This is a genomic window from Streptomyces sp. NPDC007095 (assembly GCF_040634475.1).
Classification (GTDB): domain Bacteria; phylum Actinomycetota; class Actinomycetes; order Streptomycetales; family Streptomycetaceae; genus Streptomyces.
In genome coordinates, this window is sequence record NZ_JBEYFS010000039.1 from 1 (window position 1) to 55768 (window position 55768).

53 protein-coding genes, 4 pseudogenes and 1 riboswitch are annotated in these 55768 nt (G+C 70.4%); of the genes and pseudogenes, 22 read left to right on the forward strand and 35 right to left on the reverse strand.

Features of this window, described 5'->3' with window-relative positions; translation table 11 throughout:
* Positions 1–982 precede the first annotated feature (982 nt).
* Positions 983–1384: pseudogene (locus tag ABZ656_RS15695) on the forward strand (arsenite S-adenosylmethyltransferase); the annotation flags it as partial.
* A gap of 558 nt (positions 1385–1942) precedes the next feature.
* Here ABZ656_RS15695 and ABZ656_RS15700 read toward each other — a convergent pair.
* Positions 1943–3352 (reverse strand): glutamate decarboxylase, encoded by a 1410-nt coding sequence (locus ABZ656_RS15700; RefSeq protein WP_360268315.1) that lies wholly within the window; start codon positions 3350–3352, stop codon positions 1943–1945.
* A gap of 757 nt (positions 3353–4109) precedes the next feature.
* On the opposite strand from ABZ656_RS15700, the pseudogene ABZ656_RS15705 reads away from it, so the two are divergent.
* A pseudogene (locus ABZ656_RS15705) lies at positions 4110–4412 on the forward strand (MFS transporter); the annotation flags it as partial.
* Here the strand turns inward: ABZ656_RS15705 and ABZ656_RS15710 are convergent.
* From ABZ656_RS15710 to ABZ656_RS15720, 3 genes are all read right to left on the reverse strand, one after another.
* Positions 4374–5219 (reverse strand): fused MFS/spermidine synthase, encoded by an 846-nt coding sequence (locus ABZ656_RS15710; RefSeq protein WP_101407925.1) that lies wholly within the window; start codon positions 5217–5219, stop codon positions 4374–4376. The pseudogene ABZ656_RS15705 and the gene ABZ656_RS15710 sit on opposite strands and share 39 nt — an antisense overlap.
* A 175-nt stretch (positions 5220–5394) precedes the next feature.
* Positions 5395–6564 carry an elongation factor Tu gene (gene tuf, locus ABZ656_RS15715; protein WP_101407926.1) on the reverse strand — a complete coding sequence of 390 codons (1170 nt, stop codon included), beginning with the start codon at positions 6562–6564 and terminating at the stop codon, positions 5395–5397.
* A 318-nt stretch (positions 6565–6882) separates the two neighbouring features.
* Entirely contained in the window at positions 6883–7617 is a 735-nt protein-coding gene (locus tag ABZ656_RS15720) for a DNA alkylation repair protein (protein WP_360268319.1), read from the reverse strand.
* 49 nt (positions 7618–7666) lie between these two features.
* Here ABZ656_RS15720 and ABZ656_RS15725 point away from each other — a divergent pair, with 49 nt between their 5' ends.
* Positions 7667–8446 (forward strand): VTT domain-containing protein, encoded by a 780-nt coding sequence (locus ABZ656_RS15725; RefSeq protein ID WP_360268322.1) that lies wholly within the window; start codon positions 7667–7669, stop codon positions 8444–8446.
* Between the two features lie 55 nt (positions 8447–8501).
* On the opposite strand, the gene ABZ656_RS15730 is transcribed toward ABZ656_RS15725, so the two are convergent.
* Complete coding sequence (locus ABZ656_RS15730) at positions 8502–9671, reverse strand: thiolase family protein (protein WP_360268325.1); 1170 nt, start codon at positions 9669–9671, stop codon at positions 8502–8504.
* Between the two features lie 102 nt (positions 9672–9773).
* Between ABZ656_RS15730 and ABZ656_RS15735 the strand changes: the two genes are divergently transcribed.
* Entirely contained in the window at positions 9774–10235 is a 462-nt protein-coding gene (locus tag ABZ656_RS15735) for a helix-turn-helix domain-containing protein (RefSeq protein ID WP_360268328.1), read from the forward strand.
* A gap of 47 nt (positions 10236–10282) precedes the next feature.
* Here the strand turns inward: ABZ656_RS15735 and ABZ656_RS15740 are convergent, their stop codons facing one another.
* From ABZ656_RS15740 to ABZ656_RS15750, 3 genes are read right to left on the reverse strand one after another with little or no spacing between them, the layout of a single operon-like run.
* The gene (locus ABZ656_RS15740) at positions 10283–11014 is read right to left on the reverse strand and encodes a cupin (protein WP_360268331.1); all 732 of its coding nucleotides are present in this window, start codon (positions 11012–11014) and stop codon (positions 10283–10285) included.
* A complete protein-coding gene (locus ABZ656_RS15745; RefSeq protein ID WP_101407931.1) occupies positions 11011–11952 on the reverse strand; it encodes a PmoA family protein in 942 nt (313 codons plus the stop codon). Before ABZ656_RS15745 ends, ABZ656_RS15740 begins: the two co-directional genes overlap by 4 nt.
* The gene (locus tag ABZ656_RS15750) at positions 11949–13151 is read right to left on the reverse strand and encodes a Gfo/Idh/MocA family oxidoreductase (protein ID WP_360268334.1); all 1203 of its coding nucleotides are present in this window, start codon (positions 13149–13151) and stop codon (positions 11949–11951) included. The genes ABZ656_RS15745 and ABZ656_RS15750 overlap by 4 nt, the downstream gene beginning before the upstream one ends.
* A gap of 358 nt (positions 13152–13509) precedes the next feature.
* Between ABZ656_RS15750 and ABZ656_RS15755 the strand changes: the two genes are divergently transcribed.
* Complete coding sequence (locus ABZ656_RS15755; protein WP_101407933.1) at positions 13510–14385, forward strand: undecaprenyl-diphosphate phosphatase; 876 nt, start codon at positions 13510–13512, stop codon at positions 14383–14385.
* 35 nt (positions 14386–14420) lie between these two features.
* Here ABZ656_RS15755 and ABZ656_RS15760 read toward each other — a convergent pair whose 3' ends face one another.
* Entirely contained in the window at positions 14421–14996 is a 576-nt protein-coding gene (locus ABZ656_RS15760) for a carboxymuconolactone decarboxylase family protein (protein WP_101407934.1), read from the reverse strand.
* A 272-nt stretch (positions 14997–15268) separates the two neighbouring features.
* Between ABZ656_RS15760 and ABZ656_RS15765 the strand changes: the two genes are divergently transcribed.
* Positions 15269–15553, forward strand: a complete 285-nt coding sequence (locus ABZ656_RS15765; protein ID WP_218978457.1) for a helix-turn-helix domain-containing protein — start codon at positions 15269–15271, stop codon at positions 15551–15553.
* Positions 15554–15780: 227 nt separating this feature from the next.
* Positions 15781–15960: a hypothetical protein gene (locus ABZ656_RS15770; protein WP_075032584.1), complete on the forward strand. Its 180-nt coding sequence runs from the start codon at positions 15781–15783 to the stop codon at positions 15958–15960.
* 60 nt (positions 15961–16020) lie between these two features.
* Here the strand turns inward: ABZ656_RS15770 and ABZ656_RS15775 are convergent, their stop codons facing one another.
* The 4 genes from ABZ656_RS15775 to ABZ656_RS15790 form a co-directional block, all read right to left on the reverse strand.
* Entirely contained in the window at positions 16021–16761 is a 741-nt protein-coding gene (locus ABZ656_RS15775) for a glucose 1-dehydrogenase (RefSeq protein WP_101407936.1), read from the reverse strand.
* Between the two features lie 241 nt (positions 16762–17002).
* On the reverse strand, positions 17003–17548 hold the full coding sequence (locus ABZ656_RS15780) for a hypothetical protein (RefSeq protein ID WP_101407937.1): 546 nt from the start codon (positions 17546–17548) through the stop codon (positions 17003–17005).
* 307 nt (positions 17549–17855) lie between these two features.
* Positions 17856–18557 carry a 1,4-alpha-glucan branching protein gene (locus ABZ656_RS15785; protein WP_101407938.1) on the reverse strand — a complete coding sequence of 234 codons (702 nt, stop codon included), beginning with the start codon at positions 18555–18557 and terminating at the stop codon, positions 17856–17858.
* 3 nt (positions 18558–18560) lie between these two features.
* The gene (locus tag ABZ656_RS15790) at positions 18561–19562 is read right to left on the reverse strand and encodes an LLM class flavin-dependent oxidoreductase (RefSeq protein WP_360268340.1); all 1002 of its coding nucleotides are present in this window, start codon (positions 19560–19562) and stop codon (positions 18561–18563) included.
* A 116-nt stretch (positions 19563–19678) separates the two neighbouring features.
* Between ABZ656_RS15790 and ABZ656_RS15795 the strand changes: the two genes are divergently transcribed.
* Both ABZ656_RS15795 and lnt read left to right on the forward strand, forming a co-directional pair.
* A complete protein-coding gene (locus ABZ656_RS15795; RefSeq protein WP_360268343.1) occupies positions 19679–20164 on the forward strand; it encodes a nuclear transport factor 2 family protein in 486 nt (161 codons plus the stop codon).
* 128 nt (positions 20165–20292) lie between these two features.
* Positions 20293–21903 (forward strand): apolipoprotein N-acyltransferase, encoded by a 1611-nt coding sequence (gene lnt / locus ABZ656_RS15800; RefSeq protein WP_360268346.1) that lies wholly within the window; start codon positions 20293–20295, stop codon positions 21901–21903.
* Here lnt and ABZ656_RS15805 read toward each other — a convergent pair.
* On the reverse strand, positions 21821–22732 hold the full coding sequence (locus tag ABZ656_RS15805) for a Gfo/Idh/MocA family oxidoreductase (RefSeq protein ID WP_101407942.1): 912 nt from the start codon (positions 22730–22732) through the stop codon (positions 21821–21823). The genes lnt and ABZ656_RS15805 overlap by 83 nt on opposite strands.
* Positions 22733–22743: 11 nt before the next feature.
* Positions 22744–22857 (reverse strand): annotated as a pseudogene (locus ABZ656_RS15810) (monooxygenase); the annotation flags it as partial.
* A 55-nt stretch (positions 22858–22912) separates the two neighbouring features.
* Here ABZ656_RS15810 and ABZ656_RS15815 point away from each other — a divergent pair.
* Both ABZ656_RS15815 and ABZ656_RS15820 read left to right on the forward strand, forming a co-directional pair.
* A complete protein-coding gene (locus tag ABZ656_RS15815; RefSeq protein ID WP_101407943.1) occupies positions 22913–23425 on the forward strand; it encodes a DinB family protein in 513 nt (170 codons plus the stop codon).
* Positions 23426–23556: 131 nt separating this feature from the next.
* Positions 23557–24012: a hypothetical protein gene (locus ABZ656_RS15820; RefSeq protein WP_360268350.1), complete on the forward strand. Its 456-nt coding sequence runs from the start codon at positions 23557–23559 to the stop codon at positions 24010–24012.
* Positions 24013–24033: 21 nt separating this feature from the next.
* Here the strand turns inward: ABZ656_RS15820 and ABZ656_RS15825 are convergent, their stop codons facing one another.
* The 7 genes from ABZ656_RS15825 to ABZ656_RS15855 form a co-directional block, all read right to left on the reverse strand.
* Positions 24034–24615 carry a tetratricopeptide repeat protein gene (locus ABZ656_RS15825; protein ID WP_101407945.1) on the reverse strand — a complete coding sequence of 194 codons (582 nt, stop codon included), beginning with the start codon at positions 24613–24615 and terminating at the stop codon, positions 24034–24036.
* 152 nt (positions 24616–24767) lie between these two features.
* A complete protein-coding gene (locus ABZ656_RS15830; protein ID WP_101407946.1) occupies positions 24768–25451 on the reverse strand; it encodes a uracil-DNA glycosylase in 684 nt (227 codons plus the stop codon).
* Between the two features lie 161 nt (positions 25452–25612).
* Complete coding sequence (locus tag ABZ656_RS15835; RefSeq protein ID WP_360268355.1) at positions 25613–27199, reverse strand: ABC transporter substrate-binding protein; 1587 nt, start codon at positions 27197–27199, stop codon at positions 25613–25615.
* A gap of 203 nt (positions 27200–27402) precedes the next feature.
* Positions 27403–28164: an SDR family oxidoreductase gene (locus tag ABZ656_RS15840; RefSeq protein ID WP_101407947.1), complete on the reverse strand. Its 762-nt coding sequence runs from the start codon at positions 28162–28164 to the stop codon at positions 27403–27405.
* Between the two features lie 16 nt (positions 28165–28180).
* Positions 28181–28942 (reverse strand): 3-oxoacyl-ACP reductase FabG, encoded by a 762-nt coding sequence (gene fabG / locus ABZ656_RS15845; RefSeq protein WP_054229082.1) that lies wholly within the window; start codon positions 28940–28942, stop codon positions 28181–28183.
* Between the two features lie 174 nt (positions 28943–29116).
* Positions 29117–29500 carry a DUF3037 domain-containing protein gene (locus tag ABZ656_RS15850; protein ID WP_360268359.1) on the reverse strand — a complete coding sequence of 128 codons (384 nt, stop codon included), beginning with the start codon at positions 29498–29500 and terminating at the stop codon, positions 29117–29119.
* Complete coding sequence (locus tag ABZ656_RS15855) at positions 29497–30261, reverse strand: HipA family kinase (protein ID WP_360268362.1); 765 nt, start codon at positions 30259–30261, stop codon at positions 29497–29499. The genes ABZ656_RS15850 and ABZ656_RS15855 overlap by 4 nt, the downstream gene beginning before the upstream one ends.
* Positions 30262–30458: 197 nt before the next feature.
* On the opposite strand from ABZ656_RS15855, the gene ABZ656_RS15860 reads away from it, so the two are divergent.
* The gene (locus tag ABZ656_RS15860; protein WP_101407950.1) at positions 30459–30956 is read left to right on the forward strand and encodes a Rieske (2Fe-2S) protein; all 498 of its coding nucleotides are present in this window, start codon (positions 30459–30461) and stop codon (positions 30954–30956) included.
* Positions 30957–30977: 21 nt separating this feature from the next.
* Here the strand turns inward: ABZ656_RS15860 and ABZ656_RS15865 are convergent.
* A pseudogene (locus ABZ656_RS15865) lies at positions 30978–31613 on the reverse strand (cysteine hydrolase); the annotation flags it as partial.
* A gap of 153 nt (positions 31614–31766) precedes the next feature.
* Here ABZ656_RS15865 and ABZ656_RS15870 point away from each other — a divergent pair.
* Positions 31767–32234 carry a pyridoxamine 5'-phosphate oxidase family protein gene (locus ABZ656_RS15870; RefSeq protein ID WP_101407952.1) on the forward strand — a complete coding sequence of 156 codons (468 nt, stop codon included), beginning with the start codon at positions 31767–31769 and terminating at the stop codon, positions 32232–32234.
* 585 nt (positions 32235–32819) lie between these two features.
* Here ABZ656_RS15870 and ABZ656_RS15875 read toward each other — a convergent pair.
* A complete protein-coding gene (locus tag ABZ656_RS15875) occupies positions 32820–33722 on the reverse strand; it encodes a LysR family transcriptional regulator (protein WP_101407953.1) in 903 nt (300 codons plus the stop codon).
* Between the two features lie 74 nt (positions 33723–33796).
* Between ABZ656_RS15875 and ABZ656_RS15880 the strand changes: the two genes are divergently transcribed.
* On the forward strand, positions 33797–34732 hold the full coding sequence (locus tag ABZ656_RS15880) for a DMT family transporter (protein ID WP_360268367.1): 936 nt from the start codon (positions 33797–33799) through the stop codon (positions 34730–34732).
* Positions 34733–34759: 27 nt separating this feature from the next.
* Here the strand turns inward: ABZ656_RS15880 and ABZ656_RS15885 are convergent, their stop codons facing one another.
* Positions 34760–36091 carry an aminotransferase class I/II-fold pyridoxal phosphate-dependent enzyme gene (locus tag ABZ656_RS15885; RefSeq protein ID WP_360268370.1) on the reverse strand — a complete coding sequence of 444 codons (1332 nt, stop codon included), beginning with the start codon at positions 36089–36091 and terminating at the stop codon, positions 34760–34762.
* A gap of 35 nt (positions 36092–36126) precedes the next feature.
* On the opposite strand from ABZ656_RS15885, the gene ABZ656_RS15890 reads away from it, so the two are divergent.
* Entirely contained in the window at positions 36127–36816 is a 690-nt protein-coding gene (locus tag ABZ656_RS15890; RefSeq protein ID WP_360268373.1) for a pyridoxamine 5'-phosphate oxidase family protein, read from the forward strand.
* Between the two features lie 82 nt (positions 36817–36898).
* Here ABZ656_RS15890 and ABZ656_RS15895 read toward each other — a convergent pair whose 3' ends face one another.
* From ABZ656_RS15895 to ABZ656_RS15905, 3 genes are all read right to left on the reverse strand, one after another.
* On the reverse strand, positions 36899–37879 hold the full coding sequence (locus ABZ656_RS15895) for an EamA family transporter (RefSeq protein ID WP_360268376.1): 981 nt from the start codon (positions 37877–37879) through the stop codon (positions 36899–36901).
* A gap of 229 nt (positions 37880–38108) precedes the next feature.
* On the reverse strand, positions 38109–39119 hold the full coding sequence (locus tag ABZ656_RS15900; protein WP_101407958.1) for an EamA family transporter: 1011 nt from the start codon (positions 39117–39119) through the stop codon (positions 38109–38111).
* A 46-nt stretch (positions 39120–39165) separates the two neighbouring features.
* Complete coding sequence (locus ABZ656_RS15905) at positions 39166–39804, reverse strand: Clp protease N-terminal domain-containing protein (protein ID WP_360268380.1); 639 nt, start codon at positions 39802–39804, stop codon at positions 39166–39168.
* Positions 39805–40022: 218 nt separating this feature from the next.
* Between ABZ656_RS15905 and ABZ656_RS15910 the strand changes: the two genes are divergently transcribed.
* The gene (locus tag ABZ656_RS15910) at positions 40023–40205 is read left to right on the forward strand and encodes a hypothetical protein (RefSeq protein WP_101407960.1); all 183 of its coding nucleotides are present in this window, start codon (positions 40023–40025) and stop codon (positions 40203–40205) included.
* 95 nt (positions 40206–40300) lie between these two features.
* Positions 40301–40729: an SRPBCC family protein gene (locus ABZ656_RS15915; protein ID WP_101407961.1), complete on the forward strand. Its 429-nt coding sequence runs from the start codon at positions 40301–40303 to the stop codon at positions 40727–40729.
* Positions 40730–40829: 100 nt separating this feature from the next.
* On the opposite strand, the gene ABZ656_RS15920 is transcribed toward ABZ656_RS15915, so the two are convergent.
* Entirely contained in the window at positions 40830–41483 is a 654-nt protein-coding gene (locus ABZ656_RS15920) for a PadR family transcriptional regulator (protein ID WP_101408494.1), read from the reverse strand.
* A gap of 175 nt (positions 41484–41658) precedes the next feature.
* On the opposite strand from ABZ656_RS15920, the gene ABZ656_RS15925 reads away from it, so the two are divergent.
* Positions 41659–42477 (forward strand): PhzF family phenazine biosynthesis protein, encoded by an 819-nt coding sequence (locus tag ABZ656_RS15925; protein ID WP_101406381.1) that lies wholly within the window; start codon positions 41659–41661, stop codon positions 42475–42477.
* Between the two features lie 111 nt (positions 42478–42588).
* On the opposite strand, the gene ABZ656_RS15930 is transcribed toward ABZ656_RS15925, so the two are convergent.
* Positions 42589–43389: a type II CAAX endopeptidase family protein gene (locus ABZ656_RS15930; protein WP_101406380.1), complete on the reverse strand. Its 801-nt coding sequence runs from the start codon at positions 43387–43389 to the stop codon at positions 42589–42591.
* 199 nt (positions 43390–43588) lie between these two features.
* On the opposite strand from ABZ656_RS15930, the gene ABZ656_RS15935 reads away from it, so the two are divergent.
* Positions 43589–45358, forward strand: a complete 1770-nt coding sequence (locus tag ABZ656_RS15935; protein WP_360268386.1) for a substrate-binding and VWA domain-containing protein — start codon at positions 43589–43591, stop codon at positions 45356–45358.
* Positions 45359–45787: 429 nt separating this feature from the next.
* Here ABZ656_RS15935 and ABZ656_RS15940 read toward each other — a convergent pair whose 3' ends face one another.
* Positions 45788–47308, reverse strand: a complete 1521-nt coding sequence (locus tag ABZ656_RS15940) for a glutamate-cysteine ligase family protein (protein WP_101406378.1) — start codon at positions 47306–47308, stop codon at positions 45788–45790.
* Positions 47309–47845: 537 nt separating this feature from the next.
* Between ABZ656_RS15940 and ABZ656_RS15945 the strand changes: the two genes are divergently transcribed.
* Complete coding sequence (locus ABZ656_RS15945; protein WP_101406377.1) at positions 47846–48430, forward strand: hypothetical protein; 585 nt, start codon at positions 47846–47848, stop codon at positions 48428–48430.
* Between the two features lie 390 nt (positions 48431–48820).
* Positions 48821–49027, forward strand: a complete 207-nt coding sequence (locus ABZ656_RS15950; RefSeq protein WP_054229126.1) for a DUF5999 family protein — start codon at positions 48821–48823, stop codon at positions 49025–49027.
* A 99-nt stretch (positions 49028–49126) separates the two neighbouring features.
* On the opposite strand, the gene gcvP is transcribed toward ABZ656_RS15950, so the two are convergent.
* Complete coding sequence (gcvP, locus tag ABZ656_RS15955; RefSeq protein WP_101406376.1) at positions 49127–52012, reverse strand: aminomethyl-transferring glycine dehydrogenase; 2886 nt, start codon at positions 52010–52012, stop codon at positions 49127–49129.
* 180 nt (positions 52013–52192) lie between these two features.
* Positions 52193–52288, reverse strand: a riboswitch (glycine riboswitch).
* 114 nt (positions 52289–52402) lie between these two features.
* On the opposite strand from gcvP, the gene ABZ656_RS15960 reads away from it, so the two are divergent.
* Complete coding sequence (locus ABZ656_RS15960) at positions 52403–52774, forward strand: PRC-barrel domain-containing protein (RefSeq protein ID WP_180362595.1); 372 nt, start codon at positions 52403–52405, stop codon at positions 52772–52774.
* A gap of 116 nt (positions 52775–52890) precedes the next feature.
* On the opposite strand, the gene ABZ656_RS15965 is transcribed toward ABZ656_RS15960, so the two are convergent.
* The 3 genes from ABZ656_RS15965 to ABZ656_RS15975 all read right to left on the reverse strand — a co-directional run bounded on the left by ABZ656_RS15965 (position 52891) and on the right by ABZ656_RS15975 (position 55747).
* Positions 52891–54273, reverse strand: a complete 1383-nt coding sequence (locus ABZ656_RS15965) for a DNA polymerase IV (protein WP_360268393.1) — start codon at positions 54271–54273, stop codon at positions 52891–52893.
* 44 nt (positions 54274–54317) lie between these two features.
* Positions 54318–54962, reverse strand: a complete 645-nt coding sequence (locus ABZ656_RS15970; protein WP_360268396.1) for a MerR family transcriptional regulator — start codon at positions 54960–54962, stop codon at positions 54318–54320.
* Positions 54963–55273: 311 nt separating this feature from the next.
* The gene (locus ABZ656_RS15975) at positions 55274–55747 is read right to left on the reverse strand and encodes a bifunctional nuclease family protein (RefSeq protein WP_006123076.1); all 474 of its coding nucleotides are present in this window, start codon (positions 55745–55747) and stop codon (positions 55274–55276) included.
* Positions 55748–55768: the final 21 nt, after the last annotated feature.

Genomic DNA, 55768 nt, shown 5'->3' on the forward strand with positions numbered 1-55768 from the left:
GCCCTCGTACTGGACGTACTTGGGTCTGTGCCTGGTGCGGTGAGAGTGCGTGCATGGCGTCGCAGGGCAGACGGGAATTTGACGACAGGGCCTAGGAGACGCCGCCACCAGTGTCAAAGAAGCCGCCGGTGCGGCGAACCGGCGAGTCGGCGCGCGGCCGGCAATCGGTGTTGCGCGCGGGGATCGCGGCGGCGACGGTCGGGCGGTGACCTCCGCCGCCGACGCCTCCCGACGCTCCCGCCGCCCCTCCTGAACGGGCCACAACTACACCCTGCTGACCGCCGCCGCGGTCGTCACCAACTTATTGATCTTTGGGTTTGCGCAGACGAGCGTGGCGAGGGTGGTCTTACCAAACCCTCCGGCCCCTTCCAGGGCTGTTGTGAGGCCCACTGGGCCCGAGGCGCGTCGTCGTGCGCACACGATGTCGACTGCTCGGCCGGCCTCCGCACGATCAACAACCCAACTCGGCACCTCTGTGATCGCCGGTGGCGGAGGGTCGTTGGTGATCCCTGCTCCCGGACCGGAACTCCCAAGCCCCGCAAGCCAAGCGTGAACACCGACTGCTGCCCCAATAACACCGGCAATGGGGTCAGCCGCGTCGAACCCTCCGCGCAACACAACTACGCATAGCCATACCAGGCCGGCAACGCCCACCCAAAGGCAGCTGCCTCTTCCATCGTCCCTCAGACCTCATGGCAGTCGATGCCATCCAAAGGGCTCGCCATCGAGCCCTTCGTTACTGTGGATGATGTACCGCTGCCGCTGGGGTACGAAAGGCAGGTCAGCGACCCAGGGCGGCTTCGCCGCCCGCCGTGGGGCAGGTAAATGGGCGCGTCGAACACCCCGTAGCCCTTGATCAACACCGCGTCGCGGGGCGACAACGCAGGAGGCGAGGTCAGCTACCTGCGGTTTTGCCCATACGGGTCGGTATTTACGCGTCAGGAGACCCGTCTTGGCCGTCGAAAACACCCGCGCCGGATTCGAGGCGTTCCGTGTCCTGACGCCGGCCGCATCGGCGTCTCGGACGTGGTCGCCGACGACGCCCCCTCCCCCGCCCAGCGCGCGGAGCTCGGCGACTACGTCGGCTGCATCGCAGGCGCCCTGTCATTCACCGAGCACCGCGAACGCCTTGAGGCGGCAGGGCTCGTGAACATCGAGATCACCCCCACGCACCCCGTGGCCGACGCCACGCTCCGCCATCGTCCGCGCCACCAAGCCCCGGACCGAGACGCAGGCATCCCAGGCGACCGGGTCGGCCGATGCTTGCTGCGGTGTCAACGCCTGCTGCACACCCGCCGAGACCTCCGCCGACCCCGGCGTCACCGTCACAGTGGGCAAGAACGCATCCGGCTGCGGCTGCCAGAAGCGACCCGGACAGCCTTGAGGCCCCGCCCAATCAAGGGGGGCCTCAGAGCTCGTACGGGCCACTTCTGAAGGCTCGGCAGGGTCAGACCCACTCGACGTCTGAGTGGATACGTGAGGAGCCTTCGACGCCCGGCAGGGGCGTCCGCTGTATCACCGGAGCAAGCGACTGCCGCCGAGCCGGAACGCCGGCAGCAGCCAGCACAGCAGCCGCCTCAGCCTCGATTGCCCCCGCCAGGGCCTCAGCAATCCGCGCCGGCGCCTCGCTCACCTCAGTGCGCGTGACCGCTCGGCGCCGGCACCGCGTTCTTGACCCCAATGCCGCGGCTGTCCGTGGTTGTTGATGTCAGCGCTGGATGTCGGCGGAACCAGTGCCACCTCGGCCGTCACCCCAGCTCCTCCTGCCTGTGCGCTGCGACGGTGGTCACGAACGTGTGGACGCCGCTGTGCTCCTCAACTGACCGTGGCCGACCGTTCGATCTGGCACGTATCCGGCGCGCGCAGCAGATCTGCCGGAGGCAGGGTTCGCGGTGGAGACGCCCTCAGAGCGAGCAGGTGTGTGCAACCGCGGGGAGACGCGTCAGTAGCCGGTGCCGCGCTTGACCTGGGCCCGCTCGTTCCCATGGGTCGCACCCTTGTCGTCCAAAGTGCGACACGCGTCGGAAATATCCTGGCTCAGGCGATCGATCTGCTCGCGGCTCAGGGTCTCCTTGACCAGGGCACGCATGATCTTCACCCGCTCCGCGTTGGGCGGGAGCGTGTACGCCGGCACCATCCAGCCGCGCTCGGCCGAGAGTTGCCAGGCGACGTCGGACTCATCGTAGGCGTGCTTGCCGACGAGACGGAAAGCGACCAGTGGCAGTTGCTCGAGGTCGCTCCCGATCACTTCGAAGCGGCCGCTGCTACGCAGGTTGTCCGCCAACACGTGGGCGTTCTCCTGCAACATCTTCATGATGTAGGTGTAGCCCTGGCGACCGAGCCGGACGAAGTTGTAGTACTGCGCGAGCACCATCGACGCGCCGGTAGAGAAGTTCAGCGTGAACGTCGCGTCGGTCTTGCCCAAGTAGTTCTCGTGGAAAACGAGGTCCTTGGGCAGGTCGGACTCCTCGCGGAAGACCAGCCAGCCGATGCCGGGGTAGACCAGGCCGTACTTGTGTCCCGAGACGTTGATCGAACGGACCTGCTCGAGCCGGAAGTCCCATTTCGAGTCCGGGTAGAGGAAGGGCCACACGAATGCGCCGCTGGCTCCGTCAACGTGGATCGGGATGTCGAGGTCCCGCTCCTTGCGGACGTCCCGCAGGAGCTTGTCGATCCCGACGACGTCGTCCTTGTGGCCGGTGAACGTGGTGCCGAGGACGGCGACGACGCCGATCGTGTTCCCGTCGAGGTGAGGCTCCACGTCCTCCGGGCCGATCGTGTACTTGCCCTCGGCAAGCGGCACGATCCGCGGCTCGACGTCGAAGTAGCGGCAGAACTTCTCCCACACGACGTGGACGTCCCCGCCGAAGATCAAGTTGGGTCGGTCGACCGACAGATTGGCCGCCTGGCGGCGCTCCCGCCACTTCCACTTCAGCGATAGCGCCCCGAGCATGATTGCCTCGGACGAGCCCTGGGTCCGACATCCGGTTGTCTTGCCCGGCGCGTTGAAGAGGTCGGCGAGCATGCGCACGCAACGCTGCTCGATCTCGGCGGAAATCGGGTACTCCGCGTGGTCGATGAAATTGCGGTGGAGATTCTCGGCGATAATCCGTTGCGCCTCCGGCTCCATCCAAGTGGTGACAAACGTGGCGAGGTTGCGCTGCGGGTCACCCTCCATGGCGAGGTCCACATCCAGCAGCCTCATTGCGTCCGTCGCAGCCATGCCTTCCAGGGGGAAGGTCTCCGAGGGAGCGGGCATGGTCAAGAATCGGTTGCCGAACAGGGCTGCGTCGTCACGCTTAGACATATGACGATTCAAACAGCAGCCGGCGCCTGCCTCGGCGAGGGACACGCCGAGGCAGAATAGCGAGCCTCCGAGCTGGCTTCGGCCCTGCGCGCTACGGAACACCCCCTTCTCAGGCGGCGCGCGCCCGCGCCGTAGGGAATGTTCTATCCCGCTGGGACGAGGCGCCTGTTCCCCTCCCGTCCACCATCGACCAGGCCACCAACCCACACGTCAGCGAGCCCCCTCCCAATCAAGGAAGGAGGCTCAACTGGTCTCGGTCGCAAGGCAGCCCCGAACTGCCCTCGGACCCACTCCACCTCGGAGACGATCCCCGCAGCGCCTCCAATGCCCGGCAACGGTGTCCACAAGGGCGCCACCGGTGCAGACGGGCGAGGGCCGGAAGCACCGGCCGCAACCAGCGCGGCGGCCACCTCGTCCTCGCTCATCCGGCCCCATCGGCCGCCCCTCGGCGACGTCGGCCGTCCGCGCCCACGCGTCGACCACCAACTCGCCGTCGCGCCAGGCCGCCACCTGCGCCCCGGCCTCCACGCCCGATCCCGTCGGCTCCGCCAGGACTTCCTCGACGCGCCGCTGCGCCGGGTTGTCCGGCACCGTGCTGGTGTGCACAGACCCTCCCCCTCCGACCGGGGGGACCGCGATCATGGTCGCCCGCCGACTTCAACGCGGTTCCGACCGGAACCGTTCCGACGGTCGCTGCTTCGCACTGGCAGCCACGGTCGGCCCCGCGAAGCGTTTCCCCTCACACGTCCCGGCCAGAGTCAGAGGGCCAATAGTGGTGAGGTTGCATTTGAAGAGGTATTGCTCGCTGCACCAGGAGATCCCCGAGGACAATCTCTCCCGCGTCCCGGCGTACGACTGGTTCGGTCCGATCGCGATGGTCCCGCTGGCCACCGCCCTGGCGGCCCCGGCGGAAGCTGCCCTCGGGCGTACGACCGCCCTGTGGGGCTGTTCGGCGCTGGTCGTCGTGGTCACAGCGGCGGTGTTGTGCGTGCCGGACTTACGGAATCTGAACCGGCGGACCAAGCCGGTGGCCCAGGGGTCACCGGTGGCGGGGGTCGAGCTCCGGTCAGCCGATGCTGAAGGCACCGCCGGGCGGCTCGGGTGAGGCAACCGCGTCCTCGTCGCGCACAGGTACGGCGGAGCCGATGAACTCCCGCAGCGCCGCGCCGCTTTCGACACGCGCCGGGAAGGCGTCGGCGGCCGTGCGGCGGGCGAGGACGGCCGTGTCGAGCAGGCGGTGGGAGGCCACGAGCACCGCGTTGCCGAAGCGCCGGCCGCGCAGCACACCGGGTTCGGCGATCAGGGACAGCTCCTCGAACACGGTCGCGAACGTGGCGAGTTGGGAGCGCAGGAAGACGAAAGGCGCGGCGTCGGCGAGGTTGGCCAGATAGACGCCGTCCTCGCGCAACACGCGCGCGGCGGCGCGCGCGTACGCCGTGGACGTCAGGTGCGCCGGGACGCGCGCGCCGCCGAAGACGTCCGCGATCACGATGTCGGCGGAGGCGGGCGCGGCGGATTCGAGCCAGCCTCTCGCGTCCGCGCCGTGCAGCGTGATGCCCGCGTCCTCGGGTACGGGCAGGTACTCGCCGACCAGCTCCAGCAGGCCCAGGTCGGCCTCCACCACGTCCTGCCGTGAGCCGGGGCGGGTCGCGGCCACATAGCGGGGCAGCGTCAGGGCTCCGCCGCCGAGGTGGAGCACGTCAAGGGGCCGTCCCGACTCCACGACCGTGTCCAGGACGTGCCCGAGCCGTCGGGCGTACTCGAACTCCAGATGGGTCGGCTCGTCGAGATCGACGTACGACTGCGGTGCGCCGTCGACCGTGAGCAGCCAGGCCCGCCTCCGGTCCACGTCCGGCATCAGCTTGGCGGTTCCATGATCCACGGCCCGGGTCACGGGTATCGGCTCGTCCACGGGTCCATTGTGCCGCCCCTTCCAGGAGCACTGTCAGCGCTGCCTGACCGCCGCGCGGGCCGCGGCCTCTCCGACGGCGGTCGGTACGAGTCGGTGCCCGCTCCCCTCGTAGCGGGAGCGGGCACCCTCGGCACCCTCGCAGCGGGACGGGCACCCTCGTCCTGCCCCTCGGCCGTCAGCCCACCGAGGTCACCGTCCCCGCGCCGACCGTCCGGCCGCCCTCGCGGATCGCGAAGCCGAGCCCCGGCTCCAGCGGCACCTCGCGCCCGAGCTCGACCGTCATCGTGACGGTGTCGCCGGGCCGGGCCACCGCCCGCTCGCCGAGGTCGACGTCACCGACCACGTCCGCGGTGCGGATGTAGAACTGCGGCCGGTACCCGGTGGAGACGGGTGTCGTACGACCGCCCTCGCCCGTCGACAGGACATACACCTGGGCCGAGAAACGGCGACTGGGCACGACGCTGCCGGGCGCGGCGACGATGTGCCCGCGGCGTACGGCGTCGCGGGGCACCCCGCGCAGCAGCAGCGCCACGTTGTCCCCGGCCTGAGCCTCGTCCATGGGCTTGCCGAAGGTCTCCAGGCCGGTGACCACCGTGTCGACGGCCGCGCCGAGCACTTCGACGCGGTCGCCGACCCGGATCGTGCCGCGCTCGACCGCGCCCGTGACGACCGTCCCGCGCCCGGTGATCGTGAGCACGTTCTCGACCGGCAACAGGAACGGCGCGTCGAGGTACCGCTCGGGCATGGGCACATACGTGTCCACCGCGTCGAGCAGCGCGTCGATCGCCGCCGTCCAACGGGAGTCGCCCTCAAGCGCCTTGAGACCGGACACCCGTACGACGGGTACGGACTCGCCCCCGTAGCCGTGCGCGGAGAGCAGCTCGCGGACCTCCAGCTCCACGAGGTCGGTCAGCTCCTCGTCGCCCGCGTCGGCCTTGTTCAGGGCGACGACGATGTGGTCGACGCCCACCTGCCGGGCGAGCAGCACGTGCTCGGCGGTCTGCGGCATGATCCCGTCGAGCGCGGAGACGACGAGGATCGCCCCGTCGAGCTGCGCCGCGCCGGTGACCATGTTCTTGACGTAGTCGGCGTGACCCGGCATGTCCACGTGCGCGTAGTGGCGGGTGTCGGTCTCGTACTCGACGTGCGCGATGTTGATGGTGATGCCGCGCGCGGCCTCCTCCGGCGCCCGGTCGATCCGGTCGAACGGTACGAACGTGCCGGAGCCGCGCTCGGCGAGGACCTTGGTGATGGCGGCGGTCAGGGTCGTCTTGCCGTGGTCGACGTGACCCATCGTGCCGATGTTCAGGTGCGGTTTGGTGCGGACGTATGCCGTCTTGGGCATGGCGATACCTCGAAGCCTCTTCAGTGTCAGCGGAGCTGAGTGATGGCCCCGGCGCTCAGCGGCCGGGACGGGGACCCCAAGGACTTGCCGACCCTCCCCCTGCGGGGTCCGCCGGACGATCCGGGAAGGGTCAGCTTCGGGCGCCGTCGACGGCGGCCACGATGATCGGGACGGCAGCCTTCGGCGCATCCGCGACTGCGGATGCTGCGAGGAGGAAGGCGTACCGGAACATGAGGCGATCATCGCCGACGTATCCGGCCACGTCGAATGGTTTTTCCCGCCACGAGGGCGGGTGTGACGGGTGTTTCTGCCGGTGCGTCAGGGGCCGATGTTCTTGAGCGCCTCACGTACGGAGAGGGGCGCGAGCCGCCCCTGTTCCCGGGACACGAAGGCCCGTACCGCCTCCGGGTCCGTCTTCGCGTACTCGCGCAGACACCAGCCGATCGCCTTGCGGACGAAGAAGTCGGGATGTCCGCACTGCCGTACGCAGTAGGCGAAGAGCCGCTCGGTGTCGGTCGTCTCCTTGTGACGGAGCTGGTGGAGCAGGGCCGTACGGGCGACCCACAGGTCGTCGTCCTCGATCCACGCGTCCATGTCGCTCTTCAGCTTCGGATCGGCGGCCACGAGGCCTCCCACCACGTGGGCGGCGAGTGCGTCGACGGTGTCCCACCAGGAGACCGTGCCGACGAGATGGCGCGTCACCGGGAGGAAACCGGAAGAGAGTTGCCTCACATGGCGGCGCAGGTAGTCGACGGCGAAATAGTGATACTCGCGCTCCGGCAACGCCCAGCAGCGCAGGGCCACGGCGATGCAATCGGCCTCTTCAGGGGCCGCCGTTCCGAGGAGGACCGTGCGGGACCGCGCGCGTCGATCGGGCGTGGTCAGACCGAGGAAGGGGGCGACGTCCTTCATGTACGCGCGCATGGACACGGCCCGTTCCGAATCGGCCGCCGCGCCGTAGGTGACGGTGAGTCGTTCCAGCACGGTGTCCGCGAGGGAACTGTTCGGCACCTCGAACCGCGCACCCGACGTTCCGGAAGCTGTGACGCCCATGAGACGAACCATACGGCGATCACACACACGGGTCGGTTACTGTCGCCGAATGCTCGATGCCACCACCCGCTCTGGGGGCACCGCCACAGCCGTTCCCCCGGCTCCCGTCGCTGAGCTCTCCCTCGCCGCGGAGTTCGCCGTCTCCACACCCACGGGCCTCGCCGCCCGTTGCACGAGAGTCCTGCTCTCGCCCTGGTCCCGGCTCTCCCTGCTGCTGGTGCTGCTCGCGGCGGCCGCGTCGAGCGTGCTGCTCTTCGAACCGCAGCGGCTGCTCTCCGACGGCTGGCCGCCACAGCTCAGCGGCGCCGCGGCGGCCGTGGTGTTCGCGGTGGCGTACGGACTGTGCACGGTGGCGTTCGTGCCCCGGCCGCTGCTCAATCTCGCGGCGGGCGCGCTCTTCGGCTCGCAGCTGGGCCTAGGCACCGCGCTCGCGGGCACGGTGCTCGGTGCCGGCGTGGCGTTCGGGCTCGGCCGGATCCTCGGGCAGGACGCGCTGCGCCCGCTGTTGCGCGCCCGCTGGCTGAAGGCGGCCGACGGACAGCTCAGCCGGCACGGCTTCCGTACGATGATGATGGCCCGGCTGTTCCCCGGCGTGCCCTTCTGGGCGGCGAACTACTGCGCGGCCGTCTCCCGCATGGGCTGGCTGCCGTTCCTCCTCGCCACCGCCCTGGGATCGATCCCGAACACCGCCGCGTACGCCGTCGCGGGGGCCCGGGCCTCGGCGCCGACCTCCCCCGCCTTCCTGATCGCCATGGGCTTCATCGCGCTGCCGGCCCTGGTCGGCGCGGTGGTGGCCTGGCGCAAGCGCCACCACCTGCGCGGACACTGATCAGCCTCCGGCACGGCGGCTCCCGGGAACCCCGCAGGACCCGGGCCGTCCGCGATTACACGGCCTCGATGACCATCGCGTTGGCGAGTCCGCCCGCCTCGCACATCGTCTGCAGCCCGTAGCGGGCTCCGCGCTCGCGCATCGCGTGCACGAGGGTGGTCGTCAGCCGGGTGCCGCTCGCGCCGAGCGGGTGGCCGAGCGCGATCGCCCCGCCGTGCACGTTGACCCGGGACAGGTCCGCGCCCGTCTCCTGCTGCCAGCTCAGGACGACGCTCGCGAAGGCCTCGTTCACCTCGAAGAGGTCGATGTCGCCGAGGGTGAGCCCCGCCTTGCGGAGCACCTTCTCGGTGGCCGGGACGACGCCCGTGAGCATCAGCAGCGGGTCGGAGCCGGTGACGGCGAAACTGTGCAGGCGGGCGAGCGGGCGCAGGCCGAGCCTGGCCGCGGTCTCGCTCGACGTGATCAGCACGGCCGACGCGCCGTCGTTGATCGGGCTCGCGTTGCCCGCCGTGACGGACCAGTCGATCTGCGGGAAGCGCTCGGCGTAGGCCGGGGCGTAGTAGGCGGGCTTGAGTCCGGCGAGTATCTCCGTGGTGGTGGCGGGCCGGACGCTCTCGTCGCGGGTCACGGACTCCAGGGGCGCGACCTCGGCGTCGAAGAGGCCGTTGTCCCAGGCCGTGGCCGCCTTCTGGTGCGAGCCCGCCGCAAAAGCGTCCAGCTGCGCGCGCGACAGTCCCCACTTGGCGGCGATGAGTTCGGCGCTGATGCCCTGTGGCACCAGGCCCTCCGGGAAGCGCACCGCGATCCCGGGTCCGAAGGGATCCTCGGTGCCTCGGACGTTCGAGCCCATGGGCACACGGCTCATCGACTCCACACCGCAGGCGACGACCATGTCGTACGCCCCCGACAGGACACCCTGGGCCGCGAAGTGCACGGCCTGCTGGGACGAGCCGCACTGGCGGTCCACGGTGGTGGCGGGCACCGCCTCGGGAAAGCCCGCCGAGAGCGCCGCGTACCGGGTGATGTTCGCGGCCTGCTCGCCCACCTGGCTGACGGTCCCGCCGATGACGTCGTCGATCAGCGCCGGATCGACTCCGGAGCGCTCGACGAGGGTGCGCAGTGTGTGGGCGAGGAGCTCCACGGGGTGGACGTGGGCGAGGGAGCCGTTCGGCTTGCCCTTGCCGATGGGGGTGCGTACGGCTTCGACGATGACGGCGTCACGCATGTTTGATCTCCAGACTCACCAAGTTTGTTTTCCAAACTCACTAGGTGACTCAAGAGTAACCCAGTGAGTTGGACAAACCAACCCACCCCCTAGACTGGTGGCATGAAGGACGCCCGCCCCTGCTCGATCGCCGACACACTCGCTCTCGTCGGCGAGAAGTACTCCCTGTTGGTACTGCGCGAGGTGTCGCTCGGCGCCACCCGCTTCGACCAGCTCGTCCGCAACATCGGCGCACCGCGCGATGTGCTCACCGCCCGTCTGAAACGGCTCGTCGACGCGGGCGTACTGGAGAAGGTCGAGTACAGCGACCGCCCGAAGCGCTACGAGTACTGGCCCACCCAGGCCGGTCTGGAACTTGAGCCGGTGCTGCACACGCTGATGGCGTGGGGCGACCGCCATCTCCAGGAGGACGGTTTCCGTCCCATGGTGCTGGAGCACACCTGCGGCCATGAGCTGGTCCCGCAGGTCGTGTGCCGGGAGTGCGGCGAAGTGGTCGAGCACGGACACCTGACGGCCCACCCGCAGACCCCGGGCTGGACGGCGACTGGGCCTGCGGTGGCGTAGGGACGGGCCTGTGGTGGCGCGGGCCCGGAGAAGAACCCCCGTAGGGGCTAATTGGTCCCCTTGTAGACGTCGAGGCGTCCGCACATCCCGAACTTGCCGTGCGCGGACGGCTGTTCGGCCCGTACGAGGGCGTCGGCGAGGTGGGAGACGTCGCCCCCCTCCAGCCGGTCCAGCTGCTCTCCCGTGGCCGCGGTGGCGGCCTCGGCACCGCGCCGCCACCGCTCGCGCCACTCGGCGAGCCGGGGTCGCACCAGCGCGGCCGCTGCCCGGTGGAACGCGGCGAGCGGCTCGGGCCCGTCCGCCGCGCGCAGCTCCCGGTAGCCCTCCAGGGCGAGGTCCCGCCGGGCCCGGGCGACCCGCTCCTGCTCCTCCTCGGGCGCGTCGGCCGGGATGACCGTCGCGGCCGCGTACGTCTCGGGGTCGGTCAGGTACTCCGGAGGCAGGGTGAGCACGGCGTCACCCGCTTCGGGCAGGCCGTTGTTCTGCATGAGGACGGTGATGCGCAGGTCGTCCTCGTTGACCAGGCGGTGGATGGTGCCGGGTGTGAACCACGCGACCGTGCCGGATTCGAGCGGCGTGACCTCGTACCCGGACGTCGTCAGCGTCTGCACCGCTCCGCGCCCGCCGGTGACGACGTACGCCTCCGAACAGGTCAGGTGCAGATGGGGGGTCCCGCCGGAGACCCCGTCGGCGGCGGGCCAGTCGTACACGCAGAGGTGCGAGACGGCGACGGCGCCCGGCAGCCCGCTGAACACCGGGGTCTCGTGCGCGCCGCTCACCACGAGTGCTCCTCCAGGTACTTGGCGACCTCCTCGCGTTCCCAGGCCCCGTCGGCCACGACGACGCGGTAGCGTCGGGTGAGGGTGTCGCCGGGGGCGAGTTCGAGCTCGTCGAAGAAGGCGAACGAGGGGGCGACGGCGGCGAACGGATCGTTGCGCACGAACCAGTGGGCCGGGTGGGCGCCCGCCTCCCCGGTGTGGTCGTTCTCGGGGGCGTGCGCGAAGACGAGGGTCGCGTGGCCGTCGGCGCCGTCGTGCTCGCCGGAGTACGCGAGCCAGGGCGCCTGCCGCCCCATGAGGCCGGGCCCCTCGGAGTCGGGCCCGATGATCCGGCCGTCCCGGAAGGCGCGCGGTCCGCGCCAGAACAGGCCCGTGTAGCCGGCCATCTCCCGACCCGCGGTGGTCGGGCTGCCGAAGCGCAGCGTCTCGTCCCGCCGGTTGGTGACCGCGGTCGTCCAGGTCAGCGCCCAGGAACCCGACGCGGGATCGACGTCGTGCACCTCGACGCGGCGCTCCTCCTCGGCCCACAGCTCACCGTCGTACGGATGCCAGGTGAGGCGCTCGGCGATGACCGCGCGGCGCCCGTCCGAGACCACCTCGTCGAAGCCGGCGTGCGCCATCGACCCGACACGTTCAGGGAGTTCGAGGTATCCCTCCCCGTGGACGTACGTGTTGCCGCCCCACAGGTTGGAGCCCGACAGGTGGGAGGCCGTCATCTGGAGGCCCTTGTGCCAGCGGTGGTCGTTGGGCCGGTAGTCCGTGACGATGTCGCCGGCCAGCGTCCTGAGGGGGTGCAGATACGGCTTGGGAGCCTCCCAGGCCGTCTCGGGCCGATAGACGTAGCTCAACAGCTCCACGCCGGTGGTCGTGTCGCTGATCGTGATGCGATCACCATGGGCGTGGACGATACGCAGCGCACCCTGCGCGGGCTCGGTCATGCCGACGCCTCCTGGCTCGCGGTGGACGCGGACTCGCCGGTGGACGCGGCGGGCGGCGCCCAGCCCGGCGCGCCCCCGTGCAGGGCCGTGTAGAACGGGTCCCCGGGCCCGACCTCCCCCGCGCGGACGGTCGTGTCGGTGAACGCCGACTTGTAGAGCGCGGTGATCAGTTCCAGGCTGGTCCGCCCGTCGGCGCCGCTGCTGCGCGGCCGCTCCCCCGCGCGCATGCTCGCGACCAGCTCCCGCAACTGCTCCAGATGCGAGCTGGGTACGTCCGCTCCGAAGTCCCGCCAGGCCGCCACGTCCTCGCCGGACACGTCGGGGGCCGGGGTGATCCGCCAGTTGTCGTTGCTGTGGCCGTAAAGATGCGTGAGCTCGACGGTGGCGCGCTTACAGTCGATACGGATGCGGCTCACCTCGTCCGGGCTCAGGACGCTGTTGACGATCGTGGCCAGCGCGCCGCTCTCGAAGCGGACGAGGGCGGTCGAGACGTCCTCCGTCTCCACGTCGTGCACCAGGCGCCCGGCCATGGCCCGCACCTCGCTCCACGGCCCCATCAGGTCCAGGAGCAGGTCCATCTGGTGGATGCCGTGTCCCATCGCGGGCCCGCCGCCCTCGGTCTCCCAGCGCCCGCGCCAGGGCACGGCGTAGTACTCGGCATTGCGGTACCAGGTGGTCTGGCAGTGCGCCACGAGCGGGCGGCCCATGGTCCGCTCGGCGATGAGGCGCCGCACGTGCCGGGACCCCGAGCCGAACCTGTGCTGGAAGACGATGGCCGCGTACGGGCCCCCGTCCTTCCCCTCCTCCGCCTCGACGGCGTCGAAGTCGGCGAGCGTCAGGACCGGCGGCTTCTCGCACCAGACCCAGGCCCCGGCGCGCAGCGCGGCGACTGCCTGGTCCCGGTGCAGGGTCGGCGGGGTGCAGATCGCGACCAGGTCCGGCCGCTGCTCATCCAGCATGCGGTCCAGATCGGTGTACGCGTGCGGGATGCCCGCCTCGGCGCAGAACTTCTGGACGGCGTCCTCCGCGATGTCGACCGCGGCGACGATCTCCGTCTCGCCCTCCTCGGCGAGCCGGGCGAGCGCGGGAACATGGCTCCCGCGCGCGATGGCGCCCGTACCGATGACGGCGGCCCGGATACGGCGGCCCTCGAACGGGGTCGCGGGGCGGTTGGGGGCGGACTCGGTGCTCTTACTCATGTACGTGATCAGCGCTCCATCGGACGTGACGTCAGACGTTGGCCAACGCATGGTGTCACCGAAGCCGAACCGGCGACAGCAAGCGCTTTCTCCTCTGCTGCAACGTATGTGCCGGTCCAGCGGCAGGTCAACACCCCGGTCGCACCGTGGACAACGCTGCCCACCAGGTCGGCACAGGACCGTCACCGCCCGCCTGCCCGCCGTCCGCCCACTGCCCGCGCACTGTCTGCGCACGAAACCCCCTGTGGCAGAGCCGTCCTTGGGGGACGTTACGCTGACCAACACCCGTGATCACCGCCCACAGCGGCTCGGCGTGCCCGTCGCCCCTTTCCGATCAGCGCTTGGACCACCTCACTTCATGTCTTGGTTTGAATCCCTCATCCTCGGACTCGTCCAGGGGCTGACCGAATTCCTTCCCGTCTCCTCCAGTGCGCATCTGCGCCTGACGGCGGCGTTCTCCGGCTGGGAGGACCCCGGAGCGGCCTTCACCGCGATCACCCAGCTCGGCACGGAGGCGGCGGTACTGATCTACTTCCGCAAGGATGTCGGCCGGATCCTCGCGGCGTGGTCCCGCTCACTCACGAACAAGGAGATGCGCCGGAACCACGACGCCCAGATGGGCTGGCTGGTCATCGTCGGCTCCATACCCATCGGCGTACTCGGCCTGACACTCAAGGACCAGATCGAGGGCCCGTTCCGCGATCTGCGGATCACCGCGACGATGCTCATCGTCATGGGCGTGGTCATCGGCATCGCCGACCGGCTCGCGGCGCGTGACGAGACCGGCGGGAAGCACCGTGCGCCCAAGCAGCGCAAGGTACTCGAGGACCTGAACGTCAAGGACGGCCTGCTGTACGGCCTCTGCCAGGCGATGGCCCTGATCCCCGGCGTCTCCCGGTCCGGCGCGACCATCAGCGGCGGCCTCTTCATGGGCTACACCCGCGCCGCGGCGGCCCGTTACTCCTTCCTCCTCGCGATGCCGGCCGTGCTCGCCTCGGGCACCTTCGAGGTCAAGGACGCCACCGCGAACGGACATGTGGCGTGGGGGCCGACCATCTTCGCGACGGTGATCGCGTTCGCGGTCGGATACGCCGTCATCGCGTGGTTCATGAAGTTCATCTCGCACAAGAGCTTCATGCCGTTCGTCTGGTACCGGATCGCGCTCGGTATCGTCATCATCGCGCTGGTCTCGACCGGCGGGCTGAGCCCGCACGCGGCCGAGTCCGCGGGCTGACCGGCCCAGTCCGCGGGCTGACGGCTCACCACCCCTCAGGCGCCCGAGCGGTCCGTCCCGGGGAGGGCGAGCGCCCAGGGTTCCGGCTCGATCCGCGCGCCGTTGGCGACGTACGCGATCGTGCGGTACCAGCCCGCGAGGACCAGCAGCTCGAGGACTTCGGGCTCGTCGAGGTGCTCCCGCAGTCCGCTCCAGGCCGCGTCGCTCACCCGGGCCGTGTCGTGCAGCTCGTCGACGGCACGCAGCAGCGCCGCCTGCCGGTCGGACCAGACCGGGTGGCCGGGTCCGCCGGTCGCCGTGAGCGTCACCTGCCGCGGGGTGAGTCCGGCCGTCTCGGCGTACGTCGCCATGTGGACGCCCCATTCGTACGCGCATCCGGAGCGGGCGGCGACGCGGGCGATGACGAGTTCTCGGTCGGCGTCGCCCAGCAGGCCGTGGACGAGGAGGCCGGCGCCCAGTGCCCGCATGCGTGAGGCGAGTTCCGGGTGGCGCTCCAGCACCTTGAACAGCATCAGGGGTTCGCGGGCGACACCGGGCGGCATCCACCGGTGCAACGCGCGGTCGGTCTCGGGCTCGTAGGGCGGCGTGACGCCGTCGATGCGTTGCTTCATGGATCGCACCCTTGCGCTTCTGAAATCGAAGCGCAAGGGTGGGAGGTGAGCGACTCCCAGCGAGAGGTACTCACTTGGGCACGACACCCGCACCGAACGATTCGGCTTCCGGCATTCCGAGGCGGGGCCGTCCGGGCCCCGGGGGCCCTTTCGAAGGCATGGACACCCCGGCTCAAGGCACGAACGCCTCGGCTCCCGGCAGCCCCCATCAGGACTCGGACGCTCCCGCCCCCGGCCGCCCCGTCCGCGGCTCGGCCACCGGTCGTCCCGTCATGGCGGCGCTGGATCTGCTCGGCCGGCGCTGGACGCTACGGATCATCTGGGAACTGCACGACAACGGCGCGCCGATCGGCTTCCGGGACCTCCAGCGCCGTTGTGACGACATGTCCTCCAGCGTCCTGTCCACGCGCCTCACGGAACTGCGCGAGACGGGCATCGCCTCGTCGACAGCGACGGCGGCGCAGCCGGCGTGGCACCTCACCGCGCTCGGCGACGACCTGGTCACCGCGATGGGACCGCTGCTGGACTGGTCACGCGCCTGGGCCGAGCGGCAGTGAGCGGATCCCGGCCGCGCCGACGGAAGTCGGGTGACGGCGCGCCTCCGACCGACGATCCGGCCGCCGTCGACGAGGTCTTCCGGGGCGTTCGGCATCGGGGCCGGCGTGCCGCCGCACGGATGGACTGGGCCCGTTCGCGTCACTCCGCGTCGGCCGTGACGAACCGCATACGGGATGAGTAGCCGCCCGGTAGCGCAGTGTCAGTCCTTGCCCCTAGGCTGGTGCGCATGTCCCCCGATTTAATGTCCTCTGGTTCCGTGCGGTCCGCTGCAGCGCTGAACGAACAGATCCGCGCCTTGTGGATGCGCGCGGGCGGCTCCCTTTCCGCGCAGGAGCGCGCGGAGTACGAGCTGCTGGTCGTGAAGTGGGCGGAAGCGATACGCGGAGAGGTCGTCGAGGCCGCGTGAGATCGGGCATGGGGACCTGCACGAAGTCCAAGGGCCGATGACCGGCACCCTTGTCGGGGCTCACCGCCCCCCGGACACCCGCAACACCGCCCCCGTCGTGTACGACGCATCGGGCGACATCAACCACGCGATGGCCGCGGCTACTTCCTCGGCCTGACCGACGCGGCGCAGCGGAATCGACGAGGCGGCGCGCTCGGCGCGGCCCGGATCTCCGCTGGTGGCGTGCATCTCCGTGGCGATCATGCCGGGTGCGACCGCGTTGACGCGGATGCCGTCCGGGCCGAGTTCCTTGGCGAGGCCCACCGTCAGGGCGTCGACGGCGGCCTTGGTGGCCGCGTAGTGGACGAAGTCACCGGGGCTGCCGAGTGTGGCCGCCGTCGAGGACACATTGACGATGACGCCGCTCCCCCAGGCCGCCATGGACCGGGCGGCCCGTCGCGAACACAGCAGTGTGCCCAGCAGGTTGACGTCCACCACGCGCCGTAGATCGGCGGGGTCGGCGTCCGCGAGCCTGCCGAGCGGACCGGTCACGCCGGCGTTGTTCACCAAGCCCGTCACCGGCCCGAGCCGGTCCGCCGCCGTGTCGAAGAGCCGCTCGACGTCGTCCTCGTCGGAGGTGTCCACGCGTACCGTGACGCAGCGGGCCCCCGCCGCGCGGACGGCGCTCGCGGTCCGCTCCGCGGCGGCGCCGTCGCTCACGTACCCCACCGCCACGTCGTGGCCGTCCGCCGCGAGACGCGCGCACGTCGCGGCACCGATCCCCCGGCTGCCGCCCGTGACGACGGTGACGTGGCGTGTCATACGTGCCTCCTGATGGCGAACGGGCAACCCGGGTCCGTAGCGAGCCCGTACTGGTCCTCGATCACTCTACGATCAAGGCCGCACCGCCGGGCAAGGGGTGAAGGTGCGCCAACACGCCCTCGTCCGAGGTGACGCCCGGCCGAAGCCGTCCCGGCTGATCTCGACGGCGAGATCGCTGCGGCTCCTCGGCGATCCGATGGACACGTCCTCGATCCGATGGACACGTCCTCATGGATGCGTCCTAGGCGACGGGGTCCGCAGCGCCGGACGGCACGCGGAACACGCGGCGTCCCGAGCCCCGCAGACCGGGGACGCCCTGCCACAGCACGGCCCCGTTCGCGCGCTCCCAGCTCGCGGTCGCCCGGGACCGCGCCCACTGGGCCAGGGCAAGCGTGACCAGCATGATCGGCGGCATCACTTGATGGGACGTCAGGCCGATGAACAGCAGCCAGCAGGCCAGGGCACCCACGAATCCCGCCGTGCGCCACAGCGACAGCCGCCGCACCGCGTCCTGCCCGTCGCGCGGTGCGGCGACGCTCTCGATCGGCGCGGCATCGTCGTAGGTGCGGCGCAGCCGGGCGGGGAGACGAAGACACATCGGCAGCAGCACCACGGACACGAAAACGATCGCGACCGATCCCACCCTCAGCATCTCGCGGTGGTGAGCCGTGCCGAGCAGCGCGAGCAGCACGCCTTCGGACAGCACCGCGCCCGCGGCCATCATCAGCGCGGACATCCGCTCCAGATACACCACGCGTATCAGCCCGTCGCGGGCGTCACCAGCCACCGTCGTACCTCTCTCACCGCCCGCACACCCGCACACCCGCACACCCGCACACCCGCACACCCGCACACCCGCACACCCGCACACCCGCACGGGCAGGCAAGATCCAACTCCGGGCGGAACGCAAGGTCAATACGCGACAGTTCCAGGATGCGCGGTCTTGACCACCCCTTGGCCGACGCGCGACCGAGTGGGCGAGCGGGGTACGGCCAGCACCAGGCGTAGGCAGCCGCGGTCTCTGTCCGGTCGGGACGGATGGGAGAGGGGGAGAGGGGGAGAGGGGGACTACGGTCGGCGCCGGGGAGTCCGGTCAACGAGCTGTGTCGCGCAGGACGACAAACAGACCGCGGCTCTCGTCGCCGTTCTTCGAGCGCCAGTCGGCAACGACATGTCCTCGGGCCGCCCGGGCCGCATGGGCCTGGGAAACCTGCGTGTCGGGCCGGAGGACACGCATCACGTCGATGGTCACGGCGCCCGCCGACTGACTGTGCGGCCCGGCTTCTTCCTTGGTTTCCACCACGATGGCGGTGCCGTGCTGTCTGTCGTCGACGACTGCCGACGTGATCACGGTTGAGAAGCCGACCCCCGTGAAGTAGCTCGTGACGGAGGGGGCCGGGGTGTTGGTCTCGCTCTGCGCCTGCGGCACGGCGCGGCCCTGGAGGAGATCGAGTAGTTGAGCGACGAGGACCGGGTCATGGGTCCCGTCGTACACCCACCGCCTTCCCAACACCCCGTGCTCGGACGTGCCGATGAGCCCCCGATCGGCTCCGTCGAGCGGCGCCCCGCGGTAGCTGAGCGGCACGTGGTAGGAGCGCGGTCGCTCGCCGGAGGTGTCCGTGACCACCATGAACTCGATTCCCACCTCCCCCTGCGGATCATCGAGCCGGAAGCCACCGGCCTTGGTCAGATGCGGCTCACTCGCCATGCCGATGTACCACGGCTGCCTGGGAAGCCAGGCGGTAAGGAGCTCCAGCTTGCTGGGCGTCATCGTGGTCTTGTAGATCACAGCCATGCTTCATGAACGTCGTCCGTCGGCACGAGGTTCCTCCATGACGTGCTGCTTGACGAGTTCGTACGACCTCAATCGGTCGGCCAACGCGTAGAGGGGCGTCACGAGCATGAGTTCGTCCGCACCCGTCAGGTCCACCAGGTCCGTCAGGTGTTTCGCAACGGTCTCGGGTGAGCCGTGTGCCTGTTGGGCACGGAAGCTCGTCAGCGCCCGCACCTCTTCCGCGGTGAACGAGTGGGTCGCTGCCTCTCCGGGCGTGGGGAAGGGGATGTCGCCCCGCCCCTTGAGGAGTCCGGCCTTGACGACATCCATCGGGCCGGCCAGCCGGGCCGCCTCCTCATCCGTCTCGGCGCACACCGTTTCCACGCAGATCAGCACGCGCGGGCGCGCGCACCAGCGGGAGGGGGAGAAACGTTCGCGGTAGTGGCTGAGCGCGGCCAGCGTGTTGTCGGGACGAATGTGATGGGCGAAGGCGACCGGCAGCCCGAGTTCCGCGGCGAGCGTGGCGCCGGCCGTGCTCGAGGACAGCAGCCACGGCTCCGGGAGCGGGCTGAGTGCGACTTCGTCCACCAGGAAACGCAGAGTCGACGACACGTCGTCGCGGTACTCGTCGTCCGTTGCCGGACCGGACCCGCGGCGCAGGGCCCGCGCCGTGGAATCGTCGAAGGTACCCGGGCCGCGGCCGATGCCCAGGTCGATCCGGCCCGCGTGCAGTGCGGACAGCGTGCCGAATTGCTCCGCCAGCATGATCGGGGCGTGGTTCGGAGCGAGAACGCCCCCGGAGCCGAGACGGATGGACGACGTCAACGCGGCCGCGTGGGCGGTCAGAACGACGGGCGGGAACGCTCCGATGGCCGGAGAATGGTGATGCTCGGCGTACCAGAGTCGCAGGTAACCGAGGTCTTCAAGACGCAGGGCGAACTCTGTGGTGTCTCGTAACGTGTCTGCGGCTCGGGCGCCCGCTTGGACCATGGCCACTTCGAGCGCGCTGAGCGGTACGGTGATCATCCGATCAGTATAGAAATCGCCCAACCGCACCAACTCCCTTTGTTTACGGGGCGGAGTTATGCACCTGTTGGCGCACGCCCCTTGGCTGCGCACCCGCCGTAGCCAACACTGAGCCGATGACGCAGCGTGTAGAGCTCGCGACCGTGATGGACCGATTCGCCGTGGACGGACTCGTCACCGAGTACGCGGTGGCCGTCGACGACGGCGACTGGGAGGCGTACCGGAGGCTGTTCGCACCGGACGGACACGCCGACTACCGCTCGGCCGGAGGTATCGAGGGCGGCGCCGACGAGGTCGCGGGATGGCTCGCGCAGAGCATGGAGCTCTTCCCCATGCGCCAGCATCTGATCGTGAACCGGCGGCTGCGGTTCGGGGCGCTGGACCAGGAAACGGGCGACACGGCCCGGGTCCAGGCGGACTACATCAATCCGATGCGGTTCGCGGGCCACGACGGTGGGTCCACCGCGCCCGACTTCGTGTGCGGCGGCCGGTACGCCTTCGGACTGGTGCGTACGGACCTCGGCTGGCGCCTGCGCGAGGTCGTCGTCCAGGAGAAATGGCGCCGCGCTCCGCAGCCGAGCCGCGAACCCGCCGCCACCTGACCGGACGCCACCGACCGCAAGCCGCCCGAGTAGCGCCCCCTGACCGCAAAGCCCTGCCGGGACGCCCTCTGTCGGAGATCGTCGCCGACGCGCACACTGGAGGCATCCCCCGGGGAGGGAGGCCCTGTATGAAGAGGCCCGAGCGTTGGCCCGAGCGTTGGCTGAGCAGTGGGCCCGATCATTGGCTCGCTTCCCCGTGGCGGCGCGCGATCGTCGCCGCACTGGCCGGCGCGCTGCCGATGCTCGCCTTCCCCGCCCCTTCGTGGTGGTGGTTCGCGTACGTCGCCCTGGTGCCGTGGATCCTGCTGGCCCGCTCGGCCCCGACGGGCAGGCGGGCCGCGTACGACGGCTGGTTCGGCGGGCTGGGCTTCATGCTGGCCGTGCACCACTGGCTGCTGCCGAGTCTCAATGTGTTCACGGTCGTCATAGCGGCACTGCTCGGCGCGCTGTGGGCGCCCTGGGGCTGGCTCGTCCGGCGGTTCCTCGGCGGGGTGCCCTCGGCGGGGCGGGTCGGGGCCGCGCTCCTGGTCCTGCCGTCGGGGTGGCTGATGGTCGAACTCGTCCGGTCCTGGCAGGGCCTCGGCGGGCCCTGGGGACTGCTCGGGTCGAGCCAGTGGCAGGTAGGGCCCGCGCTGCGGCTCGCGTCGGTCGGCGGGGTGTGGCTGCTCAGCTTCCTGGTGGTCGCCGTCAACGTGGCGGTCGCCGTACTGGTCGCGGTGCGTGAGTCCCGTATGCCCGCCGTCGCCGGACTGGCCGCGACGGCCGCCGTGACCTCGGCGACCTGGGTGTGGTCGCCGCGCCCGGACGTGACGGGCCAGGTCCGGATCGCCGTCGTGCAGCCCGGGGTGATCGGCGGCGCGAACAGCGCCGAGGCGCGTTTCTCACGCGAGGAGGCCCTCACCCGCACCCTCGCCGGACAGGACCCCGACCTCGTCGTCTGGGGCGAGAGCAGCGTCGGCTTCGACCTCGCGGACCGCCCCGACCTGGCGAGCCGGCTCGCCGCGCTTTCCCGCCTGACCGGCGCCGACATCATGGCGAACGTCGACGCGCACCGCTCCGACCGGCCCGGGATCTACAAGAGTTCCGTCCTGGTGGGACCGCAGGGCCCGACCGGCGACCGCTACGACAAGATGCGGCTCGTCCCCTTCGGCGAGTACATACCTGCCCGTTCCCTCCTCGGCTGGGCAACCTCGGTCGGGAAAGCGGCGGGCGAGGACCGCAGGAAGGGCACCGAGCAGGTCGTGATGAACGTCGGGCACGGACTGCGTGTCGGCCCGCTGATCTGCTTCGAGACGGCCTTCCCCGACATGAGCCGCCATCTCGCCCAGGACGGCGCCGAGGTTCTCCTCGCGCAGTCCTCCACCTCGACCTTCCAGCACAGCTGGGCCCCCGAGCAACACGCCTCGCTCGCCGCGCTGAGGGCCGCCGAGACCGGCCGCCCGATGGTGCACGCGACGCTGACCGGGGTCTCCGCCGTGTACGGCCCGAGCGGCGAGCGGATCGGCTCCTGGCTCGGCACGGACGCGAGCGCGGCGGTGGTGTACGACGTACCGCTCGCGCGCGGCGTCACCCCGTACGTCCGGTTCGGCGACTGGCCGGTGCACGCGGCGCTGCTGATCATGGCGGCACTGTGCGCGACGGAGGGCTTCCGGGCGTTCAGGCCTCGGCGGACCGCTCCTGAACCGCTCGTACCACCCGCTCGCACAGTTCATGAGTCGCCAGCGCGTCACGGGCACTGAGCACCTTGCCCGCGCGCACCGCGTCGAGGAAGGCGAGTACGCCCTGCTCGATGCCGCGCTGCCGGGCCACCGGCACCCAGTCCCCGCGTCGCCGCACCGACGGCTGCCCCTTGTGGTCGATCACCTCCGCGAGGTTGACCACCTGACGCTTGGTGTCCTGCCCCGAGACCTCGAGGATCTCCTCCGCCGAACCGCTCAGCCGGTTCATCACGCCGAGCGCCGTGAAGCCGTCCCCGGCGAGTTGCAGTACGACATGGTGGACCAGGCCGCCCTCGACCCGGGCCCGCACGGTCACGTCGTCGACCGGCCCGGGCACCAGGAACCGCAGCGTGTCCACGACGTGGATGAAGTCGTCGAGGACCATCGTGCGCACGTCCTCGGGCAGCCCTATCCGGTTCTTCTGCATCAGGATCAGCTCGCGGGGGTGATCGGCACACTGCGAGTACCCGGGAGCGTGACGCCGGTTGAAACCGACGGCGAGGCTGACGTTCCGCTCCTCCGCGAGGCGCACCAGACGCTCGGAGTCGGCGAGTTCGTAGGCGAGCGGCTTGTCGACGAAGGTCGGCACGCCCGCCTCCAGGAGCCGCGTCACGATCTCGGGGTGTGCGACGGTCGCCGTGTGCACGAAGGCCGCGTCGAGGTTCTGCGCCAGCAGGTCCGACAGGTCGGTGTGCCGCTGCTCCGGCGGCAGGTGGAGGCTGTCGCCGACCCGGGCCAGGGTCGCGGGCGTCCGCGTCTGCAGATGCAGCTCGACCCCCGGCTGGACGCCGAGCACCGGCAGGTACGCCTTCTGCGCGATGTCGCCGAGTCCGATGCAGCCGACCTTCACCAGGGTCTCCTTCAGTTGCCGACGCGGGCCTCGCCGGAAGCATACGGCCGCTGCGGCGGCCGCCTGTCGGCGATGCCGTCGAAGCTTCGCGGGAACAGCGCGGGAGCGGCCTTGGGGACCAGGGCGGCGTTCGTAGGAAAAGCCCTGGTGGACGGCCGTGCGCTCGACGAAAATGCGGGCATGACGAAGCAGCGCACCGAACCCGCCACCCACGCCGACGAACGGTCCATGCTGGAGGGCTGGCTCGACTACCACCGCGAGACCCTCGAGATGAAGTGCGCGGGTCTCGACGACGCCCAGCTCAAGACCGCCTCGGTCGAGCCCTCCGAGTTGTCCCTGCTCGGTCTGGTGCGGCACATGTCGGAGGTGGAGCGGGGCTGGTTCCGCAAGGTCCTGGTGGGCGACGATCCGGGGCCGATCTACTACAGCGAGGAGGACCGGGACGGCGAGTTCCATCTCACCGAGGCGGACACCTGGGACGAGGCGTACGCCACCTGGCAGGCCGAGATCGGGATCGCCCGGCGCAACGCGGCTCGTTTCGCGCTGGACGATGTCTGCGAGGGCGAGAGCAAGTTCACCAAGGACCCCATCAACGTGCGGTGGATCTACACCCACATGATCGAGGAGTACGCGCGTCACAACGGTCACGCGGATCTCATCCGGGAGCGGATCGACGGCGCCACGGGTGAGTGAGACAGCGTGACTCGGCTTCGGGTCACCTCGCGGACAGCGGCGCCCTCCGGAGGAGCGGAAGCATCACCCGTGTGGGGCAACCTCCGCTCGTCCGCTCCCCAAAGCGAGCCGAACGCAGCAGAGTTGAGCGGGTGCAACGAACGACGACCGCCGCAACGCTCCTGGTCACCGTGGCCACCGCCGCGCTCTCCGGCTGTGTGACCGTCCAGCGACCGCCCGCTTCCTCCCTGCCGACCGCGCCGTCCCGGCCGTCGCCGCCGCGTCCTGACGGCAAGGCCGGGCCGCAGATCGTGCAGGCGCCGGCGCGCGAGGCGCTGGAACTCGTCGGGCCGTCCCGGAAGCCGTCACCGAGCGCTCCGGCGCCGCACCGTACGCCCGTCCCGGCGCCCGCCGCCCCGCAGGCCCCTTCGCACCACCCGGGTCCCGAGCAACACCCGCACCCACGACCCCACCGGCCCGCACCCCGCACCGACGTCGCACCCGAACAGCCGACCAGCACGGATGTGTGTGCCCTCGGCCGGAAGTACGGGGGCTGGAAGGCGGACAGTCCGGAGGCGGTCATCTGCAAGGGCACGTACGGGCATTGACACGACCGGCGCCCGCAGGATCTAGGGGCGCTGTCTCGGCGGCCCCAAGGTCTCTCCCCCGGACCCGCCGAAGGGCCCGGGCCCCTCGACGGTGCCCGGGCCTTCCCCCGGCCCTCCGCGCGACGAGCCCTCCCCGTCGAGTCTCAGCTCCAGACGGCCGATCGCCGCGCGTACGCCGTCCCCGTAACGGTCGTTCCCGAGGGCTCCGACCGCCCCGCGTGCCCGGCGCAGATGGCTGCGGGCGGCTTCGGAGCGGCCGAGTTTCACATAGTCGGCCGCCAGGTTCAGATGCAGCGACGGATAGAACGCACGTGCCTCGAGCGACCGGTGGCGCTCGGCGACGTCGCCGTCGGTGAGTTCCTCGGCCGCCGACAACGCCCTCAGGTCCCAGGCCAGTTCGTCCGCGGGATCGTCCTGCGTGTCCGCCAGGTAGTGCGCCAGGGTGCAGCGGTGCAGGGGGTCGCCGTCCTCGCCGATCTCCCCCCACAGGTCCAGGAAACGCCCCCGAGCCTCCTCACGGTCGCCACCGTGGTGCAGCATGACGACCTGTCCGATCCGGGTCATCATGGCGTCCGGCGCCGCCTGCTCCTGTTGCTCCGCCACCGCGTCCTCCAGGCTCGTCGCTGTCCCTTCCGACGCTAACCGGACACACTGACAATCACGCTCAGGCGCCCCCGGACACCACTGAGCCGCCCCGATGACGGCCGGACGGAGACTCCCACCCGGCCCGGGCCGCTTCCGGTCTCGGTCCCGGATCAGCCGAGGTTCGGAATCCGCCAGTCGATCGGCTCGTGGCCCTGCCCGGCGACCGCCTCGTTGATCTGCGTGAAGGGGCGCGAACCGAAGAACTTCTTCGCGGAGAGCGGCGACGGGTGCGCACCCTTCACGACGATGTGCCGCTTCTCGTCGATGAGCGGGAGCTTCTTCTGCGCGTAGTTCCCCCACAGGACGAAGACGGCCGGGTCGGGCCGGTCGGCCACGGCACGGATCACCGCGTCCGTGAACTTCTCCCAGCCCTTGCCCTTGTGCGAGTTGGCCTCACCGGAGCGCACGGTCAGCACCGCGTTCAGCAGCAGGACGCCCTGCTCGGCCCACGGCATCAGATAGCCGTTGTCCGGGATCGGGGTGCCCAGCTCCTCCTTCATCTCCTTGTAGATGTTGCGCAGCGAGGGCGGGGTCTTCACCCCCGGGCGGACCGAGAAGCACAGGCCGTGGCCCTGGCCCTCGCCGTGGTACGGGTCCTGGCCGAGGATCAGCACCTTCACCCGCTCGTACGCAGTCGCCTCCAGCGCCGCGAAGACCTCCTCGCGCGGAGGGTAGACGGGACCGTTGGCGCGCTCCTCCTCGACGAACTCGGTGAGCTCCTTGAAGTAGGGCTGCTGCAGTTCGTCACCCAGTACGCCGCGCCAGGACTCGGGCAGCATGGCGGTGTCGGTCACGTCAAGTTCCTCCGATGTGCGGTCACTTCCAGGTCTCAGAACCTACAGGCGACCACTGACAATCGGCCCCGCACCCCGTGGGACCAGGCTACCCGCCGGGTCCTGCACGTGACCTACCAGCTGGTCCTGCACGTGACCTACCAGCTGGTCCTGCACGTGACCTACCAGCTGGTCTTGCGGTGCAGCTCCCACATCATCATGATCGTCGAGGGGTCCAGGGCCTGCTCCCCGCCCGCGATCTCCTCGCTCGCCGCCACGAACTGCTTGCCCTGCCACAGCGGCAGCAGCCGTGCGTCGTCGACGAGGATCTGCTGGGCCGCCTCAAACTCCTTGACCACAGCTCCACGGTCGCTCTCGCGGCGCGAGGCGGGCAGCAGGGTGTCGGTGATCCGGGGCGCCGGATAGGGCGTACCGAGCGCGTTCTGCCGGCCCACGAAGGGCGCGATGAAGTTCTCGGCGTCCGGGAAGTCCGGGAACCAGCCGCGCCCGAACACCGGGTACTCGCCCTTGCGGTAGCCCTCCTCATACGTCTTCCAGGGGCGCCCGTTGAGCGACACGCGGAACAGACCGGAGTCCTCGAGCTGCCTCTTGATCTCCTGGAACTCCGGGGCGGTCTCGGAGCCGTAGCGATCCGTGGTGTACCAGAGGGTGAGGGGGACGCGCTCGGTGATGCCCGCCTGCGAGAGGATCTGCCGTGCCTTGGACGAACTGGGGTCCCCGTAGTCGTCGAAAAAGCCCGTGGTGTGACCGGTCAGGCCCGCGGGGACCATGGAGTACAGCGGGTCGACCGTGTCCTTGTAGACCTTGTGCGCGATCGCCGCACGGTCGATGACCTGGGCGACCGCCTTGCGCACCGCGAGCTTCTTGGCCCACGGATCCTTCGGGTTGAACACGAGGTAGCTGATCTCCATGCCCGCGCCCTCGACGAGCTGAAGGCCCTCGTCCGCTCCCTTGGTCCGGAGCGAGACGATGTCCTTGGAGGCCAGGCCGCGGAACGTGACGTCGATCTTCTTGTCCTTGAGGGCGTCGACCATCTGCCCCGAGTCCTGGAAGTAGCGGATCGTGACCGCGTCGTTCTTGAGCTCGGCGAATCCCTTGTAGTGGTCGTTCCTGACGAGTTCGGCCTGCTTGCCCTCCTCGTAGGAGCGCAGGCTGTACGGCCCCGACCCGAAGACCTTGCCGTCCTTGCGCAGCGAGTGCGCGGGGTAGTCGTCGGGGTCGACGATCGACATGGCCGGGGTGGCGAGGACGAACGGGAAGGTCGCGTCCGATTTGTTCAGGTGGAAGATGAGTTCGCGCTCGTTCAGTACCTGGATCCGGTCGAGGCTGCCGAGGAGGCCGGCGGGACCGCCGGGCAGGTTGATCTTCTTGATCCGGTCGATCGAGTACTTGACGGCGTGGGCGTCCAGCGGATCGCCGTCGGAGAACTTCATGTCGGCGCGCAGCTCGCAGCGGTACACGAGGTTCGAGGTGTCCGCGAACCCACAGCTCTGAGCGGCGTCGGGCTCGGGCGTGGTCGCCCCGGAGGGGTAGCTCAGCAGTGTCTGGTAGATGTTGCGGAACAGCTCCCAGGAGCCGTCCCAGGAGGCGGCCGGATCCAGCGTGCTCGGGGCACTGGTGGTGCCCACGACGATCGGTCCCTTGTCGTCGGACGACGCCGAGGTGAGGACGCCGCACCCGGCCACCAGGGTGATGGACGTGACCGCCGCCAGTTGCCGCAGACATGGGTTCCGGTTGAACACGCGCATGCTCCTCGATCTGCCGTACCAAGGGTCGGCAGACCATACCGCAGCGCCACACCGGTGAACCCGTGTTCCCGGCAGGGCACTTGATCAGCGCGTTTGTGACTACGTTGTCATTTGGCTGTACGTCTTCATACGTCGACGCGGGCGCCGATTTCGTCCATCAGCGCCCGCGTCGATGCTCCGTTCGTCCCGTCTCGGGGCTCCGGTCAGCCCACTCCGGCGTTCAGGAAGATGCCGCCGTCGACGACGAGGGTCTGACCGGTGATCCAGTCCGACTGCGTCGAGGTGAGGAAGGCGGCGGCGCCCCCGATGTCGGAGGGCATACCGAGCCGGCCGAGCGGGTAAGACGCGGCCGCTTCCGCCTCCCGGCCCTCGTACAGGGCCTGCGCGAACTTGGTCTTCACGACGGCGGGCGCGATCGCGTTGACCCGCACCTTGGGCGCGAACTCGTGCGCCAGCTGCACGGTCAGGTTGATCATGGCGGCCTTGCTCATGCCGTACGCACCGATGAAGGGCGAGGGGGCGATGCCGGCGACGGACGCGATGTTGACGATCGCGCCGCCGTTCTCGCTCTGCCAGGCCTTCCAGGTCAGCTGGGCGAAGCCGAGCGCCGAGACGACGTTGGTCTCGAAGACCTTGCGTGCCACGTCCAGGTCCAGGTCGGCCATCGGGCCGAACACGGGGTTCGTACCGGCGTTGTTGACCAGGTAGTCGACGCGGCCGAAGGCCTCCATGGTGCGCTCGACGACCGTGGCCTGGTGGGCCAGGTCGTGCGCCTTGCCGGCGACGCCGATGACGCGGTCGGCACCGAGTGCCTCGACGGCCTCCTTCAGGGCGTCCTCGTTGCGGCCCGTGATGCACACACGGTCACCGCGCGCGACGAAGGCCTCCGCGATGCCGTAGCCGATGCCGCGGCTCGCGCCCGTGATGAGCGCGACCTTGCCGGAGAGTTCGGGGAGTGTGGTCATGTCGTGCCCTCCGGCGTCAGTTGAGCGGTCCGCCGGCCACGTACAGGACCTGGCCGGAGACGAATCCGGCGGCCTCGCCGGTGAAGAAGGCGATCGCGTTGGCGATGTCGTCGGGGTTGCCGACGCGCTGCACGGGGATCTGGGTGGCGGCCGCGGCCTGGAAGTCCTCGAAGCCCATGCCGACGCGCTCGGCGGTGGCCGCCGTCATGTCGGTGGCGATGAAGCCGGGCGCGACGGCGTTGGCGGTGACGCCGAACTTGCCGAGCTCGATGGCGAGGGTCTTGGTGAGGCCCTGGAGCCCGGCCTTGGCGGCCGAGTAGTTGGCCTGGCCGCGGTTGCCGAGCGCCGAGGACGACGACAGGTTGACGATCCGGCCGAACTTGGCGTCCACCATGTACTTCTGGCAGGCCTTGGCCATCAGGAAGGCGCCGCGCAGGTGCACGTTCATGACCGTGTCCCAGTCGGACGCGGCCATCTTGAACAGCAGGTTGTCACGGAGCACGCCCGCGTTGTTCACCAGGACGGTCGGCGCACCGAGCTCCTCGGCGATCCGCGCGACCGCGGCCTCGACCTGGGCCTCGTCGGAGACGTCGCAGCCGACCGCGAGGGCCTTGCCACCGGCGGCGGTGATCTTCTCGACGGTGTCCTTGCACGCGGCCTCGTCGAGGTCGATCACCGCGACGGCGCGGCCCTCTGCGGCCAGTCGTACGGCGGTCGCGGCGCCGATGCCGCGCGCGGCACCGGTGACTACGGCGACGCGCTGCTCAGTGGTGGACATTGCTGGTTCTCCTCGCCTTTGAAAAGCCCTGCGGCTTGAAATGCCCTGCGGTGGAATGTCCTGCGGCTCACACGGTACGCCCGTCCAGTGAGCGACCGCTTAGTACCTTCGGTGGACGTGACGCTAGAAGCCCTGGCACCCGGTGTCAACGGCACACCACGCGGGTGTGATCCATTACCTGACCAGCAACTGGAGCAACCGCTCCGTCTCCGCCGCCGGATCGGCGGTGAGTCCGGTGTGCACGGGCCCCGGCTGCACGACCGTCGAACGGGGCGCGATCAGCCAGCGAAAACGCCGCCCGGCATCGTCACCAGCGGCCTGACCTGCCGATTTGCCGCCCGCGCAGACCCCCTCGACCGCCCCCAGCGCGGCCCGTACGCCGGCCACGTCGGCCTCCGGGTCCAGGGCCAGCAGCTTGTTCTCGTCCAGATGGGTGCGCACCCCGACGAAGGACTTGGCGCGGCAGTACACCAGTACGCCCGCGTTGAAGCACTCGCCGCGCTCGATCCGCGGCACCACGCGCAGCAGCGCGTACTCGAAGACGTCCCGCTCGCTCACTTGTCTCCCTCGAAGCCCTTGATACGCCCCTCGATCACACCGGCGCGCGCCAGCAGCGGCTGCGCGTAGGCGCGCCGGAGGGCCTCCGGCGAGTCGAAGCCGGGTTCGTCGGCCAGCCATGCGTCGGGGATCTCCGCGGTCACCTCGGCCAGCAGGTCCTCGGTCACCAGCGGCGCCAGCTCGGCCGCGGCGGAGGCGATGTCCGGGCCGAAGGGCGCGAGCGCGTGGTCGGAGGCGTCGTAGGGCTTTGCGGCGGAGGCCGCCGCGCCCGGCCAGTGGTGGTGCCAGATCATGGTGGCGCCGTGGTCGATCAGCCACAGGTCGCCGTGCCACATCAGAAGATTGGGGTTGCGCCAGGAGCGGTCGACGTTGTTGACCAGCGCGTCGAACCAGACGATACGCCCGGCCTCCTCGGGGCTCACCTCGAAGGCGAGGGAGTCGAAGCCGATCGCGCCGGGCAGGAAGTCCATCCCGAGGTTCGGCCCGCCACTCGACTTGAGCAGCTCCTGCACTTCCTGGTCCGGCTCCCCGAGCCCCAGGACCGGGTCGAGGCCGAGTGTCACCAGCCCGGGCACACGCAGGCCGAGCCGGCGGGCGAGTCCACCGCAGACGACCTCCGCGACGAGCGTCTTGCGCCCCTGCCCCGCGCCGGTGAACTTCATGACGTACGTCCCGAGATCGTCGGCCTCGACGAGCCCCGGCAGCGAGCCGCCCTCACGCAGCGGCGTGATGTAGCGGGTCACGATGACTTCCTTGAGCATCGCCCCAGGCTACTGGGGTGGTCACGGCCACCGGAGGCGACCCGTGGGCGCCCACGGCGGCGATGTCCCAAGCAGGTCGGCGCGGCTGTCTAACCGCTGTCGATTCGGTCAAGAAGTCCTCAGCTCCTGAACAGGGCAGACGGGCGGACCGTACCTCTGTACGGATCACCATCACGTCCGTTGAAGGGAATGTCAGCATGACCAGCGAATCGCTTCACCCCGTTCCGGCCCCGGCCCGCCGCACCGTCGTGGCGGCGGTCGGCACCGCGGGACTCGCCGTCGCGCTGACCGCGTGCGGGTCGGACAACAAGTCCTCCGACTCCACCAGCTCCAACTCCGGCGCCGGTGCGAGCGCGAGCAGCGGGGGTACGGGCGGGGGCGACAACGCCGCGGCGGGGAACGCGGGCGGCACGGTCCTCGCGAAGACCACCGACATCCCGGAGGGCGGCGGCAAGGTCTTCGAGTCCCAGGGCGTCGTCGTCACCCAGCCGACCGCGGGCACCTACAAGGCCTTCTCCTCCAAGTGCACCCACCAGGGCTGTGCGGTGAAGGGCATCGCCGACAACGTGATCACCTGCCCGTGCCACAACAGCCAGTTCTCCGCGACCGACGGCAGCGTGAAGAAGGGGCCCGCGACGCAGCCGCTGGCCGCCGCCAGCATCACCGTGGACGGGGACTCGATCAAGCTCGCGTGACGCGGCCGGGGGCGCGCCGCAGCGGCGCGGCCGCTCGAAGCAGGCCAGCACGTCGTCGGTCGCCGTGATCGTGGCGACCAGGGCGAGCGTGTTGCGGATCATCGCGGGGGTGTAGTCGGAGGCCACCCCCGCGATGGCGTCCGCGGGCACCACGGCGGTGTAGCCGCGGTTCACGGCGTCGAACACGGCGTTGGGGACGGCCACGTTGGCGGAGACTCCGGTCACGACGAGGGTGCGACAGCCCAGGTTGCGCAGCAGCGCGTCGACGTCGGTGCCCGCGAGCGGGGACAGGCCGTGGAGGCGGCGTACGACGAAGTCCTCCTCGGCGACCTCGATCGGCGGCGCGACGCGGACCGCGGTGGTTCCCGACAGCTGTTGCACGGGCAGCCGTTCCGCCGCGCGGAACAGGCGGGCGTTGCGGTTGGCGCCCCGCCCGTCGGGCCGTCGTTCGGCGATCGCGTGGATCACCTGGACGCCGCCGCGGTGGGCGCCGGCCACCAGCCGGGCTACGTTCGCGAGCACCCCCGACGACCGGGCCTCCTTGGCGAGTTCGGGCAGTGCGCTGTCCGGGCCGACGACGCCCTGCTGGCACTCCACGGTGAGCAGAACGGTGCCGTCCGGGTCGAGGAGTGTGCTGAGCTGTTCATGCGACGGCATGACTCCCCTTGTCGTCGAGGGTCGGGCGGGCGAGCGTAACGAGCATTGCGCACGGACGGAAGACGGCCCATGCTTTTCTGACGCACTGTCAGAAGATCTCTGTCGACGCAGACGATCGACGCATCAGGTCGACATGAAAGAAGAGGTGACCGCATGACCGTCACTCAGCGCAGGGGTCGGAAGATCATGATGACCCCCGGCGAGCTGGACGAGTTCCTCACCACCCAGCGCACCTGCCGCGTCGCCACGGTGTCGAAGGACGGCACCCCGCACGTGAGCGCGCTCTGGTTCGTCTGGGACGGCACCTCGCTGTGGCTGTACTCCGTGGTACGCAGCAAGCGCTGGACGGAGCTGAGCCGCGACCCGCGGGTCGCGGTGGTGATCGACACCGGCGAGGAGTATGGGGAGCTGCGCGGCGTCGAGCTGTCCGGCACGGTGGAGTTCGTGGGCGAGGTCCCCCGCACCGGGGAGCTGTGCGCCGAACTCGACGTCCCCGAGACCTTGTTCGCCCGCAAGAACTTCGGCCTGGAGGAAATGCCGCACGACGGCCGCCACGCGTGGGCCCGGCTGACGCCGACAGCCATCGCCTCCTGGGACTTCCGCAAGCTGCCGCCGCTCTAGGCCCGGTCGTCACATTCCCGTCTGTCCCGCGACGCCATGCACGCGCCCCCAAGTTCCCGGCTTCGCTCGAACAGGGAGGGACCCCCTTCGCCGCACCGGGCACAGACCCGAGTACATCCAGTACGAGGGCCTGTGCCCGGCACGCCGAGAGCACGCAGAGCACGCACCTGACGCCGCAGGACCCGCCCTCCGGGCGGACGACGGGAATGTGACGACAGGACCTAGAACTCGGGCGAGCCCGGCCGCCGCCAGGGCACCTCACGAGCCGACGGCGCCACGGCCCCTCAGCCAGGCGGGCGCACTGCGGACCTTCTGCGAGTCGGGCGCACTGCGGACCTTCTGCGGGGCGACGGCTCTACGGAGGCAACCGCCAGCCTGCCCAGAACCTCGCGAGGCCACGCCACCGAAGAACCTCGCGAGGAGGCAGCGCCACAGGCCTTCCACGGGGCAAGCCCCGGCCACCGCGAGGCGTCCGCGATATCCCCCACCGCACGACGTCCGCCGGCCGCTCCGGACACCGGCATCACGGGCCGGTCCCCGCTGTCGGACTTGCCCGAGCCACTCCGTCACCGCCCATGTGGTCGCTCAGCCAATGCTCTCCCCCGCCGCCCGCAGCGCCGCCACCGCCGCTCTGATCGACGGGCGGCGGTCGGCGTCCGCGCGCCAGATCACGTAGACATGCCGCCGGACGGCCTGCCGCAGCGGCACCGCGACAACCCCCTCCGGCATCGGATGGCGCCCGAGCAGCGGCGCGATGCAGACGCCGAGCCCCGCGGCGACCAGCCCGAGCTGGGTGTGCGTTTCGGCAGCGCGGTGGCCGATGTGCGGCTCGACGCCCTTGGACCGCAGGGTGAACATCAGCCACTCGTGGCAGAACTCACCCTCGCCCCAGGTGATCCACTCGTCGTGGGCGAAGTCGCCGAGGTCGACCTCCGCGCGGCCCGCGAGCCGGTGGCCTACCGGCATCGCCACGTCGGCCGGGTCGTCGAGGATCGGGGCCTTGACCAGGCCGTCGGGCAGCGGCATCGGCTTGTTGTACCAGTCGAGCACCACGGCCAGATCGAGGTCGCCCCTGATCACTCCGGCGACCCCGGCCTCGGGCTCCAGCTCACTGGAGCGCACCCGCAGCCCGGGGTGCTCGGCGCGCAGCGCGGCGAGCGCGGTGGGGAACAGCCCGCGCGCGGCGGTCGGAAAGGCGGAGAGCCGCAGCTCACCGACGACCTGACCGCGCTGGGCCTCCAGGTCGGACTGGGCGAGCTCGACCTGCGACAGGATGCGCGCGGCATGCTCGGCGAGCAGCCGCCCGGCATCCGTCAGACGCACCCCGCGCCCGTTCTTGGCGAGCAGTTGCTGCCCCACCTCGCGCTCCAGCTTGGACATCTGCTGGGAGACGGCCGACGTCGTGACGTGCAGCCCCTCGGCCGCGCCGCTCACCGAGCCGTGCCGGGCGAGGGCGTCGAGGGTGCGCAGACGCTCCAGATTCAACATGTAAGCAATACTACGAGATACTGCTCGAAAAATCTCGCTTGTGCTACGAGATCGTCTGCCTCATCGTTACGTCCATGAGCGCCGTGACCACTCCCCGAACCGACACCCCGACCGCCACGACCGCACGCCGTCGCACCGCCCTCGACTGGCGGGTCCGCTTCGGCGCCCTCTCGCTGATCTGGGGTTTCAGCTTCCTGCTCATCAAGGTCGGCACGGAGGGCTACGCGCCGTTCCAAGTCACCTTCGGACGGCTGCTGTTCGGGACGGCGGTGCTCGCGGCGGCGATGGCGGTGAAGCGGGAGCGGCTGCCGCACGGGGCCCGCACCTGGGGTCATATCGCGGTCGCGGCCTTCCTCCTCAACGCGCTGCCGTTCTCGCTCTTCGCCTACTCCGAGCTGACGATCCCGTCCACGCTCGCGGGTATCTGCAACGCGACCTCACCCCTGTGGGGCATGGCCCTGTCCCTGGTCGCCCTCTCCGAGGACCGTCCGACCCGGCGCAGGGTCGCCGGTCTCGGCATCGGCTTTCTCGGTGTCCTGACGGTCCTCGGCATCTGGCAAGGCTTCCACGGTCTGGACGCCACGGGCACGGCGATGGCCCTGCTGGCCTCTCTGAGCTACCCGATCGGCTGGATCTACGTCCGCCGCACCCTGGCCGGCACCGGCCACTCGCATCTGTCGATGACCGGCGCCCAACTGCTGCTCGCCACCGCCCAACTGGCCCTCGTCACGCCTCTGTTCACCGCACTGCCGAGCCACTTCCCGGTCGTTCCGCTGCTCGCGATCGCCGCCCTGGGGGCCCTCGGCACGGGCCTGGCCATGCTCGTCCAGTACGGCATCGTCGCCGAGGTCGGCCCGACGACGGCCCAGATGGTCACGTACTTCATCCCGGTGATCGCCACCGCCGCGGGCGTCGCGATCCTCGGCGAGTCGCTGAGCTGGTCGACGCCGGTCGGCGCGGTGATCGTCCTCGCCGGCGCGGCACTCACCCAGGGCGGGCCACGCCGCTGACCGCGCCCTCAGGGCGTACGGACCGACTCACACGTACCCGCGTACGGGCGCCGGTCCGACGGCGGAGGCGACGGCGTCCGCCAGCGGCTCGATGTCGTCCGGCGTCAGAGCCGAGACGGTGATCCGTATCCCGGGCGGCGCGCTCATCCGGAAGCGCGCCCCGGGCGCGACCGCCCAGCCGGCGTGCAGCAACCGCGCGACCGCCCCCGTCTCGTCCGGGACGGGGATCCACACGTTCATCCCGCTGCGCCCGTACGCCTCGATGCCACGCCGCTTCAGGGCGTCGATCAGCGCGTCCCGGCGCCGCCCGTACGCCGCCGCCACGGCCGTCACGTCCACCGCGCCGTTCGCCCACAGGTGCACGACCGCCCGTTGCAGCAGATGGCTCACCCAGCCGGGCCCCAGCCGCTGTCGCCCGTGCACCCGGTCCATGGTGACGGGGTCCCCGGTGAGGACGGCGAGCCGCAGGTCGGGGCCGTAGGCCTTGGCGACGGAGCGTACGAAGGCCCAGTTGCGGGTCACCCCGGCCAGGGGGTGCAGCGGCAGGTCGACGATCCGGTGCCCGTGGTCGTCCTCGACGAGCAGGACGTCCGGGTGCCCCTTCAGCACGGAACGCAGGGCACGCGCGCGTGGGGCGCCGACCGCTGCGCCGGTCGGGTTCTGCGCCCGGTCCGTGACGATCAGCGCGCGGGCACCGGCCTCCAGGGCATGGCGTACGTCGTCGGGGACCGGGCCCTCGTCGTCGACGCGCACCGGGACCGTGCGCAGCCCGAGCGCCGGGGCGAGGTCGAACACGCTGCCCCAGCCGGGATCCTCGACGGCGACGGCGTCCCCCGGCTTGAGATGGGCCGCCAGCACACGCTCGATGGCGTCGAGCGATCCGGAGGTGACGACGACGGGCCCCTCGGGCACGCCGTCCGCGTCGAGGTCGGCGCGCGCGAGCCGCTCCAGCTCCGCCTCGACGGCGGCCTCCCCGTACATCACGGGATCCCGGTCCGACCGTCCCGCCGCCGCCGCGAACGCCTCGGCGAGGGCGGGCAGCAGTGCCGGGTCGGGGTTGCCATCGGCCACGTTCCGCACGCCCTCCGGCACCTCGACGCGGATGTAGTCGCGTCCCGTCGTGGCGGGCTTCGAGCGGATCCGGCTGCCCCGCCGCCCCGCGGTCTCGATCACCCCGCGTTCACGCAGGGTGCGATAGGCGGCGGCGACGGTATTGGGGTTCACTCCGAGCCGATCCGCCAACTCCCGCATCGGCGGAAGCAGTTGCCCCGGCTCGAGGTCCCCGCTGCCCACCGCACGCTCGACGCTCGCGGAAATGTCTGCTGCGCGACGTCCTTCGATCCGATACTCTCCTAGCACAAAGAAGATTATGCACTAGTGCAATGGAGAGCGCAATGTCGGAGACGAGCACTCAACCCGGGACGACGCGGCCCGCCGCCTACACCCCGACCGACCGCACCGTCCCCACCCGTTCCAAGGAGCGCGCCGCCTACGACCACGAGCTGGTCCACGCGATACTCGACGAGGGGTACGTCTGCCACCTCGGCTTCGTCCGGGACGGCGCCCCGGTCGTGCTCCCCACCCTCTACGGGCGGGTCGGCGAGCGCCTCTACGTACACGGCTCGACGGGTTCACGCCCGCTGCGGATGACCGGTCAGGCCGACCCCGGACTGCCCGTCTGCCTGACCGTGACCCATGTCGACGGTCTGGTGTTGGCCCGCTCCGCCTTCCACCACTCGATGAACTACCGCTCCGTAGTGGTGCACGGCATCGCCCACCAGGTGACGGACCCGGACGAGAAGCGGGAGGCCCTGGACGCGCTGGTCGACCAGGTCGTCCCCGGCCGTTCGTACGACTCGCGCCCTGCCAACGCCAAGGAGCTCGCCGCCACCGCCGTGATCCGCCTCGACCTGAACGAGGTCTCCGCGAAGCTGCGCACCGGCGGCCCGAACGACGACGCGGAGGACGTCGCCCTCCCCCACTGGACCGGGGTCGTCCCCCTCATCAAGGGACACGGCACCCCGATCCCCGCCGACGACCTGGCCCCCGGCATCGAGCTCCCCGACTACCTCGCGACCCTGTGACGCCGAGGCGACCGAGGCGACCGAGGCACCGTGCGGGATCCCCCCGGTGCCTCGACCTCATGCCTCATACCTGCCTCATGCCTCAGACAAGCGCCCGTTCCCCCTCGGGCACCCTCCGGGTGTCACCCCGAATGCCCCGCGTCTCGGCCACCGCGAGCCCCGCGACCGAACCCAGCATCAACAAGGTGCCCACGAGCGTCGTCATGGTCAGTCGTTCGCCGAGCAGACCGACGGCCAGCACGGCCGCGCTCACCGGCTCCAAGAGCATGATCACGGAGACGGTCGCGGACCGGACCACGGCGGCGCCCGCGAAGAACAGTGCGTAGGCCAGCGCCGTGGGGACGGCGGCGATGTAGACCAGCAGGGCCAGCACGTGGGCCGGTTGGGCGGCGTGCGGGACCAGCCCCTCGGCCAGGCCCAGCGGCAGCAGGCAGCCGGTGGTGACGGCGAACGTCCACACCGTCGTACCGGAGCCGTCGACGCGGCCGTCGCGTCCCCACCACCGGGTGAGCAGCGTCATCGTGGAGTATCCGGCCGCGGACACGACCGCGAGCACCACACCCCAGGGACGCACCGTGGCACCCCCGGCGCCCAGCGCGAGCACCCCGAGCCCGCCGAGTGCCCCGGCGACTGCGGCGCTCCCCCCGCGCCCGAGCCGCTCCCCCAGGGTCATTCGCGCGCCGAGGGCGATGAGCACGGGCCCGGCGCCCAGGGTGACGACGGTCGCCACCGCGAGTCCGGTGGCCTCGACGGCGGCGAAGTAGGCGGTCTGGAAGACGGCGAGCCCAAGGCCCGTGACACCGATCCGCAGGGCCTTGCGGCCGAGCGGCTCCCCGGCGGCCGGCGCGACCCGTCGGCGCCACCGCCGATGCCGCGGCAGACGCACGGCGAGCAGCAGCACGAGTCCGCCCGCGCAGCGCCAGAAGGAGAGGGCGATCGGCCCCATGTCACTGGCCCGGTAGACCAGTGACGCGGCCGCGCCCGCGGTGCCCCAGGCGGCGCCGGCGACGATCAGATAGAGGAGGCCTCGCCCGAGGGGCAGGCCGGAAGCAGCATGCGACACGTGTTTCTCTCCGCGGATACGCGCGGCCGCGCACAAGGCAGCCGCGCCGAAGTTCGGGAAGGACCACGTCGCAGCCCGTGCCCAGCGGGCAGGGGCGTACGGGAAGGTCCTCGGACTTCTTCTGCGGGCAGCGCCGTGCCACCCGGCATCGGGCCGGGTGGGAACTCCGGAGGGCCCGCCTCAGGCGGCCGGAGGCGGCAGAACGAGTGTCGAAGGCATGGTCAGCACCTTAGACGGCGGTCCCGTGGACCGACAACTCCCTCTCGGCGTCGCTCCCGCCGCTCGCGACCGGCCCGTCCGAGGGCTTCGCGGGCGCCGACGACTGTGCGATGAACGCGCCGACCAGCACCACCGCACCGCCGAGGATCTGCGGCGCCGAGAGATGCTCACCGAGCAGGACCCAGGCGAGCACGGTCGCGATGACCGCCTCCAGGCAGGCCACGACGCCCGCGACCTGCGGGGAGAGCCTGCGCACGGAGAGCACTCCGGTGACGTAGGCGACGACGGTCGCGATCAGCACGATCCAGCCGAGCAGCAGGGAGGCGGCGACGGACGTGCCGTTCATGTCCGCGCTGCCCCCGAGCACCGACCAGTCCATGGTCCAGGGACGTGCGACGACCGTCAGCACGAGGGTGCCGACGAGCAGGCCGTACGCGATGACGCCGAGCGGGTCCGGTGCCTCCTCGCCCGCGTCGCTGCCCTGGTCGGACAGGACGAAGTAGCCGACCTGGCAGCAGGCGGCGCCCAGCGCGAGCAGCAGCCCGACGGCGTCGAAGCTCAGCCCGGACCACACCTGGACGACACAGGCGAGCCCGCCGACCGCGAGAACGACCCCGAGCGCCGCGGCGCGTGTCACGGGCCGGCGCTGCACGAACCGCACCCAGCCGAGCACGAGCGCCGGCGCGAGGTACTCGACGAGCAGTGCGACACCGACGGGGATACGGGAGATCGCGGCGAAGTAACAGGCCTGGACGCCCGCCACGGCGAGCAGTCCGAACCCGACGAGCAGCGCGGGGCGCCGCCGTACGAGAGCGCGATGGCGCACGGCCAGGGGCAGCATCACCAGGGCGGCGCCAGCGACCCGCAGCCACACCACGTGGAGCGGGCCGAGCCCCGCCTCGATCAGCGGCTTCGCCGCGACACCCGATCCGCCGAAGGCGACCGCCGACGCGAGCGCGAGGCCCAGCCCGACGCCCTTCCCACGGTTGTCCTGACTGCCCTGAGAGGTATGCACCGCCACATGATGACAGGCGACGACATGAGCGTCACTCCCAATGACACCTGTCTCAACGATTGGACCGGCAGCCCTGGCCGCCACCGCCGACGTATGTCTCGAATGTCTCGAAGTCGGGGCGGAACTCGCACGCGAACTCGTCCTCGGTGTCGAAGGCGTTCTCGATACGCAGAAGCAGCGTCCGGACGTCCACACCGGCCCGTCGCAGGACCTCGACGGCCCGCGACTGCGGATCGGTGACGATCGCGGCGAGCAGATCGAGACAGCGGGCCCGCTCGTCACCCCGCAGTTCGGCACGCTCGCACGCGCTGTCCATGGCGCCGGCCGCCACCGGCGACCAGCCCGCCTCGGCCACGACCGGTGACCAGCCCGCGTCGGCGACGACCGGAACCGCCCCCGAGTCCTCGACGCCGCTCTGCCAGCGCAGTCCGTAGCCGATGCTGCGCTGCACGAGATAGCCGAGCAGCCGGGCGACCTGCGGGGCGCCGTCGAAGACGGTGCGCACCTGGGGGTCGGCCTCCAGCAGTGAGTGCAGCAGATGGGCGGTGTCGATCTGCCGGTCGCCGTCCCGCAGCGCCCGCCTGCGCGCCCCGGAGACCACCGACGCCAGCTCGGCGGCGAGCCTGGCATCGAGTTCCGTGCGGTGGGAGCCGCTCTCGGCGGCCGGTTGCTGGGGGATACGCGGTGACACAACCCCTACCCCATCAGTCCCGGCGACCCGGGTCATCCTCGGTGGGCAGCATCTTCACGTCCCACACAGGGTGGGCTTCCGCGGGTACGTTCTCCTCCTTACGGATGACTTCGCACCGTTTCCGCCTCAGGGCGCGCGCCGCCTTGCCTCACGCCGTGTGCGCAACCGAGCCGCTTCGGCTCTCGTCCCTCAGTGGCACGGAGAGCAGGTGCCGGCTGGTGACCCTCCCCGCGGTCGACGGCAGGCAGTACGTGTACCGCGTGTACGCCCCCGAGGACGCGCCGCTCGCCGACCTGTTCCGGGAAGCGTGGCACTGCGACGACGAGGTGCCCTTCCCGCGCGCATGGGACCTGTTCGACGCGGCGGTGATACGTCGGGTGGACCGACTTCACAATTCCTGACGGTTCATCAGTATTGAATGTTCCGAGGGCTGCGGCTACGTTCCGCGACACCGTAGCTGCGCCGGGCGCAGCGCCTGACACGAAGGGGTGGTCGCATGGCCGAAGTCAGCGCGGAAGCACGCATCGAGGCGCCTGCCGAGAAGGTCTGGGCGCAGCTCACGGACTTCTCCTCGTACGGCGAGTGGAACTCGACCCACACCAACTTCCCCAAGGGCGGCCCCGCCTCACTCGAGGTCGGCGGCACCTTCCAGGAGAACATGAAGCTCATGGGCTTCCCGGCCGAGGTCGAGTGGACCATCGAGGAGCTGGAGCCCGTCCGCATCCTGGCCATCCGCGGCAAGGGTCCGATGGCGGTGACCGTCGCCACCCGCTACACCCTGACCCCCGACGGCGACGCCACCTCGGTGCGGATCGACGGGGAGTTCACCGGCGCGGCCGTCTCGCTGATGGCGGGCAAACTCAAGGACTCGGCGACGGCCGCCCTCAACGAATCGCTGCGCAAGCTGGCCGGACTGGTGACCTGAGTCCCGCACCTGCTCCGAGACCGCACCCAGCCCCCGTACATCGACAGGCGCCCCGCGGAAACACTTCCACGGGGCGCCGTCAGGTACTACAGCATGCCCGTCAGTCCTCGTCGGCGAGGATCAGGTACAGCTTCTTGCGGGCTTCGTTGATGACCGCCAGCGCCTTGTCGCGCTGGTCCTTGCTGCCGGTCTTCCAGACCTGGCCGAAGGCCTCCATGAGACCGAAGCCGGCCTGCCGGATCTCGTGCAGCGTCTCCCAGTCGACCCCGCGCCCGGCCTCTTCCCACGGCGCCTCGGGACCCGCCTCGGCCGCTGCGCTGCCTTCGTCGGTGAGCGAGAAGAGCTTCTTGCCACCCTCGGCCGCGCTGGTGATGAGACCCTCGTCCTCCAGCAGCTGGAGGGTCGGGTAGACCGAACCCGGGCTGGGCTTCCATGCCCCGCCGCTGCGCTCGGCGATCTCCTGGATCATCTCGTAGCCGTGCATGGGCCGGTCCTTGAGAAGGGCCAGGATCGACGCGCGTACGTCACCGCGCCGCGCCCTGCCGCCCGGACCGCCCCGGCCGCCGCGCCGGCCACCCCAGGGGCCCGGCCCGAAGCCGAACCCGGGGCCGCCGGGGCCACCGCCCGGACCACCCGGCCCGAAGGGCCCGAAAGCCCCACGCCGCCCTTCGAAGCGGCCACGGTCACGCGGACCGGGCCCACCGTGTCGGCCATGTCCACGTTCGAATCCAAATTCCTGTCCTTGGGGACGCATCGCCATCACTCCATTCAATCGTTGATCGGTCGCGATGCGTCAACGATATATCGGAATAGCTCGCCTGACAAGACCCTGGGATCCGGGCAGGTCAGGGGCCCGGACAGACACAACCGGTCCAGATCCCCGGAATTGGCCTTGTCCCGTGGCCCGCTCGGGCCGCTAGCGTCGGGGCATGCGGATTCGAATCGTCGACGCCTTCACCGACCGTCCCTTCACGGGCAACCCGGCCGGGGTCCTCCTCCTCCTCGACCACGAAACCTTCCCCGACGACAGCCGGCTCCAGAGCGTCGCCCTGGAGGTCAACCACGCGGAGACGGCGTTCGCGCACCGCCTCCCCGAGGGCGGCGACGCCGACTGGGCGCTGCGCTGGTTCACCCCCGTCGCCGAGGTCGCGATGTGCGGGCACGCGACCCTCGCCACCGCACACGTCCTGCGCACCACGGGCGCCCACACGGGACCGGTGCGGTTCGCCACGCTCAGCGGCGTGCTCATCGCCACGCCCCACGAAGACGGTTCCCTGACGCTGGACTTCCCCACCGCTCCGCTCACCCCGGTCGAGGTCCCGGACGGCGTCGCCGAGGCCCTGGGCGCCGAGCCGCTCACGACCTTCGACACCGGCCCGAACACCGGCGACCTGCTGATCGAGGTCGCCGACGAGAAGACGGTCCGGGGACTCACCCCGGACCACAGGGGCCTCGCCCGCTACTCCGAGCGCGGCATCATCGCGACCGCCCGCGCCGAAGACCCCGCCCAGGGCTACGACTTCGTCTCGCGCTGCTTCTTCCCGAACGTCGGCATCGACGAGGACCCGGTCACCGGCAGCGCCCACACCGCCCTCGCGCCCTACTGGTCCGAGCGCCTCGGCCGCCCCGGCCTCACCGGCCTGCAGGCCTCCCCGCGCTCCGGCCTCGTCCGCACCGAGCTGCGCGGCGACCGTACGCTCCTCACGGGCCACGCGGTCACGGTCATAGAGGGCGAGCTGCTCGCGTAGCGACGCACTAAAGAGACGCACGAAGGCGCACGAAGACGCACGAAAAAGCCGTACAAAAAAGGGGCGTACGAGACTGTCGTACGCCCCTTTCGGACCCGCTCACCCCGCTGCTCAGGCGGTCGGCAGCCAGCCCACCTTCCCCGCCAGCAGCGCGTAGCCCACGAACGCCCCGATGTCGAGCAGCGAGTGCGCCACCACGAGCGGTCCGACCCTGCCCCACCGCCGGTACAGGTAGACGAAGACCACGCCCATCGCCATGTTCCCGATGAAGCCGCCGATGCCCTGATAGAGGTGGTACGAACCGCGCAGCACCGCGCTCGCCACCAGCGCGGCCCCCGGCGTCCAGCCCAACTGCCCGAGCCGGCGCAGCAGGTACCCGACGACGATGACCTCCTCCACTACGGCGTTCTGCACGGCCGACAGGATCAGTACCGGGTACTTCCACCACACGCCGGGCAGCGCTTCCGGCACCACGGTCAGGTTGGCACCGAATCCCCGGGCCGCCAGATAGAAGGCGATGCCGGTGCTGCCGATCACCGCCGCGATCGCGGCCCCCCGCCCGAGGTCGGGCCAGGGCCGCGTACGGTCGAATCCGATCACGCGCAGTCCCTTGCCCTCCCGCATCAGGAGGTGCGCGACCAGTGCGACCGGGACCAGGGCCGACGCGATGCCGAACAACTGCCAGGCCAGATCCAGCCAGGGTCGACCCGGCGCGGCCGAGGCGTTGAGGGTGGCCGCCTGGTCCTTGAGACCCCCCGGTTTGGTGACCGACCCGACAAAGCTGATCAGCGCGGACACTCCGCTCGCCCCGAGCGACAGGCCCAGGACGAGCAGTGTCTCGTCCCGGAAAATCCGTCGCGTCAGACGCTCCTCGGGAAAGGAATCGGCCACCGACCCCGCCTCCACCTGCACTCCCGCCTCCAGTTGAGTAATCCCGCCTCATCCCCATCTTCGCCCCGCTAGGGTCTCGAAAGAAGTTGCGAAGATCGTGTGCGACAGGCCGTCGGGGGGACGGACGCCGTACGGGCGTACCTCCCCCTCGCCTTCTGCCTCACGGCTGTTTCTACGGCTTTCTCGCGACTCCGGCTCATTCAGGGAGGGCACCACCGTCATGGGACGTCACAGCTTGCCCGATGCGTACGGGGCGGGCGCGGCCGACCCCCGTCCCCGCGCACGCCGCCGTACGGTGGCCATCGCGACGGTGCTGGTTCTCACGGTCGCCGCGGGCACGGCGGTCGCGGTCCGTGGTGGTCTGCTCTCCTTCGGCTCGTCCTGCCGGGACAACGCCATACCCCTCAAGATCACCGCGTCCCCGGACATGGCGCCCGCCCTCAGGGCCGTCGCCGAACACGCGCGCGACCACAACATCACTTCCGACGGCCACTGCATCGCCGTCACCGTGACGGCCCGCGAGTCGTACAAAGTCGCCGACGCGCTGAGGTCGGGCAACAAGTCCGACGTCCAGGCGTGGGTGCCGGACTCCGCCCTGTGGGTGAGCCGGGTCACCGGTGAGAGCAACGCGACGCGGGTGACCGCGGCGGGCACCGTCGCCTCCTCTCCGGTCGGCGTCGCGATGGTCCCGTCGGCCGCGAAGTCGCTGGGGTGGCCCGAGAAGACGTACACCTGGACCGAGTTGGCGGGCGCCTCGATGCAGGACGACCGACTGAGGCTCGGTGCGGCCGACCCGGTGCACAGCGCGGCCGGCCTGCTCGCGCTGACCCAGCTCGGCACCGCCGCGGCCACCATCAAGGGAGGTGACGCCCAGGCGGCGGCCATGGTGAAGACACTCTCCCAGCGCACGTCCGACAGCGACAGCCAGGTCCTGGACACCCTCCCGCACGACTCGTCCGGCACCGAGCAGGGCAACCCGAACCGCAACCAGGCGCTGATCCTCTCCGAGCAGTCGGCGTTCGCGTACAACTCCTCGGCCGGCAGAGGCGCCGGACTCGACCTCTTTTACCCCAAGGACGGATCACCGCGGCTCGACTACCCCTTCACCCTGGTCGACGAGTCACGGCTGAACACCGACACGAGCCGTGCCGCCCTTCGGTTCATGACGCTGCTCGGCGAGCCGGACGGGCGGCGGATCCTGGAGCGGTACGGGTTCCGCACGGACGACGAGAAGGTCTCGCCCGCGCTGGTCACCAAGGCCGGCGGCAGCGCCCCGCAGCCGTTCGCTCGCGCCCCGCTCGACCCCGCACCGGCGAAGGCGGTCGACGAGGCACTCGGCACGTGGACGATCACGGTGCAGAGCGCCCGGATCACCACGGTCGTCGACGCCTCCGCGTCCATGGCGCAGCCGGTGCCGGGCACCGGCCAGTCCCGTATGGACGTCACCAGGGCCTCCCTGCTGCAGGCCCTCGCGACCTTCACCTCGGAGGACGAGATCGGGCTGTGGAAGTTCTCCACCCGCCTGGACGGCGACCGCGACTACCGGGTGCTGGTGCCCACGGAACGCCTGGGCGACCGGAAGGGCAACGGCACCCAGCGGGACAGGCTGTCGGCGGCGTTCAGCTCCCTGACTCCCGTCCCGAACGGCGCGACGGGCCTGTACGACACCACGCTCGCCGCGTACAAGGCGGCCACCTCCTCCTATGTCAAGGGGAAGTTCAACGCGCTGGTGCTGCTGACCGACGGCGTCAACCAGGACCCGGGAAGCATCTCGCGCTCCGCCCTCGTCACCCAACTGCAGAAGCTCACCGACCCGCGGCGCCCGGTGCCGCTCATCGCGATCGCCGTGGGCCCGGACGCCGACAAGGCGGAGGTCCAGGAGATCGCCAAGGCGACCGGCGGCTCCGGCCAGCAGGTCAACGACCCCACGCAGATCCACTCGGTGATCCTCAAGGCGATCGTGGCAGCGGGCAGCCAGAGCCAAGGCTGACACCCCCGAAGGAACCACCACCACAGCCCACCCGGGGCAGCGACGCAGGCCACCCGGCCCGGGGCGCACGCCACACGCCGCGGACCCGGCGCAACGGCGCAGGCGGCCCCGCCCGGGCCACCACCACAGCCCACCCTGCCCAAGGACACTCCCGCGAGCCATCCCGGTCCAGGAACACTCCCGCGAGCCATCCCGGTCCAGGAACACTCCCGCGAGCCATCCCGGTCCAGGAACACTCCCGCGAGCCATCCCGGTCCACGGACACTCCCGCGAGCCATCCCGGTCCAGGAACACTCCCGCGAGCCATCCCGGTCCAGGAATCCCCACACAGGCCATCCGCCCCAACCACACCCACTACAGGCAGCCTGCCCCGGGGACACCTACTCGGGGAACTCGTCCCCGCACCCCGCTACGACCAGCCCGCCCCGATCAGCCCAGCGGTACCGGCTCCGGCAGTCCCACCGGCCAGGTGTGCACGGGCTCACCGAGGTGCATCAACTCGCCGTAGCGCCGGGTGGTCGCGGCCAGCGCGGCATTCCTCCCGAGGCCCTTCTCCAGCGCCTGGTGGAAGGTGGCCGCCTGCCAGGTCGCCCCGTTGGCCCGCAACCGGCACCGGTCCTCGATCACCCCCAGGTAATAGTCCCGGTCGGCCGGCTCGACGCCCCACGCGTCCAGCCCCGCCGCGGCGAGCGGCAGCAGTTCGTCACGGACCAGGTGCACGGCGTCGACCTGCGCGGTGGTACCCCCGTACCGTCCCCGACGCGGCCACTCCAGACGCGCGTCGATGCCGTGGCGGCAGGCCGCGTCGAAGTTGGCCGCCGCGGACTCGAACGACAGCCGTGTCCACACGGGCCGCGCCTCCTCGGCGAGCGCACGCACGACCCCGTAGTAGAACGCCGCGTTGGCGACGACATCGGTGACGGTGGGACCGGCGGGCAGCACCCGGTTCTCGACGCGCAGGTGCGGGACTCCGTCGGCGATGTCGTACACGGGCCGGTTCCAGCGGTAGACCGTGCCGTTGTGCAACACGAGTTCGGCGAGCCTGGGAATGCCTCCGGCGTCGAGGACCGCGAGCGGGTCCTCCTCGTCGCTGATGGGCAGCAGGGGCGGGAAGAAGCGCAGGTTCTCCTCGAAGAGGTCGTACGCCGAGGAGATCCACCGCTCGCCGAACCAGGTGCGCGGACGCACCCCCTGCGCCTGGAGCTCGGGCGGCCGGGTGTCGGTGGACTGCTGGAACAACGGCGGACGCGACTCACGCCACAGCTCACGGCCGAACAGGAAGGGCGAGTTGGCACCGATCGCGACCTGCACGGCGGCAACGGCCTGCGCCGCGTTCCACACGTCCGCGAAGCGGGCCGGAGTGACCTGGAGATGCAACTGCACTGAGGTGCAGGCGGCCTCGGGCGCGATGGACTTCGACGTACAGACGAGGCGCTCCACCCCGTCGATGTCGAGCACGAAGTCCTCGCCGCGGGCGGCCACGATCTGATCGTTGAGCAGGGTGTAGCGATCGACGTCCGACAGGTTCGAGGAGACCAGGTCGTCACGGTCGAGGGTCGGCAGAATCCCGATCATCATGATTCCCGCGTCGAGTTCGCCGGCCTTTCGATGGGCATATGCGAGCGAGGTGTGCAGCTCCTCGGCGAGCCGGTCGAATACCCGGCCGTCCAATCGATGTGGGGCTATGTTGACTTCCAGGTTGAACATGGCAAGTTCTGTTTGAAAGTCTCGGCTCGCAATCCTTTCGAGTACTTGCGCATTCATCATCCTGGGCATGCCGTCGGGCCCGGCGAGATTCAGTTCGATCTCCAGCCCCATGAGATTCTTCGGGCGATCGAACCGCTTCTCCTCCAGCAGCCGCGCCAGCCCCGTCAGACACTGCCGGAGCTTGCCTCGGTAGTGTCGGCGATCGGACAGGTCGTACGACCCTGCCACGACCTTCTCTCCCATCGAAGCGTCCCTCCTCGATTGGGCAGACCGATCCTCCGGCCCCTGCCGTCCCGGAGGATGATGCCCAGGCAACACGATCGATAACGCCCTGTACGGCCTCGTCGACCGCTACCCTGGTACCCGTTGTCCGGAGGCACATTCACGGGGCATGAACCAGGGCACAGTTTCAGCCTGACACGATCTCGTGAAAAACGCCGACGAGAATCGGCCGACCGCTCCGACAAAGCAATCCGAGGTCACCGACGGGCCCCGACACAGAATCGGGATGAACCTCTCGTTTCATCGACCGAATATCGCCTTGCTCTTCATATTCAGGACAGCTAGATGAAACACCATCTGAACACGTGTCGTATAAACTCCGCAAACGAGGCGGAGAGTTGGCGCTCGCGGTCCTAGGTCCTGTCGTCGAGGTGACGTGCGGCAGGCGACATCCTGTCGGCAGATCCAGCCCCCTCGCCCCTCCGACCCCGAGAGCTGACAGCGCCGTCCGCCCCCGCCCTCGCGCCACTGTGCCTGTCGAATGAGAGGCGACCCACCATGCCGCTGCATGTCCCCCCGGCTCCCTCGCCCGCCCTGCGCACCGTCCTCACGGCACTCGGTTCCCCCACCGCAGTCCGCGAGGCCCGCACCCCGTCCCTACGCATGGCCCAGGGACCCGTCACCCCCGAACTCCCGTTGCCCGTACACGTTCTGGACCGCATCACACCGGCCGGCGCCTCCACCACCCGGCTCGCCGGATGGCGCTTCCTGATCCGCTGCGGCGAGCGGTCGGTGGCCGCGGCCGACACCATGCTCACTCCCGACGGCTGGGCCTTCTCACACTTCTTCGAAGGCCCCTACATCGCCTCCACCGAGCGCGCCCTGCGTCACGCCGAGAACATGGGCCAGCCTTACCAGCCGCGGCTGTTGTCCGTTCCCGAGCTCTATATGCTCACCCTCTGGCTGCACGGCGACTGCGCCGCGGACGGCGCCACCGGGCACCCGGCGGCCACCGATCTCCTGGTGCCGCTGGCGCCCGCGCCGCCCGGTATCGCCGCGCATCGCCCGCACCGCGTCGCCGAACTCCTCCCGGTCCTCACGCACCGGCTCACCCCCGCCCCACTGCTCAGCTCGCCCGCGTAATCACCCACCCGGAGAAGCACACCGAGCGCATCGCCCCGTGCCCCGCCACCGTTGTCCCGGTCGCGGGGCACGTTGCCGCCCGAACCGTCCGCTCGTTCGGGCCTCACAGCGCTCGTACGAGGGAGAACGCCCCTCCGCACCGACCGGACTAGCCCCATCCGGCCACCGCGAACCCCCCGAAGGGACCGTGCAGTTGGACTGAACCGTCCGCACGGGTGACGCGTCTCCAACCTGTGAGGAGCGCTGCTGCGAAATCCCTGCGGATTGACGCCCGTAGGGCAACACTGGGTTCCAAACACACACCACCGGGGGGCGGCCATGAGCACTTCAAGCCGCGGGAAAGACACCACAGCCACCACTCATCTCTCATCCCAGCGAAAGATCCCATCCATGTGCCAGCACCAGCCACCGTGTCCGACAGCCGAATCAGCCGACCGGGAGTCCGCCCGCCTCGTGGCGCACCACCCGGAGCAGGGATGGAGCCTGCTGTGCAACGGCGTTCTGCTCTTCGAGGACACCGGTGAGCTCCTGCCCGACGGCCAGATCATCGCCCCGCACCGCCCCCAGGGCAGCGAGCACGTGATGACGGCCGCCTGAGCCGCACAACCGGGTGGCGGTGACCGTCACCCAGACATGGAGAGGGGCCGGCCCGGAGACGTGATCTCCGAACCGGCCCCGACGCGCATCCGAGGGTGACTACTCTTCGTAAGCGTCCAGCGGCGGGCAGGAACAGACCAGGTTCCGGTCGCCGTACGCCTGGTCGATGCGGCGCACCGGCGGCCAGTACTTGTCCGCGGCCGAGACGCCGGCCGGGAAGACGGCCTCCTCGCGGGTGTACGCGTGTTCCCACTCGCCGCCGAGCGCGGCGGCGGTGTGCGGCGCGTTCCGCAGCGGGTTGTCCTCGGCCGCCCAGACGCCCGAGCCGACCTTGTCGATCTCCGCACGAATGGCGATCATCGCCTCGCAGAACCGGTCGAGCTCGATCAGGTCCTCGGACTCGGTGGGCTCGATCATCAGCGTGCCTGCCACCGGGAAGGACATCGTCGGCGCGTGGAAGCCGTAGTCGATGAGCCGCTTGGCGATGTCGTCGACGCTGACGCCGGTCGCCTTGGTCAGCGGACGCAGATCGATGATGCACTCGTGCGCGACCAGCCCGCCGGGGCCGGTGTAGAGCACCGGGAAGTGCGGCTCCAGGCGCTTGGCGACGTAGTTCGCGGACAGCACCGCCACCTGCGTGGCCCGCTTGAGGCCCTCACCGCCCATGAGACGGACGTACGCCCAGGAGATCGGAAGAATGCCCGCCGAGCCCCAGGGAGCGGCCGAGATCGGTCCCACGCCTGTCTCGGGACCGGCCGCGGGCTGCAGCGGGTGGTTCGGCAGGTACGGCGCCAGGTGCGCGCGTACGCCGACCGGGCCCACGCCCGGACCACCACCGCCGTGCGGGATGCAGAACGTCTTGTGCAGGTTCAGGTGGGAGACGTCACCGCCGAAGTGGCCCGGCTTGGCGAGGCCCACCAGCGCGTTGAGGTTGGCACCGTCGACGTACACCTGCCCGCCCGCCTCGTGCACCTGCGCGCAGATGTCGGCGACGTGCTCCTCGAACACACCGTGCGTCGAGGGGTACGTGATCATCAGCACGGACAGCTCGTCGCGGTACTGCTCGATCTTCGCGCGCAGGTCCTCGACGTCGATCTCGCCGTCCTCGGCGGTCTTCACGACGACGACCTTCATGCCGGCCATCACGGCACTCGCGGCGTTCGTGCCGTGCGCGGAGGACGGGATCAGGCAGATCGTGCGCTGGTCATCGCCGTTGGCCCGGTGGTAGCCGCGTACGGCCAGCAGCCCGGCCAGCTCGCCCTGGGAGCCCGCGTTCGGCTGGAGCGACACCTTGTCGTACCCGGTGACCTCGGCGAGCCGCTCCTCCAGCTCCTGGATGAGGGTGAGATAGCCCTGTGCCTGCTCGGCGGGCACGAAGGGGTGCAGCTGGCCGAACTCGGGCCAGGTGACCGGCTCCATCTCGGTGGTCGCGTTGAGCTTCATGGTGCAGGAGCCCAGCGGGATCATGCCGCGGTCGAGCGCGTAGTCACGGTCGGACAGCCTGCGAAGGTAGCGCAGCATCGCGGTCTCGGAGCGGTACTGGTGGAAGACCGGGTGCGTGAGGTAGTCGTCGGTGCGCAGCAGCGCCGCGGGCAGCGTGTCCTCGGCGATGGCATCCAGGGCCTCGATGTCGCCGTCGACGCCGAACGCGGTCCAGACGGCGCCCACCTGCTTGCGGGCGGTGGTCTCGTCGCAGGCGATCGACACGTGGTCGGCGTCGACGAGATGGAGGTTGACGCCTCCGCGGCGCGCGCCCGCCACGACCTCGGCGGCCCGGCCCGGCACCCGCGCGGTCAGCGTGTCGAAGTACGCACCGTGCACGACCTCGACCCCGCCGGCCGTCAGGCCCGCGGCAAGGATCGTGGCGTACCGGTGCGTACGCCGCGCGATGGTCCGCAGGCCCTCGGGACCGTGGTAGACGGCGTACATGCCGGCCATCACCGCGAGCAGCACCTGCGCCGTACAGATGTTGCTGGTCGCCTTCTCGCGGCGGATGTGCTGCTCCCGCGTCTGCAGGGCGAGCCGGTACGCCTTGTGTCCGTCGGCGTCCACGGAGACGCCCACCAGCCGGCCGGGCAGGCTGCGCGCGAACTTCTCGCGCACCGCCATGTATCCGGCGTGCGGACCGCCGAAGCCCATCGGCACTCCGAAGCGCTGGGTCGTACCGATCGCGATGTCGGCGCCGAGCTCACCGGGCGAGGTGAGCAGCGTGAGGGCGAGCAGGTCGGCGGCGACCGTGACGACCGCGCCGAGCTCGTGCGCCTGCTCGATGACGGGCTTCAGGTCGCGTACGGCACCGGAGGCGCCCGGGTACTGGATCAGCACGCCGTTGATCTCACGCCCGGCGATCTCGGCCGGGATGCCCTCGCCCAGGTCGGCGACGACGATCTCGACGCCGGTCGGCTCGGCGCGGGTCTCGATGACGGCGACGGTCTGCGGCAGGGTGTCCGCGTCGACCAGGAAGAGGCCCTTCTTGTTCTTGCCCATGCGCCGGGACAGCGCCATCGCCTCGGCGGCGGCGGTGCCCTCGTCGAGCAGCGAGGCGCCGGAGGTGGGCAGCCCGGTCAGCTCGGCGACGACGGTCTGGAAGTTCAGCAGCGCTTCGAGCCGCCCCTGGGAGATCTCCGGCTGGTACGGCGTGTACGCGGTGTACCAGGCCGGGTTCTCCATGACGTTGCGCAGGATCACCGGCGGCGTGAACGTGCCGTAGTAGCCGAGGCCGATCATCGAGTCGAGCACCTGGTTGCGATCCGCGAGGGAGCGCAGCTCGGCCAGTACCTCGGCCTCGGTGCGTGCGCCCGGCAGCTCCAGCGCCTCGGCGTTCTTGATGACGTCCGGCACAGCGGCGGCCGTCAGCTCGTCGAGCGAGCCGTACCCGACCTGCGCGAGCATCTTGGCCCGTGCTTCGGGGTCGGGCCCGATGTGGCGCTGCTCGAAGGGGATTCCCTGTTCGAGCTCGGAGAGCGGAATGCGATGGGCGGTCATTGCGGAGGCCTCCTGGTCTGACACGACCTTCGAGGGGCACCACGGCGCGGGTACCCCGACGGCCTCCCCCTCTGTCATCTCAACCTGAGAGCTTCACCGGACCGCCCGCTCACTGCGACCCGGCTTTCACCGTCGGTGAGAGCGGAGGCCTTCGACACCCGCCCTGCTTTCCAGAGTGACCTCGTCCGTGCGGTACGTGTGCCTGAGAGATTCCGGGGAGGATTTGCTCCTTCGGCGCCTCCGGTGATGTCTGGAGGACTCTCCCGCACGGGGTCAGCAGCCGCTTGCCAGCCTACCAGCGAGGACAACGCACGAGCTTTCGAGTGGCCACCTTCCCGAATGTGCTCTTTTGTAGTGCTTACGGATGAGTTGCTAGCGAGTGGAGGGACCGTGCAGACCGACATCGATCCGCGCAACCTGATCGGCCGCAAGGCGCTCGACCGCAACGGCGCCAAGATCGGCACGGTCGACGAGGTCTATCTCGACGACGCGACCGGCGTCCCGGAGTGGGCCGCCATACGGACGGGCCTGTTCAGCAGGGACGCCTTCGTCCCCCTGGAGCCCAGCGAAGTCGTCGAGGGCACGCTGCGTGTCCCCTTCGACCGCGCCCTGATCAAGGACGCCCCCGACTTCGGCGTGGGCCGCCACCTCTCCCCCGAACAGGAAATCCAGCTCTACCACCACTACGGCCTGGACGTGACACCCCCACCCCCGCCCCCGGACCGCGACTTCGGCCGCCTGGCAGGCACGGACGAGGGGTAACTTCTCGGGTCGGGCCCCGCCGACGCGCCCCGAAAGGGGCGCGGGGCTCTGACATCATGCGGCTCCGCCGCGTGGGCGCGACCGGCCACAAACAACCCGCGACTGCCGAACCGACCTCACCCCCCACGGCGATCGCACACGGCCCCCATCACCAGCGGCAACGGATCAGCCAACTCCAACGCGACATCATCCGTACGAAACGTCCGCACACGCCCCGGCTCGGAGTAAGGCGTCTCGAACCGCACGGTCACCCTCCCGAGCCCACTCCCCTGCACCCACCCGTGCCCGAACTCCGCATGCCGCACGTCATGCCCCGCAGGCCACCGCCGCTCGGCAGGCGACGCCTGCTCGGCAGCCGCTTCCTCCGCCCTCTCTTCGCCCGGATGCTCCAGTACCGCCGACTCCCCCGCGGCGGCCTCCGCCTCCGCTTGCGCCTGGGCGAACAGGTCCTCCTGCGTGTAGTCGGCGAGCCCCGAGACGCCGACCCCCAGCAGCCGCACGCCCCCGGTCGTGTCCACCGCCTCCAGAAGCCGCGCGGCGGCCTCCCGTACGACGCCGGGGTCGTCCGTCGGCCCTCGCAGCGTCTCGGACCGGGTCAGCGTCGAGAAGTCGTACCTGCGCACCTTCAGGACGATGGTCCGCCCGGACAGCCCCGCACCCCGCAACCGCCGCACACACCGGTCGGCGAGCCGCTGCACCTCCAAGCCGACCCGCATCCGGTCGTGGATGTCCACGTCGTACGTGTCCTCCACCGATACGGACTTCGTCTCCCGCTCGGCCACCACGGGCCGCTCGTCGTGCGCCAGCGCCATCGCGTACAGCGCGTGCCCGTGCGCCTTCCCCACCAGCCGTACGAGTTCGTCCTCGCCCGCCTCGGCGATCTCGTCGACCGTGGTGATCCCTGCCCGGCGCAGATGGTCCCCGGTCGCCGGCCCGACACCCGGCAGCGTCCGCACCGACATGGGCCCCAGCAGCGCGCGCTCCGTCCCCGGTTCGATGACCACGAGACCGTCGGGCTTCGCCTGCTCCGAAGCGATCTTGGCGAGCATCTTGGACGCGGCGAGCCCCACCGAACCCGTCAGCCCCGTGACGGCCCGGATGTCCGCGCGCAGTTTCACCCCGGCCAGCCGCGCGGAAGCCTCGTCCCAGGCCGCCTCCCCCGCCTCCAGATCGACGAACGCCTCGTCAAGGCTCAACGGCTCCACCAACGGCGACAGCGCCCCCAGCAGCCCCATCACCTGCTCGCTGACCTCCCGGTAGAGGGTGAAGCGGGGCACGAGATATGCGGCGTTCGGCGCCAGCCGCCGTGCCTGGGCCATGGGCATCGCCGAGTGCACCCCGAAGACCCGTGCCTCGTACGAGGCGGTCGCGACGACTCCGCGGGGTCCGAGTCCGCCCACGACGACGGCCTTCCCGCGCAGGCTCGGCTTGGCTGCCTGCTCCGCCGAGGCGAAGAAGGCATCCATGTCGAGATGCAGGATCGTAGGCGCGGTTCTCACATCTCCGATGCTGCCCTACGCCACTGACAATGCCTCTGCGGACCTCAGACGGCCCGATTGCGCCGACGCGCCAGCTCGTCCGTCGGGTTGTGCCCGACGAGCGTCTCGCCCGTGTCCACGCGCTCCCCGTGCAACTGCGAGAGCGCGCTCTCGACGTCCCGCCACACCACGCCCACGGCGATCCCGAAGACGCCCTGGCCGCCCTGCAACAGGGCGTGGACCTCGTCGGGCGAGGAACATTCGTAGACGGTCGCGCCGTCGCTCATCAGCGTCATCCGCTCCAGGTCCCGGAAGCCGCGTTCCCTGAGGTGCTGGACCGTGGTGCGGATGTTCTGCAACGACACTCCCGTGTCGAGGAACCGCTTCACGATCTTCAGGACGACGACATCCCGGAAGCTGTAGAGCCGCTGGGTCCCCGACCCGTAAGCGGGCCGCACGCTCGGTTCGACCAGACCGGTCCTGGCCCAGTAGTCCAGCTGCCGGTAGGTGATGCCCGCGGCGGCACACGCCGTCGGACCGCGGTAGCCGATCTCCTCGGCAGCCGCCCCTCCCTCACCTTGCTCGCCAGACACCGCTGTCGGCCGCTGCGGAACGTGATCGGCCGCGCTGCCGTGAAGCGGGTACGGGCTGCTCTCCCCCAGACTTCGTCCGGGGGCACCCCCAGCCGTACCGTCGCCGCTGCTTCTCACGCCGACCTCCGTCCTTGACCTGCCCTCTCGACGGTAGGCAGTCACCGGGGGTGCGTCAACGATCGCCACACTCGGCACGCCGAGTGATAATCACCCTAGGAGTGGTTTCCCGTGTCCCACCGCGGGGAAAGGCTAGCCGAATGCTCTCGGAGCGGGCCGCAGCGCACCACACGGGCTAGGGGCAATTGCCGCCCCGGAGTCCTGCGATCCATCGGTTTGTCAGGGGGCGGACGCCACGCCCTGACCCACCAGCCCTGCGTCCGATCGCCCGTCCGCGGACGGGCGGTCGCGTCACCGGTTGGCCGGTCCCCTCACTGGCTGTTGGTCCCGAAGTCCTCGGGCGAGATCTGATCGAGGAACTCTCGGAACTTCTCCACCTCGTCCTCCTGCTCGTCCGGGATCGCGATGCCGGCGTCGTCGAGCACCCCGTCACTGCCGTAGATCGGCGTTCCGGTGCGCAGCGCCAGCGCTATGGCGTCGGACGGGCGGGCACTGACCTCGACCCCGCTGGCGAACACCAGCTCCGCGTAGAAGACCCCCTCGCGCAGATCAGTGATGCGCACCTCGGTGAGCTCCTGGCCGACGGCTTCCAGCACGTCCTTGAACAGATCGTGGGTCAGCGGTCGCGCGGGGGCCATGCCCTGCTGGGCGAAGGCGATCGCCGTCGCCTCCCCCGGTCCGATCCAGATGGGGAGGTAACGGTCGCCTCCCACTTCACGCAGGAGCACGATCGGTTGGTTGGAGGGCATTTCGACCCGGACACCTACGACATCGAGCTCGTTCACACAGCAACCCTAGGCCGTGCC

What these genes read in the sequence shown, in the direction of transcription:
- tuf (WP_101407926.1), bottom strand. Translation starts at nt 6,564, where the DNA reads ATGCCCAAGACGGCATACGTCCGCACCAAACCGCACCTGAACATCGGC.
- ABZ656_RS15720 (WP_360268319.1), bottom strand. Translation starts at nt 7,617, where the DNA reads ATGGGCGTCACAGCTTCCGGAACGTCGGGTGCGCGGTTCGAGGTGCCG.
- ABZ656_RS15725 (WP_360268322.1), top strand. Translation starts at nt 7,667, where the DNA reads ATGCTCGATGCCACCACCCGCTCTGGGGGCACCGCCACAGCCGTTCCC.
- ABZ656_RS15730 (WP_360268325.1), bottom strand. Translation starts at nt 9,671, where the DNA reads ATGCGTGACGCCGTCATCGTCGAAGCCGTACGCACCCCCATCGGCAAG.
- ABZ656_RS15735 (WP_360268328.1), top strand. Translation starts at nt 9,774, where the DNA reads ATGAAGGACGCCCGCCCCTGCTCGATCGCCGACACACTCGCTCTCGTC.
- ABZ656_RS15745 (WP_101407931.1), bottom strand. Translation starts at nt 11,952, where the DNA reads ATGACCGAGCCCGCGCAGGGTGCGCTGCGTATCGTCCACGCCCATGGT.
- ABZ656_RS15750 (WP_360268334.1), bottom strand. Translation starts at nt 13,151, where the DNA reads ATGAGTAAGAGCACCGAGTCCGCCCCCAACCGCCCCGCGACCCCGTTC.
- ABZ656_RS15755 (WP_101407933.1), top strand. Translation starts at nt 13,510, where the DNA reads ATGTCTTGGTTTGAATCCCTCATCCTCGGACTCGTCCAGGGGCTGACC.
- ABZ656_RS15760 (WP_101407934.1), bottom strand. Translation starts at nt 14,996, where the DNA reads ATGAAGCAACGCATCGACGGCGTCACGCCGCCCTACGAGCCCGAGACC.
- ABZ656_RS15765 (WP_218978457.1), top strand. Translation starts at nt 15,269, where the DNA reads ATGGCGGCGCTGGATCTGCTCGGCCGGCGCTGGACGCTACGGATCATC.
- ABZ656_RS15770 (WP_075032584.1), top strand. Translation starts at nt 15,781, where the DNA reads ATGTCCCCCGATTTAATGTCCTCTGGTTCCGTGCGGTCCGCTGCAGCG.
- ABZ656_RS15775 (WP_101407936.1), bottom strand. Translation starts at nt 16,761, where the DNA reads ATGACACGCCACGTCACCGTCGTCACGGGCGGCAGCCGGGGGATCGGT.
- ABZ656_RS15785 (WP_101407938.1), bottom strand. Translation starts at nt 18,557, where the DNA reads ATGGCTGTGATCTACAAGACCACGATGACGCCCAGCAAGCTGGAGCTC.
- ABZ656_RS15790 (WP_360268340.1), bottom strand. Translation starts at nt 19,562, where the DNA reads ATGATCACCGTACCGCTCAGCGCGCTCGAAGTGGCCATGGTCCAAGCG.
- ABZ656_RS15795 (WP_360268343.1), top strand. Translation starts at nt 19,679, where the DNA reads ATGACGCAGCGTGTAGAGCTCGCGACCGTGATGGACCGATTCGCCGTG.
- lnt (WP_360268346.1), top strand. Translation starts at nt 20,293, where the DNA reads ATGAAGAGGCCCGAGCGTTGGCCCGAGCGTTGGCTGAGCAGTGGGCCC.
- ABZ656_RS15815 (WP_101407943.1), top strand. Translation starts at nt 22,913, where the DNA reads ATGACGAAGCAGCGCACCGAACCCGCCACCCACGCCGACGAACGGTCC.
- ABZ656_RS15835 (WP_360268355.1), bottom strand. Translation starts at nt 27,199, where the DNA reads ATGCGCGTGTTCAACCGGAACCCATGTCTGCGGCAACTGGCGGCGGTC.
- ABZ656_RS15840 (WP_101407947.1), bottom strand. Translation starts at nt 28,164, where the DNA reads ATGACCACACTCCCCGAACTCTCCGGCAAGGTCGCGCTCATCACGGGC.
- fabG (WP_054229082.1), bottom strand. Translation starts at nt 28,942, where the DNA reads ATGTCCACCACTGAGCAGCGCGTCGCCGTAGTCACCGGTGCCGCGCGC.
- ABZ656_RS15855 (WP_360268362.1), bottom strand. Translation starts at nt 30,261, where the DNA reads ATGCTCAAGGAAGTCATCGTGACCCGCTACATCACGCCGCTGCGTGAG.
- ABZ656_RS15860 (WP_101407950.1), top strand. Translation starts at nt 30,459, where the DNA reads ATGACCAGCGAATCGCTTCACCCCGTTCCGGCCCCGGCCCGCCGCACC.
- ABZ656_RS15870 (WP_101407952.1), top strand. Translation starts at nt 31,767, where the DNA reads ATGACCGTCACTCAGCGCAGGGGTCGGAAGATCATGATGACCCCCGGC.
- ABZ656_RS15875 (WP_101407953.1), bottom strand. Translation starts at nt 33,722, where the DNA reads ATGTTGAATCTGGAGCGTCTGCGCACCCTCGACGCCCTCGCCCGGCAC.
- ABZ656_RS15880 (WP_360268367.1), top strand. Translation starts at nt 33,797, where the DNA reads ATGAGCGCCGTGACCACTCCCCGAACCGACACCCCGACCGCCACGACC.
- ABZ656_RS15890 (WP_360268373.1), top strand. Translation starts at nt 36,127, where the DNA reads ATGTCGGAGACGAGCACTCAACCCGGGACGACGCGGCCCGCCGCCTAC.
- ABZ656_RS15915 (WP_101407961.1), top strand. Translation starts at nt 40,301, where the DNA reads ATGGCCGAAGTCAGCGCGGAAGCACGCATCGAGGCGCCTGCCGAGAAG.
- ABZ656_RS15920 (WP_101408494.1), bottom strand. Translation starts at nt 41,483, where the DNA reads ATGCGTCCCCAAGGACAGGAATTTGGATTCGAACGTGGACATGGCCGA.
- ABZ656_RS15925 (WP_101406381.1), top strand. Translation starts at nt 41,659, where the DNA reads ATGCGGATTCGAATCGTCGACGCCTTCACCGACCGTCCCTTCACGGGC.
- ABZ656_RS15935 (WP_360268386.1), top strand. Translation starts at nt 43,589, where the DNA reads ATGGGACGTCACAGCTTGCCCGATGCGTACGGGGCGGGCGCGGCCGAC.
- ABZ656_RS15940 (WP_101406378.1), bottom strand. Translation starts at nt 47,308, where the DNA reads ATGGGAGAGAAGGTCGTGGCAGGGTCGTACGACCTGTCCGATCGCCGA.
- ABZ656_RS15945 (WP_101406377.1), top strand. Translation starts at nt 47,846, where the DNA reads ATGCCGCTGCATGTCCCCCCGGCTCCCTCGCCCGCCCTGCGCACCGTC.
- ABZ656_RS15950 (WP_054229126.1), top strand. Translation starts at nt 48,821, where the DNA reads ATGTGCCAGCACCAGCCACCGTGTCCGACAGCCGAATCAGCCGACCGG.
- gcvP (WP_101406376.1), bottom strand. Translation starts at nt 52,012, where the DNA reads ATGACCGCCCATCGCATTCCGCTCTCCGAGCTCGAACAGGGAATCCCC.